Below are 57,671 nucleotides of genomic sequence, written 5' to 3'. Positions count from 1 at the left end.
AGTGCCAACGCCAATTATAGCATTGACCGCGCATGCCTTTGATCATGTTAGGCAGGAATGCTTTGATGCCGGTATGGATGAGCATCTCAGCAAGCCCTTTGATGTTGCGCAGCTTGATAAGTTATTGCAGAAATTTTCATCTGGTCATCCGTCTTAGTGTTTGGGTTTTTGGGAAGCCTTGATTAATTCCAGCAGATTCCAAAGCACCAATGCGATAATTAGCAGGGTTGGATTTGGCATTGGATAAAGAGATATCTTGCTGGTTGGTGTTTTAATTTTTTCACGTTAGAGATTATGATTTGGAAACCCAATGTAACAGTTGCGGCTGTAATTGAACAGAATGGCAAATATTTGCTGGTGGAGGAAGAGCCTGAAGCTGGTTCCGGTTTGTTATTAAATCAACCGGCGGGGCATCTGGATCCAGGAGAAACCATCATTCAAGGTGCTATACGGGAAACGCTGGAAGAAACCGCGTATACCTTCGTGCCTGAATATGTACTGGGTATTTATCAATGGCATTCTCACCATACGGATACTACGTATCTTCGTTTTGCTTTTGGCGGCCACGTCACGCATCATGACCCGGTACGTAGGCTGGATACCGGTATCTTACAAGCAACTTGGTTCAGTGTGGATGAAATTAATCAAATGTGCCACCGCCATCGCAGTCCACTGGTGATGCAATGTATTCAGGATCATCTCGCCGACAAGCGGTATCCGCTGGAATTACTGACACACTATGAGTCATGACAGGATGAAAAAACAACGTGTGGTTGTCGGTATGTCGGGCGGTGTTGATTCATCCGTGGCAGCCTATTTGCTAAAACAACAGGGCTATGATGTCGTCGGTCTGTTTATGAAAAACTGGGAAGATGATGATACCGATGAGTATTGTTCTTCTCGCCAAGATTTTCTGGATGCGGTATCCGTTGCGGATGTGATTGATATTCCGATTGAGGTGGTGAATTTCTCGGTCGAATACAAGGACCGGGTTTTTTCGCATTTTCTGTCTGAATATCAAGCTGGACGGACACCGAATCCTGATGTGCTGTGCAATGCCGAAATTAAATTTAAGGCTTTCCTGGATCATGCACATAAATTGGATGCGGATTGTATTGCCACAGGCCATTATGCTCAAGTGCGCAAAGTCGGCGGTGTGTTTCAATTATTAAAAGGTGAAGACGGCACTAAAGATCAGAGCTATTTCTTATACCGTTTGAATCAAACACAACTTGCCAGCACATTGTTTCCTATTGGACATCTTTATAAGCGCGAAGTACGTAAGATAGCCAAACAACTAAAACTACCTAATTTCTCCAAAAAAGACAGCACAGGTATCTGTTTTATCGGGGAACGCCCATTCCGGGAATTTCTCAATCGCTATCTTCCGCATGAGTCAGGCGAAATCCAAACTCCCGAAGGAAAGGTGATTGGTCAGCATATCGGACTGATGTACTACACCATCGGACAGCGGCAAGGATTGGGGATCGGCGGGACACGTGATGGCAGTGATGAGCCGTGGTTTGTGTCAGCCAAAGATATGTCTAGAAATATATTAGTTGTGGTACAAGGCCATAATCACCCTGATCTGCTTCGGCCATCACTAAAAGCTGCCGATTTGACATGGATAAGCGGGAAACAGCCGCATTGCAACTGGGTTTATGCCGCCAAAACCCGTTATCGTCAGGTTGATGCTCCTTGCACGATTACAAATTTAACCCAGGATCATTGCCAAGTAGATTTTGCACAGGATCAATGGGCTATTACGCCTGGTCAATCTGTCGTCATTTATGAAAGCAAAGTGTGTTTGGGTGGTGGGATTATTATCGAGTAACGGAATTCGAATTTTTTCGCTAATCAACGGAATAGCAATCGCATCTCCGCCGAGTGAACAAGTTCAATTAGAAATGTTAGCCGAATCAAGTCCGCAGACTGATCAGTTGCATCGCTTAGCAGCGACGATCAATAACTTACCTTGCATATTTATTCAGTGCAAATTCAGAGAACATATCGACAGCAATTCATACCTATTGGCATGACGAAAATTTCTGTTGCCGTCGGTAATGATCCTGATTCACGCTCCCTTCTCTGAATAAGGCGGACAATTCCATTGTATTCAAGCATTCGGATTTTGTAAGTTTATCGATAATCATTAACAGCAATAGATTCAAACAATAAGTAAGTTCAATCAGCTTTTGATTTGAGGAATATGTTAATGGTTTATAGTGCTGAATCCCGAGATGGAAATACGCTCAAGAACGCTATCGTTTTTTTTTCTTTATTGATGTTTGGTCTTAACGCACTAACTCTGCAAGAGGCTACTGCTAAAGATGAAGAAACTTATGGGGCTTCAGAAATTCAAGTGACGGCTGATGAAATCATTGATGCGGAGTATGACCAAGAAAATGCACGTTTTACTTTTACCGATAGAAATAGAAACCTATGGATCGGGAATATAGATCCGCTGACTGGAGATTTTCTGCCTCCCAATGGCCGTGCAATTCTTGTCGATACCAATGCGGCATTTGTCACGGATTTTGGAAATGGCCCTGAATGGTTATTTAGCAATCAAGGTGCAGAAATTGTTTACTCTAAATATTTACCTGACCAACCGCTTCTTTCCAAGAATGCCAATATCGCAAAAGCTGCGCTGTCGGGTGGAAATTGGGTTGGGGATTTTCTAAGCACAAGTGGCGGGCGAAGTTCTCCCATTGGGAGTCTTGATAAATATGATACAAATCCCCGAATTCATTATCAAGGAGTCATAGGTAGCACATTCTATTGGTCGGGAAGCGATGACTTGACATTGGAAGAGAAAGTTCCAGATTCATCAAAGATGGTGGGGGGTAATCGACGTTGGGTGCCAGAAATGAGTGCTATAATTTTTACTGCAGAAGTAGAAGATACGAATGGAAATGCTACTCCGCAAGTATTTTTATATCATACAGACACAAAAATTCTTGAACAATTGACAAATGATGACGGCGGTAAGGAAGAAGCATACATGTGGAAGGCGCCTGAACATAATAATGAATATGTCTTCTTTGTGATGATCGATCGAACTAAGCTACGCGTGTATCGAAAGATCGATACAAATGGTGAGGGGCTTTATAAGTGGACCGCCATTAATACCATTGATGCCCCCAAAGCTATGCCCTACATCTGGTCTCCGGAACCATTTACGCACAATGGGAAATCCTACATTTTCTTGGTTTTAAGTGCAAGCGAGTCGCCTTACTCCATGTTGGCGCCTTCTCAGATCGGATTGACGAGTATTGACTCTAAGCTTGCGGATATTAGATTTCTTACCAGCAACTCAGAAATCAAGCGAGTGCGTATGGATCCTGAGGTCTTTATTACTAGTGAATCACCTTATATTTACTATAATCGCTATTTTCCTGCGACAGCGAAAAGTGCATCAGTGCAAGATGGCGTATGGCGAGTTGACACGGGACTTGGTCCTGTTTTGGTTCCATAATGTAGGATTCAGATAATGAATTGCCTAATAATATTTATTAGGCACGCTGGAATTTTTTCAACTACCAGATCACGAGTTTGACATATTACAAGTTGTTAACAGATAAGATTAGCCTAAGATCGGTGTGCAGGAACACGGTCAACGGATGCAGAGATTTTGCTGAGAGGGACTATTCATGTCTCAACTGCTTAAAAAGATATACACTGTCCGCCCCAAAGATTTACAAAGAAATAAACGAATGTATGATGAATATTATTACAACATACAAGATTATAGTGGTTTGTAACGGGAGTTCAAATGAGCTGCATTAAAACAATAATGCTTTGTTGTCGTAATGTTTTACAGAGTCATGACTACTGCACGAAAACCTTTTAGTGTAGCAATTGCATCCGGACAGCATCGTTGTTCAATACAGCATGGTAAAGCGTAAAACTATAATTTGGGATTATCTATAAGATTCTGACATGAAAGTATATTTTCGCTATATAACAGTATTTCTGATGTTTGGTTTCTTAACTGGTTGTATGGTTGGTCCAGACTATAAGCGCCCAGAGGTGGATTTGCCATTGAAATGGCGTGTAGACACGAATAATGATGTTGAAACTGTCAATACGACGTGGTGGGAGCAGTTTAATGATGCAACACTGAATGAATTAATCCAGATTGCATTGCGGGAAAATAAAGAATTACGGATAGCAGCGCTTCGAGTAGAAGAATTTAATGCGAGATTACAAATCGTTGAGTCAGCGCTATTTCCACAATTGGGAATTGGAAGTTCATTAACAGGGAATAAGTTAAGTGAGAATCGTCAGTTCGCACCGCCCCACGACCGTGCTAGCTTGAGAGAGACTTATGAATTTGGCGCGGTTGTTAATTGGGAGCTGGATTTATGGGGACGTATACGTCGCTCTAGGGAAGCTGCAACGGCTGAAGTTTTATCGGATAAGGAGAATTACCAAGCGGTTATGCTGAAGCTTGTTGCAGATGTGGCTTCAGCATATATGCAGCTCTTAAGTCTCGACAGAGATCTTGAGATTACGAAGGAGTTATTAAAGAACCGGGAAAAAATAGTCCAATTAAATGAGCTTAAATTTTCTAATGGAGCAATTTCAAAATATGAGCTAGATCAAATATATTTGATTTATGAAAAAGCTAAATCAAATATTCCAATTAAAGAAAGACAAATAGCACATTTGGAAAATGCCTTGTCGGTGTTACTGGGGCAGAATCCTGGTCCAATAAGCCGAAGAAATACATTAGAAACGTTAACTATACCTGCTGTGCCGCAAGGTATTCCATCCGAAATTCTAGCGCGCCGCCCTGATGTTCGCCAGGCCGAGCAAGACCTGATTGCTGCCAATGCGCGCATCGGTGTTGCAAAAGCCCAGTATTTCCCAACTATTTCTTTAACGAATTTGTTTGGCTATGCCAGCACGGAGCTCAGTACGTTATTGCTGCACAAATCTAATTATTATACTTTCGGGGCTACCACTTTATTTCCAATATTTACAGCTGGCCGGATTGCTGGTCAAGTACGTCAGAATGAAGCTGTGCAGCAGCAAACATTAAGTAAATACTTACGCACAATACAAACTGTATTTCAGGAAGTTGAAGATGCGTTGATTTCCAATCAGAAACTCAAAGAGCAATTTGATATTCAAGCGCGCCAGTTAGAAATTCTTCAGGGGATTCACCACCTCGAGTTGCGTCGATTTGATGGCGGTTATTCAAGCTATATCGACGTTCTCAATACTGAACAGAATTTATACAATGCGGAGATAACGCAAGTTCAGAATCGGCGGGACATATGCGTTGCTTTGATACAAGTTTATAAAACAATGGGTGGAGGATGGTTAATTAGTGAAGATGAAAAAGTTAACACAGATATTAGCTTAAGAGAAAAACTATAATGAATGATCAAATCCAGAACGTTGCACTGCCTGCTTATTTGTTAAAAAGATTACAAGCATACAGGATAGGAAAAGGTATCAAACAAAGCTATTTGATCCGCGATAAGCTTCTAGGGAAAACATATGATTTCGAGCCATGGCAGTTTTTTGTCCTAGAAATACTACCTGGTTGTGAGAGTTTTGAGAAACTTGCGTCAATTTTTAAAGACCGTTTCGGCTATCCCATTGCACAGGAGCAAGTACAGACATTGTTTGCTTCCGTAATGGAAGACAATCTACTCGATACCGAAGATAAGGAAGCCTCAACACACCCGATATTGGCTTCCTTTTTTCAAACAGGAAAAATAGTAGATCTGCCTAGCGCAGCGCCCAAGGCAGAACAAACTAGCAGCAACAGTCAATCCGAAAAAATTAATCAGGAGTCGGAAGATCTTCCGGCTGGAATACAAGATTCCATAGATTTGGATTCGCGGGTAGTAAAAAGAATGTGGAAGCTCTTTGATCCACGGCCTGTATTGAAACTCATTACACCAGTTCTTGTGCCAGTTAAATATTGCGCTTACCTGCTTCCGATCCTGGTTCTGGCAGCTATCATGTTGATTATTAAGTATCAATATATAATCAATCAAGATATGAATCGATTGCTGGCAGATACTACTTTCTTTCACTATATCGTGTTTAGCATGTTTTCGGTCAACTTGATTGTGGTGATAACTAAAGCAGTAGTTGCCCATAATTTTCGAGTAACGGTAAGTGCCTTTGGTATTGGCATATTCTTAGGATTCTTGCCGCGTTTTACATTACAAAGTAGTCATTTACATCAGCTTTCCCGGCGCGAGCGAATTTTGCTTCATGCTGCACCATTGATGGTACGTCTTAGCTTATTTAGCTTAGGGGTTTTGATTTGGTACTATTCCAGAAGCTCAGATAGCCATTTGCCGCAGATGGGTTTGATGCTTACTGTAATCTGTACGTTCAGTTTTTTGTTTTCTGCAAATCCACTGTTAAAAAGTGATGGTTATCATTTGTTGTCAGCTTTCATGAACGAACCGTTTTTGCGAGGAAAATCCTATCAAACTTTGCTGAATAAGCTATACGGAACTTCATATAAAGAATCAGATAATAATTTACTGATAACTTACGCTTTGGCTATATGTTTATTCATATTTTTATTAATTATCGGCGTTGTTGTATTTGTAGGAGCTTATCTACAGCAGATTCAACTCGGTGGTTCAAGTATTATTCTTGTAACATTGCTTGGTCTATATCTTTTCCGGCTAGTATTTAGTCAATTCGGAAAAATTAATGAAGCATATGAGCGATCTGTTCAATATAGCCGCTGGCGAAACCGTGTATTACCTGAAGAGAATCCCGAGAAAGAGCTTGAAAAAAAGGAAAGTGCTGGTTTTTCTTTATATGTAAAACGTGCTTTATTTCTATCGCTTTTGGCATCGCTGTTTTTACCATATCCCTATGAACCAAGTGGAAAATTTATTATTTTTCCCAGCCAGAAACAAATGATTGCTACTGATATCCCTGGGATAATAGAACAGGTTTATTTTGATGGCGGGGAGACGGTTGAAAAAGGGACTGTACTCGCGCGGCTTGCCAATAAAGATCTTCAGTCGCAAGTGAAAATTTATGCTGCAAAGATTAATGAGCAACAGGCAGTAATTGAGGAATTGAAGTCCCGGCCTAAACGTGAAGAAGTAAAGCTGGCACAAAATTTACTGAACATAGAGATAACACGGGCAAAGTTCAGTGGCACCAAGTTGCAACGAATCAAAAATCTTTATAAGCAATCAGCGGTATCATTTGAGGAACTTGATTCCGTTGAGCGTGAGCATCAAGTAAATCTCAACCAGGTAGATGAAAAACGTGCTGCGCTCGAGCTGCTTAAGAGCGGCGCAACCAAAAATCAAATTGATGCTGCGCAAGCAAAATTAGCGAGTCTAGTAGAAGAAAGAGATGCTTACATTGATAGGGTAAGCCGATCAGAACTCAGCATGCCATTTGACGGCAATATTCTGACACTGCACCTTAAACAGAAAATTAATAGTTTCTTAGAAAAGGGAGAGCTATTTGCTGAAGTCGAGAATGTAACTCAAGTGACTGCTGAGATTGAAATTCCAGAGTCTGACATTGCACATATTACTAATACTGCGCGAGTGAGAGTAAAACCTATTTCTTATCACAGTGCTTCTTTTTACGGTACAGTCACTACGATTGATCGAGGTATAACTACCCAGCCATATGGTAATGTTGTTAAAGTTATTGCAGTGATAGAAAACGAAAATGGGGAGCTAAGGACAGGAATGACCGGTTTTGCAAAAATTGAAGGTGAAACAATACCGGTTTGGAAAGCTTTCTCGCTATCTATTCTCCGCTTTATCAACGTAGAAGCTTGGTCATGGCTTCCTTAAGAAATTTTTGCAGATTACTTTGGCAGCCGAGCTCAGGTTGGCGGCAATGAATTGGGTATTCCAATTGCAACGCATTGATTATTCGTGCACGGTCAATAAGTTTATTGAAGCAAAGACTAATGTATTTTAAGGAAGCTCTGATGGAGTCTTTATCTCGATTCTAACGACAAAGCTATCGGCAAAATAGATAATATTGGCATTATTTTGCAATTAATAGCTGTTATTTTTAGCAGATCCCAAACTATCTGTCCCCTGATGCAGCCTGACTCAAATTGAATAGTTCTCCGGAACAATCGGGCCGATGCATTGGCTACGCGTAGAATTTGCCGGACTTGCTTTCAGGGGAAATTTCAATCGGAAGTTCTCGATATTTACCTTCCCAAAACAATCTGAGGATCCAAGGTTGTGGGTGTGGCAGCGCCGTCAGCAGCAAGCAATATTAGCCCCATCCGTCCTTGTTCGTTTGTTTCACTGTCTGGGTGACGCAAGGTTGGGGCTGGATGTCTAAAGCTGAGTGAGAATTAATCAAAACTTATACCCTCTGTGCAGCGCAACAATTCCCACTGTCAAATTAAAATATTCCACTCGTTCAAAGCCAACTTGTTCCATTAGCTCCTTTAATTCTTCTTGGGAAAGATGCATGCGGATAGATTCTGCCAGATACCGATAGCTTTCCGCATCGTCTGCAATCACTTTTCCCATGGTGGGTAATAATTTGAATGAATAAGCGTCATAGGCAGGCTGCAGTGGTTTCCAGATTTTGGAAAATTCCAGTACGATGACAGTTCCGCCCGGTTTGATGACGCGCAGCATCTCTTTGAGTGCCATATCTTTATGAGTCATATTCCTAAGGCCGAATGCGACGCTGACACAATTAAAATAATTGTCTGGAAAGGGTAATTTTTCAGCATCGCACTGCGCAACCGGAGTCGGTGTGCCTTCATCAATCAGGCGGTCGCGGCCGATTGAGAGCATGGAGTTATTGATGTCCGTCAGCCAGACTTCGCCAGATTTGCCTACTTTTTGTAAAAAAAGTGCGCTTAAATCTCCAGTGCCGCCTGCAATATCTAATACCTTGTCGCCATTTTTAACGCCGCTGGTTTCAATGGCAAAGCGTTTCCATAGACGATGCAAACCTACGGACATCAAATCGTTCATCAGATTGTAGCGTTCTGCTACTGAATGAAAGACTTCTGCAACTTTCCCGGCTTTTTCATCTTCAGCAACAGTATTAAAGCCAAAATGCGTAGTTTTAGTCATGATAGTGATTGAGTTTATGTTTGAATTGGCTTTTAAAGAGTCGTCGATAGGCTTATTTCGATTGAAAATTAATCAATCCAATATGCCACAATCTATTTGCACGAGTGATTCGTTGTCTTGGCTCTGAAGTCGGGCTCCCGACTGGCGCCGGCTTCCTCCATGCGCTGCAAATACCGTTGCCATATTTTATCCTGATTGAGGCCATAGTTATAGAGCAAATCCCATGAATACAGTCCGGTGTTATGGCCATCGGTAAAATTGAGTTGTATGGCATAATTACCAACAGGTTCAATTTTCTGGATGTTGACCATTTTCTTGCCGGTTTGCAGCACTTCCTGCCCCGGACCATGGCCGCTCACTTCGGCGGAAGGTGAATGGACCCGCAAAAATTCACATGAAAATTGGAATGTTTTTCCATCAGAGAAAGTAATATCCAAAATTCTGGACTTTTGATGTAACTTGATTTCTGTGGGATGAGGTGTTTCTTTGGTTAAACCGGCCATGTTATGTTATTCAGTGCAAATTGTTTAAAAGTAATAGTTAAGTCCATTGTAGCAAAACTGTACAGAAAAATTTGATTGATACAGGAATTCACTCATGACTGCAAAAATACTGATCGTGGAAGATGAAACTGCTATACAGGAATTGATTATTTATAATTTACAGCAAGCCGGTTATGAAACTGTCAGTGCAGAGAATGCAGAGAAGGCGATGGCAATTATCAATAACGCATTGCCGGATCTTATATTGCTGGACTGGATGTTACCTGGAATGAGTGGTATTGAATTTGCGCGAATACTGCGGCGCGGTGAACGTACCCGGTTAATCCCCATAATTATGCTGACCGCGCGTACTCAGGAAACGGATAAGGTTGCAGGGCTGGAAATTGGCGCGGATGATTATATTACTAAGCCTTTCTCGCCCCGAGAGCTGGTCGCTCGTATCAATGCAGTGCTACGCAGACTGATTCCGGAAGCTTCTGATGAAGTGGTTGAGATTGATGGGTTACGGCTGGATCCGGTCAATCATCGGGTGACTGCCGAGAATAAAGAAATTGAGCTAGGGCCAACTGAATATCGATTGTTGCATTTTATGATGACGCATACCGAACGGGTTTATTCGCGCAGTCAATTACTGGATCGGGTATGGGGTGACCATGTGTTTGTTGAGGAACGTACCGTCGATGTGCATATTCGCCGGTTGCGTAAAGCATTACAATTGGCAGGCAAAGATGAATGGATACAAACTGTCAGAGGCGCAGGTTACCGGTTCTCGGTAATTGCGGCACTACAAGCTAAAGATTTAAACACACAAATCTGATAAAACAAAGTGCAATATTTCGCATACCGGCATTGTTTATGAAGTTGATTGGCGCCACCTGTGTTTTTAATTGTTTTCACTGCCTGCGTATCGAATCAGAAATTTTCAATACTATTCCAACGTTACTACTTTTTTTCAGGATTTTCTAAGTGTCTGATATTTGGCAGCGCTCTTTTAATATTATTTTTATCATTTTTATCACCGCAGTACTGTGGATGATTTTTGGTGCTGTTAAAGCATTACTGTTTTTCGGTGTAGTAATGTTATGGATAGCGTTTCACCATATCCGCTATCTGGCTGCATTAGAACGCTGGCTGCGGCTTTCCGATCATTCGCCTGCAAGCATTCCGGCTGGTTCCGGAGCATGGGATGATGTATTTGCACATTTGGCGCGCTATGTGCGCCAACACAGTCAAAGCCAGGAATTATTGAGCCTTGCATTGGAGCGAATGCGCAGCGTTACTTCTGCTATGCCCGATGGAATTGTAATTCTCGATGAAACTGACCGGATTGAATGGTGCAACCCTGTCGCCGAGCAACATTTAGGCATTAACCTGTCATTGGATACGGGCCAGCAAATTACGTATCTGGTCAGACAAATACCTTTTGTTGAATATCTGGCAGCACGTAAATACAGTAATCCGTTGATTCTCAATCAAACGCGTCAACAAGGAATCATTGTTTCGTTGCAGTTAGTGCCTTATGGCTATAACCAGAAGCTTCTAATTAGTCGTGACATTACACGATTTGAAAAAATTGAAACCATGCGGCGCGACTTCATTGCCAATGTTTCTCATGAATTGCGTACACCGCTTACGGTCATTAGCGGTTTTCTTGAAACCTTATCGGCAGATGAAAATGTTAATAGCGGTTTTAATAAGCGTGCATTGGTATTAATGTCAGAACAAACCACACGCATGCAGCGATTGATTGAAGATTTGCTGATTTTGTCGCGCTTGGAGAATGAACAAAGTATTGTGAATGAGAAAGCTGTGGAGGTGACCAGTTTGTTGCGAGGGATTCTGCAGGATGCAGAGTCCCTCAGCGCAGGGCGCCATCAAATCAAATTGAATATCGCGTCGCAAGATCAATTACTTGGGAGTGAAGAAGAGTTACGTAGCGCTTTCGGGAATTTAATCAGCAATGCGATTCGTTACACCCCCGATAGCGGAGAAATCAATATTAACTGGGAGAAGCGGGACGGGCAGGGATTATTTTTTGTACAGGACAGTGGAATCGGTATTGAGCCGGAGCATATCCCACGTTTGACGGAACGTTTTTATCGCGTGGATAGCAGCCGCTCGCGAGAAACGGGTGGAACAGGGCTTGGGCTTGCCATTGTCAAACATGTCCTAAGCCGGCATCAGGCGCGCATGGAGATTACCAGTCAAGTAGGCAAGGGCAGCCGTTTTACTATATGGTTTCCTGCTAAACGGTTGATCCCAGAAAATAAATGATGACTTAAAACATAATTTCAGGATCAGTAGTCACCCATCAAATACATCAAGAAATAGAGTGATTAAGCTTCATCATAATGCTGGGTGATGGAGCAAAAAAGTTAGTTGTTAGGTTGGTTATTGGATTCGCTGTTTAACCAATATTACTGGTTTGAGAAAATTCAGCAATCGATTGCACAATTCTTTACTTTTTTGCTGAGATATATTCAATTGTAATGTGAAAAAAATAACCACCGGCAAGCCGGTGGTTATTTTCTCTCTATTTAGAGCTTACTCAAAAAGTATAACTAACTGATTAAGTTTAACAATATTGTGTTTTTTGGTAAAATAGTGCACGCAAATATGTGAATTAACACCAAAAACCGTGCACTATGATTCGTTATATAAGCCAAAAGCAACTGCCCCTCGAAGGATTTGATACACCGCCAGGCATGATTCTTGATCCCAATAATCGCTGGGTAAAACTGAGGGATTGCCTACCGTGGGATGAGTTGTCCGAGAGTTATTATAAGACGTTATGTTCAAGACTGGGCCGCCCAGCCAAAGATGCCAGAATTGTGATTGGAGTGGTGATAATTAAACATAAATTATCGATTTCGGATGAAGAGACTGTTGAACAGATTCGAGAAAATCCGTATCTGCAATATTTTATTGGCCTGAAAGGTTTTCAAGCGAAGGCGCCGTTTGCGTCATCATTACTGGTTGAGATACGCAAGCGCATGGGTCAGACGGTATTCGATGAATTTTATGAGGCGATCATCGAAACGGTTGAACCTAGGCGGACAAAGAAGTCAGTCAAAGCAATTGATGATGACAACGACGGCAATGGTGTATCAAATAGCGGTGAGGTAGGCAGCAGCGACACGGGCACTGCAATGGAAGCAGAGCAATCTTTGGCCGATGAGCAGCCGCGCAATCACGGCAAATTAATACTGGATGCCACCGTTGCAGAACAGGCCATACGCTATCCGACAGATCTTGGACTGCTGAACGAAGCGCGTGAATTGAGTGAGCGTATCATTGATGAACTGCATGCCAAAAGTAATCGTCCACAGAAAAAGAAGCCGCGCACTTATCGCGAGATTGCCAGAAAAGCCTACCTCAGCCTGGTCAAGTTAAGACGGCCATCCAGCAGAAAACGCCGTGCCGGTATCAGGCAGCAATTGCAGTTCCTGCAGCGGAATTTAAATCATATTGAACATATGTTAACGGAATATCCGCTTGGCACGCCCATACCATTACCCAATTGGTTGTTGCGCCGCTACTGGGTATTGCCCCATCTGTACCGGCAACAATATGCAATGTACAAAACCAACACCAGACGTTGTGATGATCGCATTGTCAGTATCAGTCAGCCGCATCTTCGGCCCATTATCAGGGGAAAGCAAGGCAAGGCAGTGGAATTTGGCGCCAAAATAAGCGTGAGCTTGACAGGTAAAGGATTGGCGCATGTCGATAAGCTGCACTGGGAGGCGCAACATGAAGGCCATGATCTTCAAGCGCAAGTTGAAGCCTACAAAAAGCGTTACGGCTATTATCCTGAAGCCGTCATTGCCGACACGCTATATGGTTCACGTGATAATCGCAGCTATCTGGAACGCAAGCACATCCGCTTCTCAGGCAAACCACTGGGACGTCCACCAAAGAGTACACCTGAAAACAAAGATGAGATCAAACACCTGAAAGCACAACGCCGACAGGAATATCGCGAACGCATTCCGATTGAAGGAAAGTTTGGCCAAGGAAAATATGGTTATCGGCTCAACAATATTCGAGACAAGCGCGCTGATACGTCTGCCGCATGGATTAATAGTATCTTCCTGGTTATGAACCTACTCATCTTGGTGCGGGTTTTTATTTGCCTGAGGAATCTTGCTGCCAAAATAGCATTTTGGGTGACAAAAGAGTGCATGCCCAGAGAAATTCCGTTTGCGCGTGCCTGCCAATTCATCTCAAACCAGAATTCTTACTTGGCAACGCATATCTGATCGCTAAATTTCTGAGTAAGCTCTATTTAGGATCCTTTGCAGGATCCTATTGCCGTACTGCTTGCTGTTGTTACTACTATCTTACCGCCGAAGAATCGCCATCTAGATTAACCTTCGCTTTATTAATGACCGGATTGCCTTGTTCCATGACCACTTTTCTATGAAGATCAGCGTTATTCAAACTTTCTGCCAAAATTTCTTCATATTCGTGAATATTAGCGGAAGTATGCGATTGGAAATCTTGGCCTTGTCTGCCATAGTAATAAGGGTGAGCCTCATACTCATCAAGTGCCGCTTTATTTTCTTGTAATTTCGCTTTTGCATCCTTAGCCAGGTTTTCATAATACTTTGTCAAAGCAGCATGGTTGCTATCATCAATACCATCGACTGCGAATGCCGATGAGGCGAATAGGCTAAGCACCAGTAAAGCTGGCAATGTTGAAAGTTTTAGTGTTTTCATGATAAATACCCTCAGAAGATGAACGAACGATGCCATCTTAACTTGGTCAATGCGATGAGTATATTGGGGAAACCTTGGTTTTTAACTAAGGGAAACCATTAGGCGATGTTAATTTATATAAGGAATTAGAATTCAGTTGTCGTCATTGGATAATTGATAGGTAAAATGAAAACTCTATCTGCTACTGCTTCGATCAAGTTCAAATTCCTCGAGAAGGTAATGGAAAGTTCACACACGGCAGAGCGCTTGTTTTGGATTCATACCTTGGCAGAGCTTCATAACGTTGATGAGGATTACACATTGTGCAGCGAGGAAGATAGAAAGCTCCAGAGTGCGCAGCCGCAATATTTAATCTTTATGCAGCTGTAACAAGTACTGAGCAAATCACAAGAATAAATACTGCAAGAAATGGCTGCGATAAATTACTTCAAATAAAATTTCATCACGGTTAACGTTTTTTACGTTTACGTGGATTATTTTGTGTACTAACTGTTTGACGTCTTGACCAAATTAACGCAGTTATTCCAGCCAAAATCATTGGAATGGACAACCATTGTCCCATTGTGATTCCCAATGTGAGCACCCCCATAAAACCATCTTCCGGCTCACGATAGAATTCTGCAAACGAACGTAAAACGCCGTAGCCGATCATGAACATGCCGGTGACAGCACCAGTTGCGCGCGGTTTTGACGAATAAATCCAGATGAAGATGAACAGCACCACACCTTCGAGGGCAAATTGATAAAGCTGCGAAGGATGACGGGGGAGTTCGTCGACATACGGGAACACCATTCCCCATGGAACATCGGTGGGGCGTCCCCATAATTCGGCGTTGATAAAATTGCCGATACGGCCCGCTCCCAATCCCGGAGGAATCAATGGGACGACAAAGTCGGTTACTGCTAGCCACGGCAGATTGTGTTTGCGAGCCAGCAGGATCATAGCGACGAATACGCCGAGAAACCCGCCATGGAAAGACATCCCGCCTTCCCAGATGGCAAAGATTTGCAACGGGTGCTCCAGGTAATAGCCGAATTGATAGAACAGCACATGTCCCAGGCGTCCGCCTAGGATCACGCCCAACATGCCGTAAAACAACGCATCATCGAGCATTTCATAGGTAAAGACGGAATGCGGATTGTGTTTAATGCGATAACGGCCTAGCAGGATGAATAGCACAAAGCCGATTAAATACATCAATCCATACCAATGAACGGAAAGTGGCCCCAGAGAAATGGCGACGGGATCAATTTGAGGATGAACGAGCATAGTTTCGGCCTTATTTACGGTAAAATACGAACCATTATACCAAGTGCGTTTGTGATAATCGTACGCCTTGTCATAAATTGTATTTTTATCTCATTCAGGAGCAAGCATGCCAGACAATAAACGTAGCCAGGCCATAACCCAAGGCGCGCAACACGCGCCCAGCCGCGCCATGTTGCGCGCCGTTGGTTTTAACGATGGGGATTTCGATAAGCCAATCGTGGGAGTTGCCAATGGTTATTCCACTATCACGCCGTGTAACAAAGGTTTGAATGAGCTGTCGTTAAAAGCGGAAGCGGCATTGAGGCAGGCGGGTGCCATGCCGCAGATGTTCGGCACTATCACGGTGTCGGATGGGATCTCGATGGGTACGGAAGGCATGAAATATTCTCTGGTTTCACGCGAAGTGATTGCTGACTCGATTGAGACCTGTGTACAGGCGGAAAGTATGGATGGTGTGATTGCCATTGGCGGTTGTGACAAGAATATGCCGGGCGCGATGATTGCCATTGCACGTATGAACGTGCCGGCAATTTTTGTCTATGGCGGCACGATTAAACCGGGGCATTATAAAGGCCAAGATTTAACCATTGTCAGCGCGTTTGAGGCAGTAGGCCAGCACAGTGCGCATAAAATCGATGACGCGGAATTGTTGCAGATAGAGCGGCATGCCTGTCCTGGCGCCGGTTCTTGTGGCGGCATGTTCACTGCTAATACCATGTCATCCGCTTTTGAAGCGATGGGCATGAGTTTGCCGTACTCTTCCACGATGTCGGCGGAAGACGAAGAGAAACTGATCAGTGCCGGGCAATCTGCCGAGGTGTTGGTCAATGCCATCAAAAAACAAATTTTACCGCGCGACATCATTACCCGTCAGTCAGTAGAAAACGCCATTGCCGTGATCATGGCGGTGGGAGGGTCTACCAACGCGATATTGCATTTTCTAGCGATTACGCATGCTGCTGAAGTCGAGTGGAACATTGATGACTTTGAACGGATGCGTGGCAAAGTGCCGGTGTTGTGTGATTTAAAACCTTCCGGACGCTATGTTACGGCCGATTTGCACCGCGCGGGCGGTATTCCTCAGGTCATGAAAATGCTGCTGGTGCATGGTCTGTTACATGGAGATTGTATAACCATCAGCGGACAAACCATTGCAGAAATATTGAAAGATATTCCCGATGCGCCGCGTGCCGACCAGAATGTGATTCGCCAATGGAACAATCCAATGTATGCCCAAGGGCATCTGGCGATTCTGAAAGGCAATTTGTCCACGGAGGGTTGTGTCGCAAAAATTTCCGGAATTAAAAATCCTAAAATCACTGGACCCGCACGCGTGTTTGAATCGGAAGAAACCTGCATGGCAGCGATTCTTGCCCGCAAAATACAGCCCGGAGATGTCGTGGTAATTCGGTATGAAGGCCCTAAAGGCGGGCCCGGTATGCGGGAAATGTTGTCACCGACTTCGGCCTTGATCGGTGAGGGACTGGGAGACTCCGTCGGATTGATTACCGATGGACGCTTCTCGGGAGGTACCTATGGCATGGTGGTCGGGCATGTGGCGCCGGAAGCTTTTGTCGGAGGCGCTATCGCATTGGTACAGGAAGGCGACTCGATTACTATTGACGCCGAACAGCGGTTATTACAATTGAATGTTCCGGATACGATTTTGGCGCAACGGCGTGCCGATTGGCAACCGCCACAGCCGCGTTATTCGCGCGGGGTATTGGCAAAATACGCGAAGCAGGTATCGAGTGCCAGTGCCGGAGCCATAACGGATTAGCTATGCATTGCAACACTGATTTCCATGGATGATGGCTTTAGTGTTTCTGCTGGAACTAATTATTCCACCATCAAGTCTTACTGGAGCAGTATCATAAGAGGTTGCGGCGGCTGCAGTTGGTGAATGAGTACGTATGGCAACAGGTTGTGCGCCAGAAATAACAAACTGACAGGATTTGCTGCAAGTCTGTGAAGTTCAGGGTAGAATAAAAACCCTTTTATAATTTAAATAAGGAAAAAAATATGAAAAAAGTGTTAATAGGAGCAGTTGCTGCATCAGCTTTATTGTTAGCCGGTGTTGCACAAGCCAATGCAGATCTGGCAAAAAGCAGTGGTTGTTTGAATTGCCATAACGTTGATACCAAGCTGGTTGGCCCGAGTCTGAAGGATATTGCTGGAAAATACGCAGGCCAAGCTGATGCTTCTGCATATTTGACAGATAAAATATTAAAGGGAAGTAATGGTGTTTGGGGCCCGATTCCAATGCCTCCAAACGCTACTGTTAAACCAGAAGATGCTAAAACGTTAGCTGATTTTATTTTGACCCTGAAATAAGTCATTCCGGTTACAGAAAAGCCGACGCGTAATAACGTCGGCTTTTTATTTTCAGCATCAAAAAATATTTACAGAAATATCCGTTCTAACAACCGGAGGAGCAATGAAAACGCGTATCAAATGGCAAGGGAATGTTAGTTTTCTGGCTGAATCAGGCAGCGGACATTCGGTATTGATGGATGGTGCACCGGATGCTGGCGGTCAAAATCTTGGGCCGCGTCCGATGGAAATGCTGTTAATGGGATTAGGAGGATGCACCACTTTTGACGTAGTGCTGATTCTAAAGAAAAGCCGTCAGGATATTACCGATTGTGTAGTGGAAATTGAAGCCGAACGTGCCGCTGTTGATCCTAAAGTATTTACCCATATCCATTTGCATTTCATTATCACAGGAAATAACTTGAATCCGCAACAGGTCGAGCGCGCGATTAATCTGTCTTCAGAGAAGTATTGCTCGGCTTCGATCATGCTCAAAAACACCGTGAAAATAACGCATGATTTTGAGATTAATAACGCATGAGAACGAAATAAACTCTATGAGTAATGCGTTCTGTTTTTTTGTTCCTTATATCCGTCCGCATACTGATGAACAGTATGCACTGATCCGCTAACAGCGAACGAATCAGTGCAAAATAATAGAGGTTTGCACGGAAGCTGTGCCGGAATTGCTCAAGAAATGAACATTCTTATAAAAACAGATCCGGGAAACTTATTCAGTTGATGAAAATAATATTTCTTCTATTTTGCTATTAAAGGATGTTCGTCTTTCTTTTCTGCTTTTTCTTCTACTTTTTTCTCAGCTTCTCCATCATCGGCCAATTTGCTGCCAACATAGCTTCCAACTGCACCACCAACCAACGCTGGCATAACTGATTGAAGGAGTGATGGATTCTGAGCTGGTGCATTAGCAGCTGGCGCTGCTGCCGCGTTAGAGGTAGTGGCCGGTGCTTGCGCGGCGGGCGCCTGACTCGGTGCATCAGTTTTCTTTTGTTGTGTGACTGCAGATTTGGAGCTGGTTGTGCTTTTCGATGTACTGCTCTTAGCTTTTTTTGCATAGAGATTATTAGAAAACATCATAGAAACCAGAACAATAAAAAGTAATTTTTTCATATATATATATAAAACCAATCCAATATAAAAGTTATAGAACCATTGTTAATAAATTAAATTTCTAAATCTTGTTACAAACTTCATCTTTTCAATCGAAAAGATCATCGCTATAGTTTTTCCATCTGACCCCGGCTCAATAACCGCAATTAACACTATGCGAGGAAATTTCTAATACACTACTGCATCAGAAGGTAAGACACAGAACGCGCCGCAATTTTAAAATATTTTCAGGTTGTGTCAATCAGTGAGTGGATCCAACTTCGTTGGATCTTGTGTGCCTTACGACTGCTTGTCCTTATAACAAACCGGATTCGTGTGCTTGCTGGTCGGCATGGTAGCTGGAACGCACCATCGGTCCGCAGGCCGCATGGCTAAAACCCATTGCAAACGCCGCCTCCTCGAATACTTTGAAGGCTTCAGGGGTGACATAGCGCATTACCGGAAGATGACCGATACTGGGCTGTAAATATTGGCCAATGGTCAGCATTTCCACATTGTGTTCACGCAAATCGCGCAATACACCCATAATTTCTTCATCTGTTTCACCCAAACCCAGCATTAACCCTGATTTAGTGGGAATGTGAGGAAAGTCCGCTTTAAAGTCTTTCAGCAGTTTCAATGAATTCGCATAATCAGCGCCTGGCCGGCATTGCTTGTACAATCTGGGTACCGTTTCGAGATTATGGTTTAATACATCCGGCGGACAAGCCGCAAGTTTTTCCAGGGCAATCTCGAGCCGCCCGCGGAAGTCTGGTACCAGCGTTTCTATTTTTGTGTTTGGTGAATGGGTGCGTATTTCACGGATGCAATCGGCAAAATGTTGCGCGCCGCCATCACGTAAATCATCGCGATCCACGCTGGTAATCACGACATATTTTAACTTCATGGCGGCAATGGATTGCGCCAAATGAAGCGGTTCGTCGGCATCCGGTGGTTTGGGTCTGCCGTGTGCAACATCGCAGAAAGGGCAGCGGCGTGTGCATAAGTCGCCCAGAATCATAAAAGTGGCTGTGCCTTTACCAAAGCATTCGCCGATGTTCGGACAAGAAGCTTCTTCACAGACCGTGTGCAATTTGTGTTCGCGTAACAGTCGTTTGACTTCGTAGAAGTTTTCACTGTTGGACGAGCGGACACGAATCCAGGAGGGTTTGCGCAGTAGATCACTGCGAGTTTGCGGGGTAATTTTAATCGGATTGCGTGCCGTTTTGTCAGCACCCTTTTGGCGGGTATCAGTGGTCATGGTGGTAAATACTTATTCCTTTAAGAAGTTTTTCTTGTAATCGGTTTGCCAGTTTATTGCTTAGAATCTCCAATCCATCGGTTATGCCCAAATCTCTGGTTTGCGTTACTTGTAGTCCTTGATAACCGCATGGATTAATGTACGAGAAAGGCGTTAAGTCCATATCCACATTGAATGCGATACCGTGGTAGCAAAAATTTTTCTTTATTTTCAAACCCAGCGCAGCGATTTTTGCATTATCGACATAGACACCTGGCGCATCAACCCGTGCAACTGCCTTGATCCGATAGTCTTTCAGCACATCTATCACGGCGCTTTCCATGCATCTGACCAATTCGCGCACGCCGAGTTTTAACCGGCGTATGTCCAATAGTAAATAAGCGACGATTTGCCCTGGCCCATGATAAGTAATTTGTCCGCCCCGGTCCGTTTTGATTAAATCAATTCCGGCGTTATACAGCAGATGCTCAGGTTTTCCCGCAATGCCTTGCGTAAAAACAGGAGGGTGTTGTAATAACCAGATTTCATCGCAAGTTTCTTCAGTCCGGGCAATGGTGAAATCTTTCATCGCTTGCCAGGTAGCCTGGTAATCGGATAGGCCTATTTTCTTGACGATAAAATGTTGCCGCTCAAGAACCGGTGAAAATGCTGTCGTGGCAGGATCAATCACAGTACCACGGCTACCATGGGGTGATCCGATAATGCCTGATACAGCGCATCCAGTTGCGACCGGGAAGTGGCGCGAATGGTGCATGTAATACTCAAATAAGTACCGTTTTTGCTGGCTTTGGCTGTCATGGTTGTGGTATCGAAATCAGGCGCATGATATTTGACAATCGCTAGTGCTATTTGCGTAAAATCCTGCTGTGCTTTACCCATTATTTTGATGGGAAAGTCACAGGGGTATTCGATTAAAGAAGGCTGTTCTGTCATGTACGCAGCGGCATACTGCTTGAATATTTCAGAAGTGTTTTTTACAAATCTTCTGTATCGCCAGAAGCATTGCCACGCATGTGCGTCGCTTTATACTGCTGATAGAGTGCATGTAATTGGGTAAACATCGCTCCGGGTTTTCCATTTCCCACGGAATTGTTGTCCAGTAATGTGATCGGCATAATTTCTTTCGTGGATGATGTGAGTAAGATCTCATCAGCCTTACGTATTTCTGTTTCTGAAATTTCGCGGATTTCATGTGCGATTTTATTCGCTGCTGCTAACTCAAGAATCACGTCATAAGTGATTCCGGGTAACATCAAATGGCTCTTTGGCGGCGCTAGCAACACTTTGTCTTTAACAACGAAAATATTACTGGCGGCCCCTTCGGTCAGGAATCCGTCTCTGATCAGGATCGTTTCAATCGCATGCACATCCACAGCCAACTGACGCAGCAATACATTGGGCAGCAATGAAATCGCTTTGACATCGCAGCGTATCCAGCGATTATCAATGGCGGTAATAGCAGATGCGCCACTGACCAGCAGTTCTGCGGGCGGAGGCAGCAGCGGGTTGCTCATGATAAAAATGGTAGGTGGAACGTTAACAGGAAAAGCGTGATCCCGTTTGGCTACACCCCGTGTGATGTGCAGATAGAGGTATTGATCTTCGCCATCATTTTTTGCGATGACTTGTTCCAGCAGATTTTTCCACTCCGCATTGCTGAATGGATTTTGTAAACGAATGCCATCCAGGCTATGTTGTAAGCGGTCGAGATGCTTGGCGAGGCGGAATGGTTTGCGGGAATAAGCGGGGATTACTTCATAGATACCATCACCAAATATAAAACCGCGATCCAAAACAGGAATACAAGCTTCCTCAATGGGCATAAACTTACCGTTCAGATATATCATGCGAACCTTTTGCGATGTGTTGAGGCAGGATTAGTTAAACAGCAATTTTACACTATCCCACGCACGACCGAAGATATTGGTTGTTTCAACTTTTTCCAAGGCAACTAATGGATAAATTTCGACAGTTTTGTCATCCAGCGTGAATTTTACCGTGCCGACTTCCTGACCCAGATGAACCGGAGCTATCAGGGGTTGTTTATATTCCATGGTGGCTTTCAGTTTGTCAGCCTGACCCTTAGGCAACGTAAAATAAACATCCCGGTCAAACCCGGCTTTTAGTTCATTTTGAGTACCTTTCCATAAATGGATCGTGGTGAGCGAGTCATTTTTTTTGTATAAATGCAGGGTATCGTAGAATTGGAAACCATAATTGAGTAACCGCTGGCTCTCCATGCTGCGTGCATTGGCTGATTGGGCGCCGATTACCACCGATATGAGCCGCCGTTTATCCCGTATCGCCGATGTAATCAGACAATAACCTGCAGTTTTGGTCCATCCGGTTTTCATGCCGTCCACATGCGGATCAAGCCATAGAAGCCGGTTTCTATTTGGTTGAGTAATATTGTTATACGTGTATTCTTTTTGTGAGTAAAGCGGATAAAACTCGGGAAAATCACGGATGATAGCGGCTGCCAATAAAGTCAAATCGTGTGCTGTTGTATAGAGATTGGGATCAGGCAACCCGGTTGAGTTTGTAAAATGCGTATTTTTCATTCCCAAACGTTCCGCTTCTTTATTCATCAAGTTCGAGAAGTTGGCTTCCGAGCCTGCCACCGCTTCTGCCAGAGCGATACAGGCATCATTTCCTGATTGAACAATCATTCCCCGGAGTAGTTCATCGACCGTGACTTGTTTGGTGGGCTCAATAAACATGCGCGAACCAATCATTTTCCAGGCGCTTTCAGATACGGGAATGTTTTGATTCAACGAAATTTGATTCTGCTTTAAAGCGGAAAATACCACGTAAGCAGTCATCAGTTTTGTCAGAGATGCAGGTTCTATGCGCTCATGTGCATTTTTACCGGCCAATACTTGCCCAGTTTGAAAATCTGAGAGCATGTAAGATTTAGCTGCTATGGAGATGTCTTGTTGTTGGGCGGATACTGACGAGACAGCGAGGCACATTAGTAATAATACGAATAAATGCTTCATAGGAGTCTGCAAAAATTGAACATTATATCCTGCCATTAGAGAATCTAAAACCATCGATTTTTAGTATAAAGAACAATAACATTCCTCAGGAATTGCCATGAGGCCGGTCAATGACACCGCGATGAATCCCCAATTTTCCCAGTTTACGTTCCTTAAAGTATTGCTTTAAGGGGTCATGGATAACACGAAAAGCCATTTCTTCCCAAGGAATTTCATTTTCGGTTAACAGCTTGACTTCCAGACTTTCAATACCGGGTTTGAAATCAAGATCCAGCAGGCGTGCGCGAAATAACACATAAACCTGGCTGATGTGAGGGAGGCTGTAAACCGCGTACAGATCGCCGATTTCTACTCGGGCATTGGCTTCTTCCAAAGTTTCACGCGCGGCCGCTTGTTCCAATGTTTCGTTATTTTCCATGAAGCCAGCCGGTAAAGTCCACCAGCCCCGGCGCGGTTCGATGGCACGGCGGCACAGTAAAATTTTATCTTCCCATTCCGGGATGCACCCGACAACCATCTTGGGATTCTGATAATGAATGATGTTACAGGTGGTACAGACATAACGCGGCAAAGAATCGCCTTCGGGGATCAACAATTCCACGGTGGCGCTACAATTACTGCAATATTTCATAGTAAATCCTCAAATTCAGTATCGCTAGTGTGAACCGATTTCAGTGTTGCGTGACGGTGAAATTCCTCATCGCCAGAAGATTCCCGGATTCATCGATCAATTCAACGCGCCATGGACCCAGTCGCCGATGATCCAGTTGTTTGCTGGCATGCGTGCGCCAATTGTTATTATGCACTTGTAAAGCCAATTGTGAATCCAGTTTATCGTCGTGATACCAATTGATGCGGATATTTTTTCCCTGTAGATTCTTTAAATGCAGATAGAAATGAATGGGTCGGGATTCGCCGGGACGTAATTGTATCGCATCAATGGAATCGACCGGTTCCCGTTCTTCTATGGCATGGCTTAATTGTGCTCTGACAACCTCCGGGTGATCCGATGTTTTATGGGGTTTCGGCTGCCGTGCAGTTTTAGGTATTTTTATTCCGGTAATTGCCGGTTGATTAATAACTGCTGCTGATTCCGGTTTTTTGGCGGGGGTGGCAATCGCCTTGTTTGCAGCCACGGTTTTTTTAGAGTCAATTGGATCAACTTGCAAATGTTGTTTAGTTAGCAATTCATCGGATTGAGTTTCTGATGCCTTATCGACTGTGCCGGTTAGCGATTCGGGTTTTTCCGGTGCTGAAACGACTGAATCGATCGAAGACGACTCATTCAGTGATTTCTCATTGTTTTTAGTAGCGAATAAGAGATAGCCGATTAAAACAAGAATGGATAGCAATAACAGTGCAGCGATTATAATTCTTTTCCAATCTAATGATTCCTCATAAATGATCTCGGGTTCGGGCAGGTCAGGATATATTTCGTCAATGGCTTGCTGCGGTTGTTGCTGGATTTGAATGCGGATTTTTAATTTATTATTGTTCATATCGCGTTTCTCAAGACATCAGGATGTCAAAAGTTTAGTTTTCTGATTGAATGCGCAGTATAAAGGATTTTTCAGAAATAACTGAAACCGCGTCTTACCGGTATTCGCTATACTTGTTAGCTATGAATGACAATATTGAGAAAATAAAACAGCATGTGCAGGATTTACGTGCTGAAATCGAATTACATAACTACCGGTATTATGTGCTGGATAATCCGAGTATTCCCGATGCGGAATACGATAAGTTATTACGCGAATTACAGCAAGTCGAACAAGATTATCCGCAACTGATCACCGCCGATTCCCCAACGCAACGCGTCGGTGCCGCGCCGCTCAAGGCCTTTTCGCAGATCACGCATCGTATCCCGATGCTGTCATTGAATAATGCGTTTGACGATACCGAAGTCGAAGTATTTAACCGGCGTGTCTGCGAAGGATTATCGGTTGAGCATGTGGAATATACGGTAGAGCCAAAATTTGACGGATTGGCAGTCAGCTTATGCTATGAAAACGGCATTCTTAAAACCGGTGCGACGCGTGGTGATGGCAATACCGGTGAAGACATTACATTGAACTTAAAGACGATCAAATCGATTCCATTGTCACTGCCGGTCAAGAATCCGCCGCCGCTGCTGGAAGTACGGGGGGAAGTGCTGATGCTGAAAGCGGATTTTTTGGCACTGAATCAACGGCAGTTGGCCAAAGGTGAAAAGGAATTCGCCAATCCGCGTAATGCCGCAGCAGGATCGTTGCGTCAACTCGATCCCGCTATCACCGCGACCCGGCGCCTTACATTTTTTTCCTATGGGGTTGGGCAATATGAAGATGCGCACATGCCGCACGATACGCACAGCAACATACTGAGCTATCTCTTCGATTTGCATTTTCCGGTGGCCAAAGAATGCCAGGTGGTCACGGGGTTGCGGGGATTGCTGGATTATTATCAAGCAATCGGTGCGCAGCGCGAGAATCTGCCGTATGCGATCGACGGTGTGGTGTATAAGATCAACTCTCTATCGCAGCAGGAGAAATTGGGTTTTGTATCGCGCGCGCCCCGGTTTGCGATAGCGCACAAGTTTCCAGCACAGGAAGCGGTTACAGAATTGCTGGCTATCGACGTGCAGGTCGGCAGAACCGGTGCGTTGACGCCGGTTGCGCGCTTAAAACCGGTGTTTGTCGGCGGCGTGACGGTGACTAACGCGACCTTGCATAATGCGGATGAAATTGAACGCAAGGATGTGCGCATTGGCGATACCGTGATTGTGCGCCGCGCCGGTGACGTCATTCCGGAAATCGTTTCGGTGATACCGGAAAAACGCCCGAATGATTCGCAATTATTTACCATGCCTTCGCACTGCCCGGTGTGCGGTGCCAAAGCCGTGCGGCTCCCGGACGAGGCCGCATCGCGCTGTACCGGCGGCTTGTTTTGCCCGGCGCAGCGGAAACAGGCAATTTTGCATTTTGCTTCGCGCCGCGCGTTGGATATTGAAGGACTGGGAGATAAACTGGTCGATCAAATGGTGGACAATGCCATCGTGCGCACACCGGCGGATCTGTACAAGCTGGGAATAACTGCGCTGGCGAATCTGGAGCGCATGGCGGATAAGTCGGCGAACAACATTTTACAGGCGATTGAAAAAAGCAAACACACGACGTTGGCGAGATTTATTTATGCGCTGGGTATTCGCAATGTCGGGGAAGCGACAGCGAAAGACTTGGCTGCACATCTGGGCAGTCTGAACCGGTTGATAGAAGCGGATACTGAGCGCTTACAGCAAATTCCGGATATTGGTCCGGTGGTGGCGCAAAGTATCGTGGATTTCTTTGCTGAAGCGCATAACTGTGAAGTGATTGAACAGCTTCGTGCCAGCGGCGTGCACTGGGACGAGCACGAAGGAAAATCATCATTGTCGGCTGCGGCAGCGCCATTACAAGGAAAAACCTTTGTATTGACAGGAACGCTGCCGGCAATGAGCCGCGAAGCAGCTAAAGAAAGAATTGAAGCGCTGGGCGGTAAAGTCAGCGGCAGTGTTTCCAAAAAAACGGACTATGTCGTCGTGGGAGCCGATCCCGGTAGTAAACATGATAAGGCGCTGAGTCTCGGCATTCCGGTGCTCGACGAAGCAGGGCTGCTGGAATTACTTCAATAACATCTGGAATTTTTATGCTGACCTACCAACAAACGCAACAGATTCTGGATACCGCAGAATTAATTTATTCCGAACAAGTGGTAACGCAAACGGTGCACCGTCTGGCCGAAGCGATCACACAGACTTTATCGCAGCAGCAGCCTTTGGTCTTATGCGTGATGGGCGGGGCGGTGGTATTCACCGGGCAATTACTGCCGCAACTTCGGTTTCCGCTGGATTTTGATTATTTACACCTGACACGCTATGACAAAAAAATGACAGGCGGGGAAATTCACTGGCTGGCAGAACCTACGGAGACGATGAAAAATCGCGTGGTTTTGGTGCTGGATGACATTCTGGACGAAGGGATTACACTGGCTGCAATCCGTGACAAAGTGTTGGAAAATGGCGCTAAAGCATTTTATAGTGCGGTGCTGACAGAGAAAGAAACGGGCAAGCCCAAACCTTTTAAAGCCGATTTTGTCGGATTGACGGTGCCGGATCGTTATGTGTTCGGTTTTGGCATGGATATTCACGGCGTTTGGCGGAATTTGCCGGCGATTTATGCAGTAAAAGTTTGAAACGGGAGAATCATGTTTGCAATTATTGGCGGCAGCGGAATGACGCAATTATCCTGCCTTGAAATATCACGCCGACAAATCATACGCACACCGTATGGCGAACCTTCCGGGCCATTGACGTTTGGTAAGATGAAAAATGAGGACATCGTTTTTCTGGCGCGGCACGGGCATGGCCACACGATACCGCCGCATGCAGTCAATTACCGCGCGAATTTGTGGGCGTTGCACGCATTGAAACCGTCGCACGTCATCTCCGTGGCCTCGGTGGGCGGCATCCGCGCCGATTTGACGCCGGGCCAGCTGGTGGTTCCAGATCAGATAATTGATTATACCCATGGGCGTAAATTTACTTATTTTGACAAAACGGATCAACGCGTGACACATATTGACTTTACCCTGCCGTATTGCCAGAAAACCCGGGCATTACTGCTACAAGCGGCGAGTAATGCCAATGAAACAATTTTTGATGGAGGAGTTTATGCAGCGACAGAGGGACCCAGACTTGAAACTGCGGCTGAAATCAACCGGCTGGAACGCGATGGAGCGGATATGGTCGGTATGACCGGCATGCCGGAAGCTGCACTGGCAAGGGAATTGGGATTAAATTACGCCACCATAGCCGTAGTCGCCAATTACGCCGCCGGACGCGGTACTAACGTCAATGCAATCCCGCTTACGGAGATCTATGCCGTGTTGGAACAAGCGATGGTGGGTGTCAGAAACATATTGGAGCATGTGGTGAGTTGTCATGGCGATTAAACCGGTACTTAAAATGGGCGAGCCCGTATTGCTCGAAGTGGCTAAACCCGTCGATCAATTCGACACCCCCGAGTTGCATGCACTGATTCAGGATATGCAAGATACGATGGCATCGTTAAATGGCGCAGGCTTGGCCGCGCCGCAGATCGGCGTGAGCTTGCAAGTGGTGATCTTTGGGTTTGAAAAGAACCAACGCTATCCCGATGCCGACGAAGTTCCTTTTACGGTTCTGCTTAACCCGCAATTGACACCATTATCCGATGAGCAAGAAGACGGCTGGGAAGGTTGCCTGAGCGTACCCGGCATGCGCGGCATGGTGCCGCGCTATGCGAACTTGCGTTACCAGGGTGTGGATCAATACGGCGCAGCAATTGATCGCACCGTCAGCGGCTTTCATGCGCGCGTGGTGCAACACGAATGCGATCATTTGCAGGGGATTTTGTATCCGATGCGGATTAGGAATTTTCGTTTGTTTGGGTTTACGGATGTGCTGTTTCCGGGGCAAGTGGTTGTGGATGATTAAACTCACCTGCAGTTTGTTTAATTCTAGTTAAAGATCATCTTGGGGAGCGCCATGGATCAAATTATTGCAGCTCTTGTTGGGGGCTTCCTTGCAGCAGGAACCGCTTGGTTCCTGCAAAATAGACTCGAAGCGACGCGGCTGCAGCGACTCAAGCAGCTTCTTATCATTGGTATTTCAGATGATCTGAAATCGTCAATCGAGCTCTATAGCCGCGTAATCGACGAATGGGAGAAGGGCCAGATTGTGTGGTTTACAACTCTGAACGAATTGAGAGAGTCGCGGCAAACGTATCTCAAGAATCGTGATTGGATGGTTCTAGTCAACGATGAAGAGCTTAGACAAAAGCTTTTTAAGTACTACCATCGCAGTGCTGATCACATCAATCTGCTCGAAAATCAGCAACGCCGTAAGTACGAAATTCAAGCCAAGCTAAATGATGTAGTTCGTGACCTTCAATTACGTAATAATGTGTTAGTGCGCGAACATGCATTGGAACAAGCTGTGGGTTTGATGCATGCTGAAAACCAGGAACTGGTGAGCCTAAATAGTATAACCCCACAAGGAATTCAACGGATGCGCGACTTTAAGGGGGAAGCAAAGGAACTTCTTGATGCATTTAGTAAAGGGAATGATGTCTAATCTTTCTGTCAGCTCGGATACAGAACTGTGACGCTTCGCGGCGCCTCTGAGTTCATACGATTTAAATTGCTGTTGGTTAACCTGCATGCTAACATTCGGCAATGAAAGTGATTTATTTTTATCGATTGGAAGCGGGTGTTTGTCCAGTAGAAGATTTTCTGAATTCCTTGACCGGGGAGCAAGCGCAGAAAGTGACCTGGGTCTTGCAACTGATTGAGGATTTGGAAAAAGTTCCTGCTCAGTATTTTAAGAAATTGATAAATACCGATGATTTATGGGAAGTTCGTGTTCAGATTGGGAATAATGCATTTCGGTTATTGGGTTTCTTGGAAAGCGATCGGGTTGTGATTCTTAATCATGCTTTTCAAAAGAAGACACAAAAAACACCTAAAAAAGAAATTCAGATTGCAGAGACGAGAAAGAAGGATTATCTCAGAAGGAGAGCAGGGTTATGAGTGATTTAAAAAAATATGTCAGCAAGCGAAAAGCTGTTGATGCTGCATTTAATGAGAATTATGAAGAGGGGTATCATGCCTTTAAAATTGGCGTGCTACTTCGGCAAGCCCGAGAAGCTTCCGGGCTGACACAGGAACAGATTGCGGAGAAACTTAATACCAAGAAATCAGCGATATCGAGAATCGAAAATCATGCCGAAGATATCAAACTATCGACTTTAGAGAGATTTGCTTCGGTGCTTGGTTGCAAGATTGAGGTTTCTATTACGCAAGACAGTTAACAATCAGTAGTAGATTTCTCCCACCGGTTGAAATGACAAAGCTGTCATTCCGAGCGCATGTGAGGAATCTTAAAGCTCAGAAATCAGCGCAACCAAATCCGGTTTAACTACCACCAATATCACAACCGCAAACAAAACCAACACCGGGAATTCATTAAACCACCGATAAAACCCATGACCATGCTGATTGGCATCGTTTTTGAATGCTTTAACAAATTTTCCGCAGTAATAATGGTAGTAAATCAGTATCAAAACCAATGCCAGTTTGGCATGTAGCCAGCTTCCAGAAAAACCGTAACCCAGCCACAGCCACACGCCAAACACTACGGTCAGCGCGGCGCCGGGGGTCATGATGCCGTAATAGAGTTTGCGTTCCATGATTTTGAAGCGTTCTTTTCCGGGTTGATCCTCGCATTGAGCATGATAGACAAACAGACGCGGCAGGTAGAATAGCCCCGCGAACCAGGTGACCATGAAAATGATGTGTAGTGATTTTATCCAGAGCATGGCAGTGTGAATGGTTGGTGTTAAAGTTGGTATGATACTGGGCTTGTGATTTTAGCGCTATCCCCTGGAATCAGGTGGATCGTGAGCAGGGTTTTGTTTCGATTAAATAACGGGATAATTATGAATCAGCATTATCAAAATTTAGTCCAGAAATTGGAAGAAATCACGCATTTAAGTGGCGTGATGAGTACGTTGGGATGGGATCAGGAAGTGATGATGCCGCCGGGTGCCGGTGAGGCGCGTGCCAAGCAGATTGCGGCGCTGGCTGGCGTTATTCATGAACGCATGACCGATCCCGTGCTGGGAGAGTGCCTGAACGAGCTCAAGGAAAAGGATTTTGATGCTTTAAGTGAGCTGGAACGTTGCAATATCCGTGAAGCGCTGCATAGTTATGAACTCGAGACCAAAGTATCGAAGCAACTGGTGCAGGAGCTGGCAGAGTTAAGTTCGCGCGGGCAGGGCATTTGGGTGATGGCGCGCCAGGAGAATAAATTTTCTGATTTTGCGCCGGTGTTGAAACGTTTTCTGGAACTTAAGCAAGAATGGGCGCAGTGTGTGTCGCCGGAATTGAAGCCCTACGATGCAAACATTGATCTGTTTGAGCGCGGCACGACAATGGACATGATCACGCCGGTATTCGAGCGCCTGAAGCAGGAATTGATCCCGCTGGTTCATGCCATTCAGGAACATTCTTATCAACCGGATACAGCTTTTCTGCAGGGCAGGTTTGCGCTGGATAAGCAGGAAGCTTTGGCGCGCAAAATCAGCCAGGATATTGGTTTTAATTTTGAGCAGGGTCGTATGGATGTGTCGGTGCACCCTTTTTGCGGTGGCAGTCATCCGACCGATGTGCGCATTACGACGCGCTACAAAGACAGTAATTTTGTCGAATCGCTGTATGCGGTAATCCATGAAACCGGTCATGCGCTCTACGAGCAAGGCCGACCGCATGAGTTGGGCGATTTGCCGGCCGCGGAATCACTGACGATGGGAATTCACGAATCCCAGTCGTTATTCTGGGAACGCATGGTCGCGCAGAGTAAGCCGTTTTGCCAGCATTATTTCGAGACGATCCGCGCGGCATTCCCGGATAACCTGAAATCTGCTACCGTCGATTCTTTTTATCGCGCGATTAATACGTGCAAGCCGGATTTTATCCGGGTAGAGGCGGATGAGGTAACCTATCCGTTGCATATTATTTTGCGCTATGAAATCGAGAAAGGGCTGTTTGATGGTTCGATGCAGGTCGATGATTTGCCGCATATCTGGAATGGGTTGATGCAGAAGTATCTGGGAATTCAGCCGCCTACCGATGCGCTCGGCGTATTGCAGGATTCGCATTGGAGCGGCGGGGCGTTTGGGTATTTTCCTTCGTATACACTGGGTGCAATGTATGCGTGTCAGTTCTACCAAACGCTACTGAGCGAACAACCCGATACTGAGCGAAATATTGCTAAAGGTAATTTTGCGCCAATTAAGAACTGGCTCAATGAGAAGATCCATCGTCAAGGAAAGCTTTATTCGCCACAGGAACTTGTTCAGCGCGTTACCGGGGAAGCTTTGAATCCGGATTATTTCGTTGATTATCTGAAGCGCAAGTACAGTGAAGTTTATAACCTGACGTAGAATCTGGCATTCTTATACTTGCCTGCGGCCCTGATTACTCTCTATCCATTTTTTTACGCGGTTGGCATCGCCAATCCGGGTATTTTTGCCCCAGGAGTTCAGCAGAACAATCACAACGGGTTGGCCAGAAATTTTGGCCTGCATTACCAAACAGCGTCCTGCTTCACTGAGATAACCGGTTTTGGAAACACCGATATCCCATCCTTGATTGCGGACCAAGCTATTGGAATTGACATACTGTAAATGACCGCGCTTATTTCCTGGTGATACGGAATGCTGTGATGTCGTTGAAAATTCGCGGATAGCGGAATAGCTATTTGAGCTTGAGACTAATTTCGCCAAGTCGCGTGCTGTCGCTACATTGTTGCTATTCAAGCCAGTAGAGTCGACAAAACGACTGTTGGCCATTCCAATTTTCTTTGCCTTTTGATTCATGGCATCGACGAATGCTTTGGTGCCGCCGGGATAGGTGCGAGCCAGTGCTGCTGCGGCGCGATTCTCGGATGACATCAGTGCTAAGCGTAATAATTCATGGCGGGGATAACTACTGCCTACGGGCAATCGCGAAGATGAGTGCTTCAGCTTGTCGACATCAGCATTCGTGATCGTGATTTTTTCATTCGGGGACAAGCGTGCATCAAGTGTGACCATGGCGGTCATTAATTTAGTGATAGAAGCAATAGGCATTACCTTATCTGCATTCTTATCATAGATGACATGCGCATTTTGAGCATTAAAAACCAGCGCAGCTTGCGACTTAATATCTAGGTTGTTTTTCTGGGCTAAGGTGCTGGTGGTATAAAAAAATATGACGCAAAATAAAAAAAATACCTGTTTCATTCTTTCTTCTCTCCAATTGACCGAAATTGCAAATCATTTTTAATCTACTTAAATATTTTCGTTATGAGCGAGGAAAGTATCAGTTAAGAGAATTTAATCTATGAATGATTATTTTTAGTATTACGAATAAATAATCTTAACTTGCCGGTATTTAATTGTTTAAATTAAAAATAATTCAAAAGGAATAGATCGTATACCTGAATATTATTTGCTGTGCATTTTACTACATCTTCATGAGTATTTTTAATTAAATTTAGAATTAATTCTTTATTTGTAAAAAGTTAAAGGATATTTCTAAGATATAAAATCAAGAAACTATGGGTATGCTACTGATATTGCAATGAATTTATAGATTATTATTGTCTGAGGCGGAATTCCATAAAGCATAACTGTGGAATTCAAGAAAATGGATTTCTGAAGTTGATGTGTTGAGGATATGAGATATTTTCAATAGACTGGGAGAGTAGCTAATCAGTGATCCTGATATTCAAATTAACCGGAATTGATATTCGGTATTTCTGGCTACAGAAAGCACTCCGGACGTATTTCTGTTTTATTCTCTGTGTTCATAAATTAAAGTAATAGGCCAAGCAGATAGTTTCGAAATATTTAACTTCTACGACTCAACTTATTGAATCCAACTTTGAGTGGAAGAAGAAAATACCTTGGTCTATCTCACTTGACCTATCTACCGATTCGCTTGTAATTACTTTTATTTGCCAAAATTAGGTTGTTTAATCTTAGCTGGGCAAGTAACCATCTCACCGTCAACACGATCTTTGATTTTATCGCCGGCTTTTTTACCTTCACATGCCATTTGATTCAAAATGTCCTGAGCGGCCATTGGAGGCAGTGCAGATTCTTTGTTTCCGCTGGCCATAGTAGCAGAAGAACCCAATAAAAAGACTAAACCCATTGCAGCGATAAGAAATTTGTTCATTTTTAACTCCTATATTAATATTATGAAGGAAGCCAATTTTACTATACCTGACTTTCCAGCCATGAATTTATCACAATCATAATTGTCATGGCCATTTCTTTTTTTAATTTTGTGAATTTATGAAGCGAATTATTGCATTGTTTGTGATTGATCCGGCTAGTTCAGACAATGCAATGGGATAAATCCCGGGCTTTTTTTTGTTGTGAGAAATTAGATCAACAGCGCTGCTGCAACACGCCGTCCTTCTTCAACCAGAATATTATAGGTACGGCAGCAGGCCCTTGTATCCATCACTTCAATTCCAATCCCCATTTTGGTTAACTGGCTTAATAAAGATTGATCTGGAAATTTATGTGCAATGCCTGTTCCAAGGATGATGATTTCTGGCTTATCGGATAGCAACATTTCAAAATGCTGAGCTTCCAGTTGCGAAACTGAAATTACCGGCCAGTCTTCAATCAAACGGTCAGGCATAACGATCAAGCTTTTTTCGTAACGGGTCTGATTAATCAATATGTATCCATCCCCATACCCGGTGAAAATGTATTGATGCCCAAAATTTGCAGGATGTAATTTCAATGCTTATTCCATTGTATTCTGAATTAGATGCAGCAATTATGCATTATTCAAATCAAAATACAATCTGCATCTTTCAAATATTGATTGATCAAAGTTTTTGAACTTACTTATGTTGGGTAATCTTTTTCGGCTAGTTTATTTTTATCGGCTAATTTTTTTTCTACAAAATTGACCAAAGCACCGAGCGTTTCAAATGTTTTCGCACTTATCTCGTCATCTTTAATCGAGATAGAAAAATTCTTTTCTAAAGCCAGGATAATTGTAACGACTGCCACGGAATCAAGCTCGGGAATATTTCCGAGTAATAGGGTATCCGATCTCATCGCATTGAGTCGTTCCCCCAATCCTAGTACATCAGCCAAAATTTTTTTTATTTCAATGGTAGGGTCTATTTTAGTCACAGTAAAAAGCTACTTGTTTTTTTATGAGTATTGAAACGATTCTTAATTATAAGTCTGATTGAGGGTTAAGATCACTTGTTTTGGCAAGTGAGGAATAAATAGCACTCAGCCAATGTCATTGGAAGTGTTTCGGGTTAATACTTTATGGCTGTATTTCAACGATTGAATTGAGGCGCGCGAGTCCGCTCATGATTCGTCCTGATTTATTGCGCACTTGAACAACTTGTCCTTCGGTCGCGTCTGCTAATGCCTGGCCTTCTGACCGGATGCTAAATCCGCGTCCTTGAACAACCAGATTCACTGTTTGACCTCGTAAGACTACGTAGGGTGCACGCAGCATTTGCGGACGTAATGGTTGCCCGGCAGAAAGGTTGGTGGTGGCCACTTTGCCGATTACTTTTGCTACATCAGTGAATATGCCTTCCGGCATTTGTGCCAAATTAACATTCTGTAGAGCTATATCCTCATAGGCGAGTGTCTGACCAGCAGCAATGGGGCGTGCGACATGTAACACATCGGTCATTACAATTATTTCAGTCTGCACGTAGATGGTCCATGTTGCGTCCTGGCTATCACAGCGAACCCCGATAGAAGTTTTTCCCCATAAACGCCCGCCAGTTGGAACAAAAGGTTCTAGATGCGGACACTGAGGCAAAGCGAGATGCCTGTCGATCTGGCCTACATTCACGATAACTTGTCCGGATAGCGAAGCTGTATTGTTATATAAGAAATCCTCAATTGCTCTTTTAATTAAAGCAATTTCTTGGTATTGCGCGATAGTTTTGTGCTGTGATGCAAATGCCGGAATCGAAGAAGCAAGCATTGGCAGACAGAGAATTAACATTAAGCAACGTATCATAGATTTATTTAACCATTCATTTTTGCCGTTTTCGGCAATTATTGCCGCTCTCGCAGATATCTTAATCAACTGTCATAAAAGTCACGTTTGAAGATAGCGTCTATTTCATGCCTTTTTTGCGGGTTAGTCTGGCAGCATGAACATTTATTATAGTTGGCATGCTAAGTGCTAATAAGTGAATACAAAGCTATTTAAATTTGGGTGTATAGAAAATGATTAACAAACTTGATAAAGAATTAAACTTTCATCATCAGGCCTTAAGCCTACGGGCTGCCAGACAAGAGCTGCTTTCCGGCAATGTGGCTAATGCAGATACACCTAATTTTAAAGCGAAAGATATTGATTTCGCCAGTGTACTACATGAAAAGCTTTCATTGACTACAAACCTGAATAAAGTAAGTTTAAATACGACATCCCCGGCACATATTAATTCCGCTGCGCAAGGGGTTTTCGGGGACAACATATTATATCGTGTTCCTTTACAACCCAGTGCCGATGGAAACACAGTGGATATGGATATGGAACGTACCCGGTTTGCCGATAACGCCATTAAGTACGATGCCAGTATCACATTTCTAAATACTGAATTTAGAAACATATCATTAGCGATGCAGGAGAGATAATTATGTCATTATTCAATGTATTCGATATTTCAAGCTCGGCCATGTCCGCACAATCTCAGCGTTTGAATGTGGTTGCCAGTAATCTCTCAAATGCCGATAGTGTGACCAGTTCAACTGGCGAGCCCTACCGGGGTCGTCAAGTGATTTTCAGTACATTACAAGCGGCTGCTAATGGTGCTAGCGGTGTTAAAGTTGCTGGTGTCATTCACGATCAATCTCCGATGAAACAGTTATTCCAGCCTAAACATCCGTTAGCGGATAAAAACGGTTATGTGACGATGCCTAATGTCAATGTTGTCGATGAAATGGTCAATATGATGTCGGCATCACGTTCGTATCAGAACAGTGTCGATATGATGAACACTACCAAATCACTGTTACAAAAGACTCTCACCATTGGTCAATAAAGGAGTGCAACATGAGTTCAGTTCAGCCAGCCAATTCTCAACCAGTTTCATCGTTAACAACGACAGGAGTTACCGCTAAAAAGGAAACTGAGGATGCACAGGATCGCTTTTTAAAACTTCTGGTTACCCAGATGAAAAATCAAGATCCGCTTAAACCACTTGATAATGCGGAAGTTACCAGTCAATTAGCGCAAATTAGTACGGTAACCGGCATAGATAAACTGAATACAACACTGCAACTTTTGTCTTCCGATTATGAAGATAGCCAATCGATTGAGGCAACGGGAATGATAGGGCATGATGCTTTTGTTCCTGGAAAATCTATACAACTCGATAAAGATGCAGCCATTGCCGGTATTGAATTGGCTCAGCCGGTTGATCAACTCAAAGTAACGATATTGGATAGCTCCGGGATTGCCATTCGTAATATAGATCTCGGTGCGAAACCGACAGGTATTAGCACGATCGGGTGGGATGGCATGACAGACAGTGGCGCCAAAGCTGCTATCGGAGACTATACCTTTGAAGTGAGTGCAAAACAGGGTGGAAATGATATTAAAGTCAATACGCTTTCACTTGGTTCGGTAAGTAGTGTTTCCCACGGAGAGCAGGGCACGTTGCTTGATATGGGCAAATTGGGTTTGGTCAGTTTGTCTGACGTTAAACAGGTATTTTGATAAGGAGATCAGTATGAGTTTTCAACAAGGTTTAAGTGGTCTAAGTGCCGCATCGACAAATCTGGATGTTATTGGGAACAATATTTCCAATGCAAATACCCCTGGATATAAACAATCCCAAGCACAATTTACCGATATATTTGCAAGTTCATTGGATGGCGCAGGGTCTTCTAGAACGCAAGTAGGCATTGGTTCAAGAGTAGCTACTGTTGCGCAATTATTTAATCAAGGAAATATTTCACCGACCAATAATCCATTGGATATCGCGATAAATGGGCAAGGTTTTTTTCGTATGAGTGACGGGGGGGTGGTGAGTTATAGCCGGAATGGGCAATTCCGTCTTGATGGCAACGGGTATCTTACCGATGCCAATGGAGCGAATCTAACCGGCTATACGGCAGATACAAATGGAAACATAGTCGCCAGTCAACCAGCCAATGTGAAATTAAACACCGCTGATATTCCTCCTCAAGTTACATCAACTTACAGCATGGGTTTCAATCTGGATTCGGGTGCGACTGTACCTGCAGTGGCTACTTTCGATGCGAATAATCCCAAAAGCTATACAAGCACGACATCTGGAAACATTGTCGACAGCTTGGGTAATTCACATATATTTTCTATTTTTTTTCAGAAAACAGCTACAGCGGGTACATGGAATGCTTATGCGACTGTCGATGGCGCGACCAGTGCAGCGGGTGTACCTACTGGAGTTACTCTGGGTGGTGCAGCTTCAGAAGCGTTAACCTTTAATGATAATGGCGTATTAACTTCGCCTACTGCACCTTTTAATGTGTCGGTCGATTTGGCAACCATTGATCCGACCCTGAGTGCAGCTTCACCCTTAGTTTTCTCTTTGGATTTGACTACGGCCACACAATTTGGATCTAAGTTTGGCGTGAATTCAATGTCCCAAGATGGATTCACCTCTGGCCGGCTAGCTGGTTTTACAACATCCGCCGATGGTGTGATTCAAGGCAGTTATAGTAATGGGCAAACGAGATCACTGGGGCAAATTGTTTTGGCTAATTTTGTCAATCCGCAAGGTTTAAATCCTATTGGTGATGGGCGTTGGATAGAAACACCCAACTCAGGTCAACCTTTGGTGGGTCCGCCAAAAACGGGAACACTGGGTGCACTGCAAGCCTCAGCAGTCGAAGATGCCAATGTGGATTTAACGAGTGAATTGGTGAAAATGATTACTGCACAACGTATGTATCAAGCGAATGCCAAATCGATCGAAACTCAAGATGCTGTTATGCAAACATTGGTTAATCTTTAATTTCCTCACAATAACTGAGTAAAAGCTGATGGATAGACTGATCTACACATCTATGACCGGAGCAAACCATACGCTGAATCAACAAGCTACGGTTGCGCAGAATCTCGCTAATGCTGCAACAACAGGCTATCGGGCTGAGAACAATGCATTCCGCGCTGTTCCGATATTCGGTGACGGATTGCCGACGCGTGCATTTGTTGTCGATTCAACAATTCATGCGGATTTTACACCCGGTGCGTTGCAAACAACCGGCCGCGATCTGGATGTTGCAATCAAGGGCTCTGGATGGATTGCAGTGCAGTTGGATAACGGTGAAGAAGCCTATACACGCAATGGCAACTTGCAAGTCAGTCCTAATGGACTTCTGCTGACGCATAACGGGCTTAAAGTCAAAGGCGACAGAGGCACTATCACGGTCCCGCCGGAAACTCGAATCACAATCGGTGGTGATGGAACAGTATCGTCTGTGCCGATTAATCCACAGCCCAATACAGTCGCTTTAGTGGGTCGAATTAAGCTGGTAAATCCGGCGGAAGAGAACCTTGTCAAGGGGGTTGATGGTTTATTTCGCCTTAAAGACGGCGGTGTTGCGCAAGCCGATGCTAAGGTCAAGCTTGTTGATGGTACATTGGAAGGCAGTAATGTGAACGTTGTACATGAAATGGTCAGCATGATAGCGCTTGCCCGTCAATTTGATATGCAAATGAAAATGCTTGAGAACGCGCAAAGAAACGCACAACAGGCCGGTGAAATAATGGTTGTAAGAGTTTAAACAAAAAATAAATTTAAGAGGTTAATGATTATGGTTCGTTCCTTGTGGATTGCTAAAACGGGTCTTGATGCGCAACAAACCAAAATGGATGTCGTCGCAAATAATTTGGCGAATGTGAGTACGAATGGATTTAAACGTGCTCGTGCAGTTTTTGAGGATTTGCTGTATCAAACAGTGCGCCAGCCCGGGGCGCAGTCTTCCCAGCAAACTCAATTGCCTTCAGGTTTACAGTTAGGTACGGGCGTCAAACCGGTCGCGACAGAAAGCATATTTACGCAAGGGGGGTTACAACAGACGGATAATCAACGAGACGTTGCGATACGAGGCATAGGTTTCTTTCAGGTTTTATTACCTGATGGCACCACTGCCTATACGCGTGATGGGGCATTTCAATCCGATATCAATGGTCAGCTTGTTACTTCAAGCGGATATGCAGTTCAGCCAGCAATTACCGTGCCACCGAATGCGCTCGGTATCACCATAGCACGAGACGGTACGGTATCCGCGACAGTACCGGGTTCTGTCGCGCCGATTCAAGTTGGTAATATTCAGTTAGCCGGCTTTATTAATCCGGCAGGGTTGCAGAAGATGGGGGAGAACCTGTACATGGAATCCGCATCCAGTGGAACGCCCAATCAAAATGCGCCTGGGACCAATGGATTAGGACTATTGGAACAGAGTTTTGTTGAAACTTCGAATGTGAATGTCGTGGAAGAATTGGTCAGCATGATTCAAACCCAGCGTGCGTATGAGATGAATTCCAAGTCAATCGAGACTTCAGATCAAATGTTGCAGAAATTGGCGCAATTATAATTGAATGGGTTATCCGGAGTAATGGGATGGTTGCTAACAATTTGACATTAAAAAAACAATTCTTGTGTCTGTATACACTGATTTTTGTTTTGCTGGTATCGGGTTGTGCGATGACACCACCAACAGTCACCCATCAGCCTAATACCTTTCGTTCTCCGAAGCATGCGGCAGTCGCGACCCACCCGAATGGCGCTATTTTTCAGACTATTCATAGCACAACGGGCGGTGTTCGTTACACCCCCTTATTTGAAGATCGAAGAGCGCGTAGTGTTGGCGACACCTTGATCGTTAACTTGAATGAAACAACAAATGCCAGCAAGAGTTCTGGGAGTAATGTCGATCGTTCGGGAAGTATCGATTTTTCGGTACCAAGCCTATTAGGGATTCCTTTGAGCCTTTTAAAGAAACACGCCACAGTGGAAGCCAAATCTAACAACAAGTTTGATGGCAGTGGCGAGAGCTCAAGTAAAAATAATTTTAAAGGCACGATAACGGTAACTGTTATAGAAGCATTGCCGAATGGAAATCTTGTTGTCAGTGGCGAAAAACAAATCGGTATTAATCAGGGACAAGAGTTTATCAGGCTCTCCGGTGTTGTGAATCCAGTACATATCATGGCGAACACCATCTCTTCAACACAAGTTGCCGATGCGCGCGTGGAGTATCGAGCCAATGGTTATTTGGATGAGGCACAAACAATGGGTTGGTTATCACGATTCTTTTTGTCCGTCACACCTTTCTAAAATGTTCGATGCTTGAAACATGTTTATCTTTGAAATTAATATATAAGATTATGAAAATAAAAAACATAATTATTCATTCTTTTCTGGCGATAGGCCTATTAGTGCCGGGTATTAGTGCGGCGGATCGCATCAAGGATCTGGCATCGATTCAAGGGGTACGTAATAATCAATTGATAGGGTATGGATTAGTTGTGGGTTTGGATGGCAGCGGTGATATGACAACCCAAACGCCATTTACCGTACAAAGTATCATCAATATGCTCGGTCAATTGGGTGTTAACTTACCGCCTGGTACCAATTTGCAATTACGGAATGTTGCTGCTGTGATGGTAACAGCTACGTTACCTGCGTTTGCGAAACCTGGTCAGCAAATTGATATCACAGTGTCTTCCATGGGTAATGCGAAAAGTCTGCGTGGAGGAACACTTTTGATGACGCCTCTCAAAGGTGCGGACAATCAGGTTTATGCAATGGCGCAAGGAAGTATTCTGGTTGGCGGTATAGGTGCCGGAAATGCGGGTAGCAGTGTGCAAATTAATCATCTTAGTGCCGGGCGCATTGCAGGCGGCGCTATCGTAGAGCGCGAGATAGCAACAACAGTCGGGCAAGGTGATTTTATTAACCTGGAATTGAATTCAACGGATTTTACGACGGTTAATCGTATTGTTGAAGCCATTAATGGATTGCATCCTTCAACTGCAGCTGCTATCGATGGCCGAGTCGTGCAGGTAAGAGCGCCTGCTGATAATAGTCAGCGCATTATGTTTATTTCTCAGATTGAAAGTCTGGATATAACGCCTGCAAGAGCGCCGGCAAAAGTTATTGTTAATTCACGGACCGGCTCGGTAGTGATGAATCAAGCAGTAACACTTGAAACGAGTGCAATTGCGCATGGTAATTTATCTATCATTATCAATACTGAACCTGTAATCAGTCAACCCGGTCCATTTGCGCAGCGCGGTGAAACAGTGGTGGCACAACGATCCCAAGTTGAAATACGTACTGATGAAGGGAATTTGATGCTATTGCCGAATGGCGCGGATCTTGGTGAAGTTGTCAAGGCTTTGACGGCGATTGGTGCGACAACACAGGATTTGTTGTCCATTTTGCAGGCGTTAAAAGCGGCAGGCTCGCTACGTGCAGAGTTGGAAATTATTTAATTAGTTAATTATAAAATTATGGTTATCTCACCGGATATTTCAAGTAAGCTCGCTGTTGATGCCAAGAGCATTGATGATCTGCATTTAATGGCCAAGCAGAATCCAGATGAAGCTTTACAAAAAGCGGCGCAGCAGTTTGAAGCATTGTTCATGAACATGTTGCTAAAAAGTATGCGTGAGGCAACGCCCAAAGACGGATTGTTCGATAGTCAGCAAACTCAATTCTTTACACAAATGTATGATCAGCAATTAGCACAGCACATTTCGACTAAAGGAATTGGTATTGCCGACATGATGGTACAGCAATTGGCGCGCGCTAATAAAGCGATTGAGCCACAAACCACAATAAACCATACCGATGCCATTTTATCGGCGATCAATTCTAGCAATCAGCCGGCTTTGATTAAAGATGGGCACCCCAATGATAAATCTGAACAGTTATGGCCGGGTGCGCTGAATTCATCTAATGAAGCGATGCCAGTAGGAAAAATGAATCCATCTGTTGATGCATTTTTCGCACCAATCCCGCTGGAGTCACAACTAAAAAAATCATCTAATCATTCAGCGGATTTTATCGATAAAGTATTGCCGCATGCAAAGATTGCTTCGCAATCAACCGGTATTCCTCCGCATTTCATGTTAGCGCAAGCTGCTCTGGAAAGCGGGTGGGGTAAACATGAGATTCGCCATGCGGATAATAGTCCAAGCTACAACCTGTTTGGAATCAAAGCTGGTGCAAGCTGGAAAGGGGATGTTGTGGAAACGGTAACCACTGAGTACATTAACGGCGCACCCCAAAAAGTGATTGAAAAATTCCGTGCTTATAGTTCTTATGCAGAAGGATTCAGTGACTATGCCAATTTGCTATTAGATAACCCGCGCTATGCAAAAGTATTGAAGTCCACTGATGCCGCGACATTTGCTAACGGCCTGCAACGTGCGGGATATGCCACTGATCCAATGTATGCAGAGAAGTTGATTCGAATACTTAATAGTGAAACATTACAGAATCGTGAGTTTATTTGATGAAAAAGTTTTTTAATTCTTTTTTCATTTTACCGATACAACTATCTAATGTTTATTAGAGATTAAGAAGCGGAAATAAATTATGGGAAATGGCATTCTTGACATTGGTATTACCGGTCTATTAACTGCGCAAAACCAGTTGTTAACGACCAGCCATAATATCAGCAACGCTGATACGCCTGGTTATAAGCGCCAACAGGTTGTGCTGAGTACCAATATACCGCAATCCTCTGGGGCGGGATTTGTTGGGCGTGGTGTTCATTCAACGACAGTGCAGCGCATATACAATCAATTTGTCGTGAGTCAGTCATTACAGATTCAGACCCAAAGCCAAGCGCTGGACAGTTATTTTGGACAAATAAAACAGTTAGATAATATGCTAGGAGATTCAACTTCCGGGCTTTCTCCCGCACTCCAGAATTTTTTTAGTGCGATACAAGATGTGGCAACAAATCCATCTGTAATTCCATCACGCCAAGCTATGATAAGTAATGGCGAAGCGCTTGTGGCACGTTTCCAAAGTATGGATCAGCGTATGTCACAAATCAGAGAAGACATCAATACTCAGATAACCAGCACTGTAGATGATGTAAATTCTTTAGCGAAGCAAATAGCCGATATCAATCATCAGATCTTATTGGCGGAAGGCGCTGCCGGCGGACAGCCTGCCAATGATATGCAAGATCAACGTGATGAATTGATTAGTCAATTAAATAAAATAGTGAATGCCGATACAGTGCGGCAAAGTGATGGTAGTGTCAATGTGTATGTGGGTAACGGGCAGGCACTGGTAGTTGGCGCCCAAACACTCTCATTTAAAGCGATCGTATCACCGGATAATCCAGATAATTTAACAATCGCTTTAATTACAGGAAATAATACTGTTCAGCTTCCCGAGGATCAGATTACAGGAGGCACCTTAAACGGTATTTTGTCATTTCGCAGTGTCACATTGGATAGTGCACAAAATGCATTAGGAAGAATTGCTATTACGTTAGCTCAGACCTTCAATGCGCAACATCAGTTAGGTATGGATCTTAATGGCGATATGGGAGGTGATTTCTTTAATCTGCCTCCGCCCAAAGTAATTTCAGCACTAAACAATAATCCGGCATCTAATATTACTGCAGGCATAAGCGATTACAGTGTATTAACAACAAGTGATTATCAGTTTTCTTACGATGGAACAAATTATACGCTAACAAGATCATCTGATAATACCTCGGTGAGTACCACTGTTGCTCCATCAGGTGCCTTGCCATTAACGCTTGACGGTGTATCTGTGACAGCAGCAACTATTCTGGCCAATGAAAGATTCCGGATTCAGCCAACCATCAATGGTGCAAAGGATATTGCAGTAAATATTTCCGACACAACCAAAATTGCTGCAGCTGGACCTAATCGTACCAATGCAGCAATAACGAATACCGGTACAGGAAAAATCAGTGCGGGAACTGTCAATCCATTGCCGCTAGATTCCAATCTTCAGCAACCGTTAACGATAACTTTTCATACACCGTACGATGGCCAGTATGATGTGGTTGGAATTGGTACCGGTTTGCCGGCCGCTAACCAAGCCTATATCGCAGGGACTGATATTAGTTTTAATGGCTATACCTTTCAAATTAGTGGTAGCCCAGCTGCAGGTGATATCTTTACAATTGCACCCAACCTTAATGGTTCCGCTGATAATCGGAATGCATTGCTGCTGGGTGTTCTGCAGACCAAAAATACCATAGAAAATGGCACAGCGTCCTATCAGTCTGCCTACGGGCAGCTTGTTAGCCAGATTGGTAATAAAACACGGGAGCTGGAAGTAACCAGTAAAGCACAAGCTACTTTACTGAAACAAACTGAAAATACCATGCAGTCGGTATCGGGTGTTAATCTGGATGAAGAAGCCGCTAATTTAATGCGCTTCCAGCAAGCGTATCAGGCTTCAAGTAAGGTCATTGAAATCAGCAATACGCTGTTTGATTCAATTCTTCGTATTGGTTAAATATCTAAGCTAGAGGCAATATTATGCGCGTCAGCACAAATACAATTTATGAAACCGGAACTAATTTGATGCTTCAACAGCAGGATGCATTAGTTAAAACGCAACAGCAGCTTTCTACCGGTAGACGCATCCTAGCACCTTCGGATGATCCAATTGCCGCAGCGCAAGCATTGAATGTTACACAATCAGAATCGCTGAATAAGCAGTACTCAGTGAATCGCGCCAGCGCAAGTTCATCATTGGGGTTGGAGGAGAATGTATTAAAGCAAGTCACGTCGCTGCTTCAAGATGTGCATGGTTCAGCAGTCTATGCTGGAAATTCGACGCTTACGGATGCGGATAGAAAGATTCTTGCGACGGAATTGCGCAGTAAATTGGATTCATTAGTTGGTTTAGCCAACACTACCGATGAAAATGGGCAATTTTTATTTTCAGGGTATCAAGCAAGTACAAAACCTTTTGTGCAGACTGGGTTAAATGTGCAATATTCGGGAGACCAAGGTCAAAGATTGAATCAAGTAGGACCTGCACGTCAGCTTGCTATCAATGATTCAGGAACAGATATTTTCGAACGGATAAAGAGTGGTAACAGTGTTTTCACCACAGCAGCCAACTCCCTAAACCTAGGTACTGGCGTTATTGATGGTGGATCAGTAATTACTCCGGCGAGCCTAACCGGGGCTAATTATGATATAAATTTCACAGTTGCTGCCGGAGTGACAACCTATGATATTGTCAATACAACGACAGGATTACCCGTTTCATCAGCCAACCCTTATGTCGGTAATAGCACAATCAGTTTTGATGGAATACAACTAAGTATTAAAGGTAATCCGGCGAATGGAGATAAATTTACAGTTTCTCCAAGTAGTAATCAGAGTATTTTTAAAACCGTGGGCGATCTGATTACAGCACTGGAAACACCATCCAGTGGTCAGCCTGGGGGCACTCGACTTGCGAATAGTTTAAGTACAGCACTACAAAACATTAACAATAGTTTGGAGCATGTACTTACAAAACAATCATCTATTGGAGCCCGGATGAATGAAATCGATACTTTGGAAAGTGTTGGCGGTGATCAAAGCATTCAATTTGAGCAATTACTCTCACAATTACAAGATGTTGATTTTGCGAAAGCAACATCAGATTTTCAAAGGCAACAACTGTATCTTCAAGCCGCACAGCAGTCCTATATTAAAATTTCTGGGTTATCCTTGTTTAATTATATCTAGAAATATTCGGTTACTTTTTTATGCTATTTTTTGCGCTGATAGTTTATGCCTTGATATCCAATATCGTGACGGACTTGATAGTCATCAAAGTGAATTTTTTCAATGAGTTTATAGGCATTCTGCTGAGCAATTTTAATGTTCTCACCTAATGCTGTTACGCATAAAACACGCCCGCCAGCCGTAATAATTTCCTTTTCATCTTTTCCTCCTAGATATGTTCCGGCATGAAAAATATGAAAATTATCGGTGTTTTCCTGATCGATGATTAGATTCTGTAAGCCTTGGATCACGTCATTCTTTCTCGGATTCTCCGGATAACCATGCGCTGCCATTACAACACCCAGTGCGGCACGGCGATCCCATTCGGTATCAACTTTATCCAGTGTTCCATTGACAGCATGTTCTATTAACGTCAGCAGGTCACTCTTTAGGCGCAGCATGATGGGTTGAGTTTCTGGATCTCCCAGCCGGCAATTAAATTCCAATACCTTTGCTTGATCTTCCGCAGTGATCATTAATCCGGCATACAGAAAACCGCTATAGTGGATGCCTTCTTCTTTTAGTCCATTGATTACCGGATAGATAATATTGCGCATGATTTGCGCATGAAGGCTGGGTGATATAAAAGGTGTTGGCGAATACGCGCCCATTCCACCGGTATTGGGACCCAAATCTCCATCATATAGGCGTTTATGATCCTGACTAGTAGCCAAAGGCAGAATATGGCGACCATCGGTCATGACAATAAAACTGACCTCTGTGCCGTGCAGGAATTCCTCAATAATAATTTCATAGCCCGCGCTGCCAAAATTCTTTTCTACTAGTATGTCGTTGACGGCAGAATGCGCTTGTTCATTGGTTTGAGCAACTACAACACCTTTTCCCGCTGCAAGCCCATCGGCTTTAATTACCAGAGGGGCAGATTTTTGGTTGATATACTCATGTGCCAGGACGGGATCTTGAAATCTTGCATAAGCGGCTGTCGGGATATGGTGCCGTTGCATGAATTCCTTGGCGAAGATCTTTGAAGTCTCGAGTTGAGCTGCTTGCTGGAGTGGACCGAATATTTTCAAACCAGCAGCCTGGAATGCATCTACGATACCTGCGGCCAGTGAGGTTTCTGGGCCTACTACAGTTATTGCAATTTGTTCGTGCTTTGCAAATTCGATTAATTCAGGAATAGATGAGATTGCGATATTCTCAAGTCCACATTCTAATGCAGTGCCCGCATTACCTGGTGCCACGAATACTTTATGTACCCGAGGTGATAGACTCAGTTTCCATGCCAATGCATGCTCTCTGCCACCACCCCCAATAACCAGTAACTTCATGATATTGTGTGATTCTCTAATGTCTAAAATGACGAATTCCGGTGAACACCATTGAAACACCCTGTTCATCAGCAGCAGCAATAACTTCGTTGTCACGGATACTGCCGCCGGGCTGAATTATTGCTGTTGCACCAGCTTGCACCACGACATCTAAACCATCCCGGAAGGGGAAAAATGCATCCGATGCAACCACAGATCCAGCAAGTGTGAGGCCTGCTTGCTGCGCTTTTATAGAAGCGATGCGTGCACTATCAACACGGCTCATTTGACCAGCGCCGATACCGGCGGTTTGACCATTGCTGCAAAATACGATGGCGTTGGATTTAACAAATTTTGCAACGCGCCATGCAAAAAGTAAGTCTTCTAATTGTTGCGGCGTGGGTATTATTTTGGTGACTATTTTAAGATCTGCAACTGTAATATTCAGCGTGTCAGGTGTTTGTACAAGAATGCCACCGCCGATTCTTTTTAAATCATAGCGATGATGCCCAATTTGTAATGGCAGAATCAATACACGGATGTTATTTTTTTGCAATAAAAGCTGTTGGGCTTCCTGCGTAATTTCCGGCGCAATAATGACTTCAACGAATTGTTTTAAAACAGCCTCAACAGTTTCTGTGCCTATGGTTCGGTTAAATGCAATGATACCGCCAAAAGCAGAAGTTGGATCGGTTGCGAATGCAAGTTGGTAGGCATGCAGGGTTGTTTCCGCAATGGCTATGCCGCAAGGATTAGCATGTTTAACAATCACACAGGCCGGGCTGTCAAAAGTTTTGACACATTCCCAGGCTGCATCGGTATCAGCGATGTTGTTGTAGGATAATTCTTTTCCTTGCAACTGCTGATAATTTGCTAAACTGCCTGGGGTTATGGTTTCATCGCGATAGAAAGCAGCTTTCTGATGCGGATTTTCTCCATAACGTAAGTGCTGTGCAATATTGAAATTCAGATTGAGGGAATCTGGAAAATCTTTTTGATGATAGTCGGTATCTAATGCAGTTAAATAGTTACTGATGGCGCTGTCATAAGAAGCTGTATGCGTAAAAGCTTTTTTTGCCCACATAAAACGGGTAGACGAACTAATAGATCCACGATTCGCTGCCAGTTCTTCACAAAGCAATGAATAATCTTGAGGATCTGTGACAACAGTTACTTTCTGGTAATTCTTGGCGGCTGCACGTACCATGGTTGGGCCACCAATATCAATATTTTCAATAGCGTCGTCCAGACTACAATTTTGTTTTGCGATCGTTTGTCTGAATGGATACAAATTGACGATGACTAGTTCTATATTTGGAATTGATGCTTTATCAAGCGCTTCCTGGTGATCTAATAAATCATCACGTGCGAGTATACCGGCATGAATTTTGGAGTGCAGTGTTTTGACCCGGCCATCGAGCATTTCCGGGAAGCCTGTGTAGTCACTGACTTCAATAACGCTTATTCCAGCTTCAAACAATAATTTAGCAGTACCGCCTGTTGACAGGATAGTGATATCGTACTGAGTCAGTTTTTTTGCTAAATCGATAATTCCGGTTTTGTCTGAGACACTGATGAGTGCATGTTTAATGGTCATTTAATTTGGAACTGTTTCATTTTTTGACGTAGCGTATTTCGATTTATTCCAAGTAACTCCGCTGCTTGGGTTTGATTGCCTTTGGTATGTTGTATGGCAATTTCAATGAGAGGTTTTTCAACACTCTGAATTACCATACTATACAGATGCCCTGGTTTCTCCCCGTCCAGGTCATTGAGATATCCCCCTATGGCCTTGCGTATACAAGATGCAATTTCATTTTCCTTGATTGCATTCATAAACTAACTGCTCCCCTCTTTGATGTAGCTCAATCTTTGACCTTCTTCAGCTAATTTTGAGAAAAATTTATTGGTCTCTACAATTTGCTGCTCAGTGGTTTGTAATTGATTCATTGACTGACGAAAGCTAGCAGAGCCAACGAGTCCTTTGGTGTACCAGGATATGTGTTTACGTGCAATGCGAACACCCGAGTATTCCCCATAGAAATCATATAAATCATGCAGATGATCAATGAGAACTCGATGTATTTCAGCTACTTCGGGTGGTTGCAAGTGTTGGTCAGTTGCAAGATAATGATTTATCTCACGAAAGATCCATGGCCTGCCTTGTGCTGCGCGACCTATCATAACTGCATCTGCTTTTGTGTAGGCAAGAATATATTTTGCTTTTTCGGGAGTGGTAATGTCACCGTTTGCAATAATGGGAATTTTTGTGGCGGCTTTAACAGCTGCGATCGTGTCATATTCGGCTGTGCCAGTATATGCGCAAGCTCTTGTACGACCATGAATGGCGAGCGCTTGAATGCCCGAGTTTTCAGCAATATGTGCTATGGCTAATGCATTCTTATGTTGTTTGTCCCAGCCGGTGCGAATCTTTAGTGTGACAGGTATATCAACAGCCTTTACGACAGCGTCAATAATTCTTTCCACTAATTTTTCATCTTGTAATAATGCAGATCCGGCCATCACATTGCATATTTTTTTTGCCGGGCAACCCATGTTAATATCAATAATTTGGGCGCCATTATCAACATTGTAACGTGCTGCAGCAGCAAGCATTTTGGGATCAGCGCCGGCAATCTGAACTGAGATGGGAGAAACTTCGCCTTCATGATCTGCTCGCCGCTGCGTTTTCTTGGAGCCCCATAGTAACGAATTACTCGATACCATTTCAGAGACCGCCATACCGGCACCCATAATTTTGCATAACTGTCTGAATGGACGATCGGTAACACCCGCCATCGGAGCGACAATCAGTTTATTTTTTAAAATGTGTGTGCCAATCTGCATGTAAGCGGTGTCTATGGGCTGGTGGTTATTGATAATTTAAGTTTGTTGCTGCGTAGTGATTTATCTAAACACTCAGAAGCGCCCCTGGGAACCGGAGCGAGTGATCACACGATTTTCACATTCTGTTCTGCTAATTATAGCTTTTGTCAGACAGATAGTGGAGCATGATTTGAAATTATCCTCTGGCTCCAAATATCATACGGCGGGCAACAAATCTTTTGAGTGGCGGGATACAGTTCAAGGTACTTAACCCGGCTCCGCAAGCGTGTTTTAGTATTTTATTCTCATTAGAGAAAAGCTTGATCAATGAATCTGTAAATATCCTGCCGGCATTACTATCAATGTCTCTACTTTGGCGGTACCTGGATAACATTGCAGGGGTACCAATTTCCAGTACCGCGCTTTGTGTGTCGATAAGCTCGCAGGCTAATTCATAGGCGTCTCTTAATCCCAGATTAAATCCTTGTCCTGCGACGGGATGTAATGTTTGCGCCGCATTACCGATTAATGCAACTCTTTGAGATGTTGCCGGTGTTGCGTATTTAAGTGCCAATGGAAATGCCGATCTTTTTCCCGCATTGATGAATTTTCCGAGCCTATCACCAAAATGCTGATGTAATCGAATCAGAAAATCCGCATCATTCAGCGCGGTAATTTCTTTCATTGCTTCAGGGCTTACAGTCCACACTAAAGCGAAATCATCACCGTTTGGAAGCAATGCAACCGGTCCATCAATTGTAAAGCGTTCATAAGCTATACCTGTTTGCTTTTTTTCAGCTTGAACATTTGCAACAATGGCCCATTGCTGATAATCATAAGTTTGATAGGTGATATCAGGTATTTGCTTGGCCAACTGGCCACCATCGGCGAGAACAAGTAGTTTAGCTGAAACCTTTTTTTTCTGACCCTGGTAATCAAAATCGACACAGCCCGAGTTTGCATCGGTATCGAGTCGAGTGACTATAGCACCAGCAATATAATCGGATTTTATTCCGGTTAATTTCTTATGCATGGAGCAAAAAAGATCATGATAATTTACTACAAATCCTAATGCAGGAACGCCAGCATCATCCGGTGTTAAAACAGTTTGACCAAAACTGCCGCGATTGGAAATATGAATAGCAGTAATTGGCGTATTTTGTGTCAGTTCGCTCCATACCCCTAAGCGGTGTAATATCAGGTGACTTCCATGTGATAATGCCAACGGGCGGGGATCCTCGTCTTTTTCGGGTAATCCACGAGCTTCGAGTAACAAACTTGAGACGCCGGTATCGAGTAGCGCAAGTGCCAGAGCCATGCCTACCGGCCCACCGCCAATGATAACGATGTCATAATGATCAGTGGTCATATTAATAATGCTTTGAATTTTCTCAGGATATAAACTTTAATCTATAGACCGGCATAAGATGCCAGATCTAATAATTTCGATTGAAATAAATTACATTCAGTAGTTTGAATAAAATTTAATGAATGTATTGATAGTACAAGAATAGCACACTGCTCATAGTCATGGAATGCGGAAGTCAGGGGCGGCTGGAATGATGCGCAGGTTAAAAGAATGGCGTCATTGTATAATCCTGTTTCTAATCGATGAGACTATTAATGCAGTAAGATTGATTTAAAATATGGTAAAAATGATGATTTTAGAATCTCCGGTGCGGATATGTTGATGGGAAGGAATTTTGTATGACAAGATTATTAATAATTAAATTGCCAGGATGGATCGCAGGTTTACTGATCTTTATTTCTACCAATGTCTGGTCTGTGAATCTTGATACTGAGCTGATTAGTGCTGCAGGAAAAGGTAACTTTTCATTGGTAAAAAAGATACTGGATGCTCAGCAGATCGGACAAGAGGAATTGAATGCTGCTTTTCTGGTTGCAGTTAAAAAGGGAAATCCTGCGATTATTGAACGTTTTTTACAAGCAGGAGTAGATCAAAATTTAAGAGCAGACAATAATTATACGCCACTGATGCAGACTGCCCGCGATGGTCGAGAACAAGCTGTCGAAGTTCTGCTCGCAGCTGGCGCTGATGTGAATGCCGTTTCGGAAGAAAATGATACAGCTTTGATTTTGGCCGCTGAAAAAGACAGAAGAAAAGTCATTGCCTTATTGTTGGCGGCTAAAGCCGATGTCAATGCAAAAAGAAATGATGGTATGACAGCACTTTTACTGGCAGCGCAAGAAGGGCATCCGCAGACTATTCAAACCTTGGTCAAAGCAAATGCCGAAGTCAATTATCAATTGGAGAATGGCGCGACAGCATTAATGCTGGCCGTTCAACACGGTCATCTGGGAGCGGTTCATTCGCTGATCGCCGCAAATGCCAATCTCAATCTTAAAGCAAGCAATGGCGTAACTCCGCTGATGCTGGCTGAGCGTTATCGCTATCGGGAAATTATTGAATTGTTGAAGAAATCCGGTGCCAAATAGGAACTTTAATACACAACTTCTAATCGAGTTGTTATAGTGTACCGGTCTGTTATTGTTAAACTAAAGGAATAAAGGAAATTACAAATGAAAGTTTTAGCTGTTTTATTACTGGCTGCAACAGCTTTATTACTTATTGGTTGCGGTGAAGAATCAAAAAGTGATAAATCAGAAATTAGCTCATTACCAAAACCTACGAACGAAGTAACCAAGCTGGGTGAAATTCCATCGTTCATAGGTGAAGGGTTGACCAATGAAGAAAAGGCAGAGTTAAAAGAACAAATTCTGCCTGCAGGGGTAGGGGATGTTAAAACGGCCGAAGAAAAATTTAAAGCTTTAATGGAAGATGCTAAAGCGGGAAACCCTGCTGCTCAGAATGGTTTGGGGGTTATGTATTATACCGGTGAAGCGGTTTCAAAGAGTCCGTCTGGCCAATTGTTGGACAATGACCCTGAAGTGGCAGCCGGGTGGTTTTTTCGTGCTGCAGAGCAAGGTTATGCGGATGCGCAATTTAATCTGGGACTCATGTATGCAAATGGCGAAGGCATTCCACAGGATATGGCCCAGGCTGCCGAGTTATTTAAGAAAGCTGCAGAACAAGGTCATGTGGATGCGCAGAATAATTTAGGTGCCATGTACTTCACTGGAGATGGGGTGGCAAGAGACGAGAAGAAAGCGATCGAGTGGTTTGAAAAAGCCGCGGCTCAAGGCAATGAAGATGCGCGTGCAAACCTGGATGCTATAAAAGCATCAGGTAAATAATCCGGCGCTTTATACCTGATGCTGTAATTAAAGGCATGGTTCCGTCATGCCTTCTCCATTCCATTAGGCATTTATAATTGATAGCTTAGGCAATGGTTACTTCTTTAGATAAGTACACATCCTGAATTGCGTGGAGTAATTTGACACCTTCATCGAAAGGTTTCTGGAATGCCTTTCGGCCGGAGATTAAACCCATACCGCCTGCACGCTTGTTGATAACTGCAGTTCGAATTGCCTGGTGCAGATCATCGCTACCAGATTCGCCGCCCGAATTAATCATGCCAATCCTTCCCATGTAACAATTCGCGACCTGATAACGTACGAGATCAATCGGATGCTCTGTTGTCAGTTCGCTATATACTTTGGGGTGAGTCTTGCCAAATTTAATTGCGTTATAACCGCCATTATTGATCGCCATTTTTTGTTTGACGATATCAGCGCCGATAGTTACTGCCAGATGATTGGCTTGACCGGTCAGATCGGCGCTAACATGATAATCCTTGTCAGCAGTTTTAAAAGCAGTGTTACGTGTATAAGCCCATAATATGGTTACCATACCCAGATTATGCGCATGTTCAAAAGCTGCAGAAACTTCCTGGATCTGGCGGCGTGATTCATCCGAGCCGAAGAAAACCGTTGCGCCAACCGCGCAAGCACCCATATTGAAGGCCTGATTGACACTGGCAAAAAGAGTTTGGTCGAACTTGTTCGGATAAGTCAGCAATTCATTGTGATTAATTTTAAGAATCATCGGGATCTTGTGCGCATACTGCCGTGACACGATGCCCAGCACACCCAATGTGGAAGCGACTCCATTGCAGCCGCCTTCAATGGCAAGTTCAACAATGTGCTTGGGATCAAAGAACATCGGGTTGGGTGCAAATGAAGCCCCCGCTGAATGCTCTACGCCTTGATCGACGGGTAAAAGTGACAAATAGCCCGTGCCTGCTAAACGCCCGTGGTTATAGAGTGCCTGAAGATTGCGCAGCACACTCGGTTTTCGATTGCTCAGAGCCATTACACGATCGATAAAATCAGTGCCGGGTAGCTGTAGGCTATGCTTGGGTATGGTAGTGCAGACATGCTTGAGAAGAAAGTCACTTTCATTGTTCAGAATACTAATAATATCCGTCATTTTTTCTCCTGTTTGGGGGTGCTTGCAGCATCATTTCTGCGAGATTGAGAATGCGCTATCTTAATTGAAGCGTGATACCGTTTAAATAGGCATTTTCCTTATTTCTTAAAGTATGATCGAGCGGATCAAGTCATTTTGCTTAGCAGGCCATCGAAAAACTATCTGCGTTGCCGCCGCGGTGTTAAAAACAGACTCAAAATGCTCATTTATTAAGCATAAACTGCGCTTTTTCGCCTATTATTGCCTTGCGTCGCCTGCTTCGAAAACGTTTTTCAACGGCCTGTTAGATAACATTTTGATCGATTGCTATTCGAATGAGTTGCGTTGTGTTCTCTAGTTGCAATTTCCGCATCAGATTAGCATGATGAACACTAACAGTTTTAGGGCTGATGGTCAGTTTCTCCGCAATTTGTACACAGGAATTTCCTTCCGCAAGCAGTTTGAATATTTGAAATTCTCGTTTAGTGAGCATCTCTAATGGGTTCTCACACGTATTTTCATGCGTAGCATTCACTGCCAGTATTGCGGCCAACTCTGATTCAATATATATTTTTCCTGAGTTTACCTGCCGGACTGCTTGAACCATTTCTCCTATCCCGCTTTGTTTGCTGATAAATCCAAGGGCTCCCGCTTTTAATGAGCGCTGGGCCATGGTTACATTATTTAGCATGCTAAAGACCAGAATACTTGCATCAGGGTTATAGGCTTTGATACGGCGGATTGTTTCAAGCCCGCCAATACCTGGCATGTTCAAATCAAGAATTGTGACATCTGGTCGATGTTCTACATAAAGTTGAGAGCCCTTTTCGCCATTTTCCGCTTCTGCTACCACATGCATATTGGGTGTATTTTCAAGCAAACGACGATATCCGGTACGCACGACAGGATGATCATCAATCAACAGAATGGAGATTTGTTTTGTCATCGTTTGAGTTTTCGATTGGTAATCGAATGTTAATTTCTGTGCCTTCGTTACATGCGCTTCGCACCGACAGCGTGCCGTTCATGGCGATTACTCGTTCACGCATACCCAACAAGCCTAAACCTGTATATTGTTGATTGACATCGTAGCCTTTGCCGTTATCTTCTATATTCAGATACAGATAGTCAACTGGAGAGTTTTCAATGGCTTCACGGACTAAGCTGATCTGAGCCCAGTTGGCTTCAGAATGATTGCAAATATTATTAAGACTTTCCTGAACGAGGCGAAATACAGCGATATTCAATTGTTCATCAAACATTGTAAGCTCGCCCTGCAGTTGTAATTCAAGGACGATATGTTGATGGTGCGAGCACCATTGTTTTCTTAATTCTAAGAGTGCGTTGGGTAAGCCCAGTGCATCCATTAGTGCCGGACGCAGTTGATGCAGCATGTTGTGTATCACTTCATGCATTCTCTGAGTACAATCTTTAATCGCTTGAGCGCTGGCGGCAATGTTTGCGTTTTTCTCTGCGTGACTGAGAATTACTTCATTTTCTGCGCGAATGGCCGTAATCCATTGGCCTAACTCATCATGCAACTCATAAGCCAATGTGCGCCGCTCCTTTTCCTGGATACGAAATAGCTCTTTCATAAGCCGTCTGTTCTCATTCAATAATTCACGATTGCCGTCAATTGCTTCTCTGAGTTGACTGATGTCGGATAGGATCATACGACACAGGTTGTTATCATAGTCCGCTATACTTTCTAGATGAATAAAGCGGAATTGATTTTGTGTATTGCCGATTTTTAGGTCCAGCGTGACTTTATTGGGGTTATTGAAAATATCGTGTAGATAATGGAAAAATGCCTGATGGTCGATATAGGAGAAGCACGCTATAAATTGCCTGCCGATAAGAAGTGCACGTTCTTTTCCCAATAAACTGGCTCCGGTCAAATTAATAGATCGGATATCACCAGTTTGATCTACGGTAAGATACCCTACGGGAGCGTAGTCATAGAGATCTGCATAATGGTTGCGCGATTCTTCCAATTGTTGCTGCGCTTCCTTGAGTTCCAGGTTTTGCATTTCCAATTCTGTCTGATGAATCTGCAGTTCAACGAGCAGTTCCAGCTTGCTATGACTGATATCATCATCTTTTCTTCTATGTTCATTATCCAATTTTTATAGGATCTCCCGTTCGGTGATTGCAATGGCCGCTGGATTACCCGCGCCGTTATTCAGGATTGATGTCGTCATCCACACCTTGAGTAAATGGCCTTCTTTAGTGCAACGTATGGTTTCGCAAGGGGGTGTTTTCTGGCCGTGTTGAAGTTGCTCCAACAAAGTACGCATTTCTTCTCGGGCTATGTCTGGGATCAATTGATTGGCATTAAGCTGTAGTGCTTCGTCTTCGGTATATCCAAACATTTCTGTTGCACGCTGGTTCCATGCCAGGATATGGCCGTTAAAATCCTGGACTGTTACTGCATCGTTAGAATCGCGGACTACCGCCGCCAAACGGCGTTCATATTGAAGTGCATTACGTAACTGTTCGATATCTTTAATTGCATCAATATCAATAAATACCATTACGACACCGTCGATGTTTTTATCCTGTTTCTCGAAAGGGTGTAGTCGCAATAAGTACCAATGCCCATTA

At 43.9% G+C, this 57,671-nt stretch carries 61 protein-coding genes (2 of these 61 running past the window's edge); 34 read left to right on the top strand and 27 right to left on the bottom strand.

Annotated features, from left to right (window positions below):
• The 6 genes from NIT79A3_RS11160 to NIT79A3_RS11130 form a co-directional block, all read left to right on the top strand.
• Window positions 1-157 carry the 3' portion of a response regulator gene (locus tag NIT79A3_RS11160; protein ID WP_013966302.1) on the top strand. The gene continues 1,646 nt to the left of window position 1, outside the view, so 157 of the gene's 1,803 nt are visible here — the last part of the coding sequence; its start codon lies beyond the left edge, outside the window; its stop codon occupies window positions 155-157.
• Between the two features lie 137 nt (window positions 158-294).
• Entirely contained in the window at window positions 295-750 is a 456-nt protein-coding gene (locus tag NIT79A3_RS11155; RefSeq protein WP_013966301.1) for an NUDIX hydrolase, read from the top strand.
• Between the two features lie 4 nt (window positions 751-754).
• On the top strand, window positions 755-1,834 hold the full coding sequence (mnmA, locus tag NIT79A3_RS11150) for a tRNA 2-thiouridine(34) synthase MnmA (RefSeq protein ID WP_013966300.1): 1,080 nt from the start codon (window positions 755-757) through the stop codon (window positions 1,832-1,834).
• Window positions 1,835-2,215: 381 nt separating this feature from the next.
• Window positions 2,216-3,478: a hypothetical protein gene (locus NIT79A3_RS11140; protein WP_013966299.1), complete on the top strand. Its 1,263-nt coding sequence runs from the start codon at window positions 2,216-2,218 to the stop codon at window positions 3,476-3,478.
• A 464-nt stretch (window positions 3,479-3,942) separates the two neighbouring features.
• Window positions 3,943-5,388, top strand: a complete 1,446-nt coding sequence (locus tag NIT79A3_RS11135; RefSeq protein ID WP_013966297.1) for an efflux transporter outer membrane subunit — start codon at window positions 3,943-3,945, stop codon at window positions 5,386-5,388.
• On the top strand, window positions 5,388-7,811 hold the full coding sequence (locus NIT79A3_RS11130) for an efflux RND transporter periplasmic adaptor subunit (protein WP_013966296.1): 2,424 nt from the start codon (window positions 5,388-5,390) through the stop codon (window positions 7,809-7,811). The genes NIT79A3_RS11135 and NIT79A3_RS11130 overlap by 1 nt, the downstream gene beginning before the upstream one ends.
• A 525-nt stretch (window positions 7,812-8,336) precedes the next feature.
• Here NIT79A3_RS11130 and ubiE read toward each other — a convergent pair.
• Both ubiE and NIT79A3_RS11120 read right to left on the bottom strand, forming a co-directional pair.
• Window positions 8,337-9,071, bottom strand: coding sequence for a bifunctional demethylmenaquinone methyltransferase/2-methoxy-6-polyprenyl-1,4-benzoquinol methylase UbiE (ubiE, locus tag NIT79A3_RS11125; protein WP_013966295.1), 735 nt, complete (start codon window positions 9,069-9,071; stop codon window positions 8,337-8,339).
• A gap of 92 nt (window positions 9,072-9,163) precedes the next feature.
• Entirely contained in the window at window positions 9,164-9,574 is a 411-nt protein-coding gene (locus NIT79A3_RS11120) for a DUF971 domain-containing protein (protein WP_013966294.1), read from the bottom strand.
• 94 nt (window positions 9,575-9,668) lie between these two features.
• Between NIT79A3_RS11120 and phoB the strand changes: the two genes are divergently transcribed.
• The 3 genes from phoB (at window position 9,669) to NIT79A3_RS11105 (ending at window position 13,836) form a co-directional block, all read left to right on the top strand.
• On the top strand, window positions 9,669-10,391 hold the full coding sequence (gene phoB, locus NIT79A3_RS11115) for a phosphate regulon transcriptional regulator PhoB (protein ID WP_013966293.1): 723 nt from the start codon (window positions 9,669-9,671) through the stop codon (window positions 10,389-10,391).
• 149 nt (window positions 10,392-10,540) lie between these two features.
• Entirely contained in the window at window positions 10,541-11,848 is a 1,308-nt protein-coding gene (gene phoR, locus NIT79A3_RS11110) for a phosphate regulon sensor histidine kinase PhoR (protein WP_013966292.1), read from the top strand.
• Between the two features lie 371 nt (window positions 11,849-12,219).
• On the top strand, window positions 12,220-13,836 hold the full coding sequence (locus NIT79A3_RS11105) for an IS5 family transposase (RefSeq protein WP_013966291.1): 1,617 nt from the start codon (window positions 12,220-12,222) through the stop codon (window positions 13,834-13,836).
• 76 nt (window positions 13,837-13,912) lie between these two features.
• Here the strand turns inward: NIT79A3_RS11105 and NIT79A3_RS11100 are convergent, their stop codons facing one another.
• The gene (locus tag NIT79A3_RS11100; protein ID WP_013966290.1) at window positions 13,913-14,296 is read right to left on the bottom strand and encodes a hypothetical protein; all 384 of its coding nucleotides are present in this window, start codon (window positions 14,294-14,296) and stop codon (window positions 13,913-13,915) included.
• A gap of 165 nt (window positions 14,297-14,461) precedes the next feature.
• Here NIT79A3_RS11100 and NIT79A3_RS11095 point away from each other — a divergent pair, with 165 nt between their 5' ends.
• Entirely contained in the window at window positions 14,462-14,665 is a 204-nt protein-coding gene (locus tag NIT79A3_RS11095) for a hypothetical protein (protein ID WP_041360319.1), read from the top strand.
• A 79-nt stretch (window positions 14,666-14,744) separates the two neighbouring features.
• On the opposite strand, the gene lgt is transcribed toward NIT79A3_RS11095, so the two are convergent.
• On the bottom strand, window positions 14,745-15,566 hold the full coding sequence (gene lgt, locus NIT79A3_RS11090) for a prolipoprotein diacylglyceryl transferase (protein WP_013966288.1): 822 nt from the start codon (window positions 15,564-15,566) through the stop codon (window positions 14,745-14,747).
• A 106-nt stretch (window positions 15,567-15,672) separates the two neighbouring features.
• On the opposite strand from lgt, the gene ilvD reads away from it, so the two are divergent.
• From ilvD to NIT79A3_RS11075, 3 genes are all read left to right on the top strand, one after another.
• Entirely contained in the window at window positions 15,673-17,346 is a 1,674-nt protein-coding gene (gene ilvD / locus NIT79A3_RS11085) for a dihydroxy-acid dehydratase (protein WP_013966287.1), read from the top strand.
• 242 nt (window positions 17,347-17,588) lie between these two features.
• Entirely contained in the window at window positions 17,589-17,900 is a 312-nt protein-coding gene (locus tag NIT79A3_RS11080) for a c-type cytochrome (protein WP_013966286.1), read from the top strand.
• Between the two features lie 103 nt (window positions 17,901-18,003).
• On the top strand, window positions 18,004-18,420 hold the full coding sequence (locus tag NIT79A3_RS11075; protein WP_013966285.1) for an OsmC family protein: 417 nt from the start codon (window positions 18,004-18,006) through the stop codon (window positions 18,418-18,420).
• Between the two features lie 218 nt (window positions 18,421-18,638).
• Here NIT79A3_RS11075 and NIT79A3_RS11070 read toward each other — a convergent pair whose 3' ends face one another.
• The 8 genes from NIT79A3_RS11070 to NIT79A3_RS11035 all read right to left on the bottom strand — a co-directional run bounded on the left by NIT79A3_RS11070 (window position 18,639) and on the right by NIT79A3_RS11035 (window position 24,748).
• Entirely contained in the window at window positions 18,639-19,010 is a 372-nt protein-coding gene (locus NIT79A3_RS11070) for a hypothetical protein (protein WP_013966284.1), read from the bottom strand.
• Between the two features lie 295 nt (window positions 19,011-19,305).
• Complete coding sequence (gene lipA / locus NIT79A3_RS11065) at window positions 19,306-20,250, bottom strand: lipoyl synthase (RefSeq protein ID WP_013966283.1); 945 nt, start codon at window positions 20,248-20,250, stop codon at window positions 19,306-19,308.
• Window positions 20,240-20,920: a lipoyl(octanoyl) transferase LipB gene (gene lipB / locus NIT79A3_RS11060; protein ID WP_013966282.1), complete on the bottom strand. Its 681-nt coding sequence runs from the start codon at window positions 20,918-20,920 to the stop codon at window positions 20,240-20,242. The genes lipA and lipB overlap by 11 nt, the downstream gene beginning before the upstream one ends.
• Window positions 20,917-21,183, bottom strand: coding sequence for a DUF493 domain-containing protein (locus tag NIT79A3_RS11055; RefSeq protein WP_013966281.1), 267 nt, complete (start codon window positions 21,181-21,183; stop codon window positions 20,917-20,919). The genes lipB and NIT79A3_RS11055 overlap by 4 nt, the downstream gene beginning before the upstream one ends.
• A gap of 41 nt (window positions 21,184-21,224) precedes the next feature.
• Entirely contained in the window at window positions 21,225-22,097 is an 873-nt protein-coding gene (locus NIT79A3_RS11050) for a D-amino acid aminotransferase (RefSeq protein WP_013966280.1), read from the bottom strand.
• Window positions 22,098-22,127: 30 nt separating this feature from the next.
• Window positions 22,128-23,249: a D-alanyl-D-alanine carboxypeptidase family protein gene (locus NIT79A3_RS11045; RefSeq protein WP_041360318.1), complete on the bottom strand. Its 1,122-nt coding sequence runs from the start codon at window positions 23,247-23,249 to the stop codon at window positions 22,128-22,130.
• Window positions 23,250-23,334: 85 nt separating this feature from the next.
• Complete coding sequence (locus tag NIT79A3_RS11040; RefSeq protein ID WP_013966278.1) at window positions 23,335-23,880, bottom strand: NUDIX hydrolase; 546 nt, start codon at window positions 23,878-23,880, stop codon at window positions 23,335-23,337.
• A gap of 40 nt (window positions 23,881-23,920) precedes the next feature.
• A complete protein-coding gene (locus NIT79A3_RS11035) occupies window positions 23,921-24,748 on the bottom strand; it encodes a DUF2914 domain-containing protein (RefSeq protein WP_013966277.1) in 828 nt (275 codons plus the stop codon).
• Between the two features lie 122 nt (window positions 24,749-24,870).
• Between NIT79A3_RS11035 and ligA the strand changes: the two genes are divergently transcribed.
• From ligA to NIT79A3_RS11000, 7 genes are all read left to right on the top strand, one after another.
• Window positions 24,871-26,898 carry an NAD-dependent DNA ligase LigA gene (ligA, locus tag NIT79A3_RS11030; protein WP_041360900.1) on the top strand — a complete coding sequence of 676 codons (2,028 nt, stop codon included), beginning with the start codon at window positions 24,871-24,873 and terminating at the stop codon, window positions 26,896-26,898.
• 14 nt (window positions 26,899-26,912) lie between these two features.
• Window positions 26,913-27,458 (top strand): hypoxanthine-guanine phosphoribosyltransferase, encoded by a 546-nt coding sequence (locus NIT79A3_RS11025; protein ID WP_013966275.1) that lies wholly within the window; start codon window positions 26,913-26,915, stop codon window positions 27,456-27,458.
• Window positions 27,459-27,470: 12 nt separating this feature from the next.
• Entirely contained in the window at window positions 27,471-28,217 is a 747-nt protein-coding gene (locus NIT79A3_RS11020) for an S-methyl-5'-thioinosine phosphorylase (protein WP_013966274.1), read from the top strand.
• A complete protein-coding gene (gene def, locus NIT79A3_RS11015; RefSeq protein WP_013966273.1) occupies window positions 28,207-28,740 on the top strand; it encodes a peptide deformylase in 534 nt (177 codons plus the stop codon). The genes NIT79A3_RS11020 and def overlap by 11 nt, the downstream gene beginning before the upstream one ends.
• A 51-nt stretch (window positions 28,741-28,791) precedes the next feature.
• The gene (locus tag NIT79A3_RS11010; RefSeq protein ID WP_013966272.1) at window positions 28,792-29,379 is read left to right on the top strand and encodes a hypothetical protein; all 588 of its coding nucleotides are present in this window, start codon (window positions 28,792-28,794) and stop codon (window positions 29,377-29,379) included.
• Between the two features lie 101 nt (window positions 29,380-29,480).
• Entirely contained in the window at window positions 29,481-29,834 is a 354-nt protein-coding gene (locus NIT79A3_RS11005) for a type II toxin-antitoxin system RelE/ParE family toxin (protein WP_013966271.1), read from the top strand.
• Window positions 29,831-30,115 (top strand): helix-turn-helix transcriptional regulator, encoded by a 285-nt coding sequence (locus tag NIT79A3_RS11000; RefSeq protein WP_013966270.1) that lies wholly within the window; start codon window positions 29,831-29,833, stop codon window positions 30,113-30,115. Before NIT79A3_RS11005 ends, NIT79A3_RS11000 begins: the two co-directional genes overlap by 4 nt.
• A 69-nt stretch (window positions 30,116-30,184) precedes the next feature.
• Here NIT79A3_RS11000 and hemJ read toward each other — a convergent pair whose 3' ends face one another.
• Window positions 30,185-30,622, bottom strand: a complete 438-nt coding sequence (gene hemJ, locus NIT79A3_RS10995) for a protoporphyrinogen oxidase HemJ (RefSeq protein WP_013966269.1) — start codon at window positions 30,620-30,622, stop codon at window positions 30,185-30,187.
• Between the two features lie 120 nt (window positions 30,623-30,742).
• Here hemJ and NIT79A3_RS10990 point away from each other — a divergent pair, with 120 nt between their 5' ends.
• Complete coding sequence (locus NIT79A3_RS10990; RefSeq protein WP_013966268.1) at window positions 30,743-32,248, top strand: carboxypeptidase M32; 1,506 nt, start codon at window positions 30,743-30,745, stop codon at window positions 32,246-32,248.
• Between the two features lie 12 nt (window positions 32,249-32,260).
• On the opposite strand, the gene pbpG is transcribed toward NIT79A3_RS10990, so the two are convergent.
• The 5 genes from pbpG to flgA all read right to left on the bottom strand — a co-directional run bounded on the left by pbpG (window position 32,261) and on the right by flgA (window position 35,852).
• The gene (pbpG, locus tag NIT79A3_RS10985; protein ID WP_013966267.1) at window positions 32,261-33,088 is read right to left on the bottom strand and encodes a D-alanyl-D-alanine endopeptidase; all 828 of its coding nucleotides are present in this window, start codon (window positions 33,086-33,088) and stop codon (window positions 32,261-32,263) included.
• A 712-nt stretch (window positions 33,089-33,800) separates the two neighbouring features.
• Complete coding sequence (locus tag NIT79A3_RS10980) at window positions 33,801-34,028, bottom strand: hypothetical protein (RefSeq protein ID WP_013966266.1); 228 nt, start codon at window positions 34,026-34,028, stop codon at window positions 33,801-33,803.
• Window positions 34,029-34,238: 210 nt separating this feature from the next.
• Window positions 34,239-34,607, bottom strand: coding sequence for an Mth938-like domain-containing protein (locus tag NIT79A3_RS10975; protein ID WP_013966265.1), 369 nt, complete (start codon window positions 34,605-34,607; stop codon window positions 34,239-34,241).
• 107 nt (window positions 34,608-34,714) lie between these two features.
• Window positions 34,715-35,008 (bottom strand): acyl carrier protein, encoded by a 294-nt coding sequence (locus tag NIT79A3_RS10970; protein WP_013966264.1) that lies wholly within the window; start codon window positions 35,006-35,008, stop codon window positions 34,715-34,717.
• A 142-nt stretch (window positions 35,009-35,150) separates the two neighbouring features.
• Entirely contained in the window at window positions 35,151-35,852 is a 702-nt protein-coding gene (gene flgA / locus NIT79A3_RS10965; protein WP_013966263.1) for a flagellar basal body P-ring formation chaperone FlgA, read from the bottom strand.
• 227 nt (window positions 35,853-36,079) lie between these two features.
• Here flgA and flgB point away from each other — a divergent pair, with 227 nt between their 5' ends.
• The 11 genes from flgB to flgL all read left to right on the top strand — a co-directional run bounded on the left by flgB (window position 36,080) and on the right by flgL (window position 46,601).
• Window positions 36,080-36,490 carry a flagellar basal body rod protein FlgB gene (gene flgB / locus NIT79A3_RS10960; RefSeq protein ID WP_013966262.1) on the top strand — a complete coding sequence of 137 codons (411 nt, stop codon included), beginning with the start codon at window positions 36,080-36,082 and terminating at the stop codon, window positions 36,488-36,490.
• A gap of 2 nt (window positions 36,491-36,492) precedes the next feature.
• Window positions 36,493-36,897, top strand: a complete 405-nt coding sequence (flgC, locus tag NIT79A3_RS10955; protein WP_013966261.1) for a flagellar basal body rod protein FlgC — start codon at window positions 36,493-36,495, stop codon at window positions 36,895-36,897.
• A gap of 11 nt (window positions 36,898-36,908) precedes the next feature.
• Entirely contained in the window at window positions 36,909-37,574 is a 666-nt protein-coding gene (locus NIT79A3_RS10950) for a flagellar hook assembly protein FlgD (protein ID WP_013966260.1), read from the top strand.
• A 13-nt stretch (window positions 37,575-37,587) separates the two neighbouring features.
• Window positions 37,588-38,856 carry a flagellar hook protein FlgE gene (gene flgE / locus NIT79A3_RS10945; protein ID WP_013966259.1) on the top strand — a complete coding sequence of 423 codons (1,269 nt, stop codon included), beginning with the start codon at window positions 37,588-37,590 and terminating at the stop codon, window positions 38,854-38,856.
• Between the two features lie 28 nt (window positions 38,857-38,884).
• A complete protein-coding gene (gene flgF, locus NIT79A3_RS10940) occupies window positions 38,885-39,628 on the top strand; it encodes a flagellar basal-body rod protein FlgF (RefSeq protein ID WP_013966258.1) in 744 nt (247 codons plus the stop codon).
• Window positions 39,629-39,658: 30 nt separating this feature from the next.
• The gene (flgG, locus tag NIT79A3_RS10935; RefSeq protein WP_013966257.1) at window positions 39,659-40,441 is read left to right on the top strand and encodes a flagellar basal-body rod protein FlgG; all 783 of its coding nucleotides are present in this window, start codon (window positions 39,659-39,661) and stop codon (window positions 40,439-40,441) included.
• 26 nt (window positions 40,442-40,467) lie between these two features.
• Window positions 40,468-41,184: a flagellar basal body L-ring protein FlgH gene (locus NIT79A3_RS10930; RefSeq protein WP_013966256.1), complete on the top strand. Its 717-nt coding sequence runs from the start codon at window positions 40,468-40,470 to the stop codon at window positions 41,182-41,184.
• Window positions 41,185-41,234: 50 nt separating this feature from the next.
• Window positions 41,235-42,344, top strand: a complete 1,110-nt coding sequence (locus NIT79A3_RS10925) for a flagellar basal body P-ring protein FlgI (protein WP_013966255.1) — start codon at window positions 41,235-41,237, stop codon at window positions 42,342-42,344.
• 18 nt (window positions 42,345-42,362) lie between these two features.
• On the top strand, window positions 42,363-43,370 hold the full coding sequence (gene flgJ, locus NIT79A3_RS10920) for a flagellar assembly peptidoglycan hydrolase FlgJ (RefSeq protein WP_013966254.1): 1,008 nt from the start codon (window positions 42,363-42,365) through the stop codon (window positions 43,368-43,370).
• Window positions 43,371-43,452: 82 nt separating this feature from the next.
• Complete coding sequence (gene flgK, locus NIT79A3_RS10915) at window positions 43,453-45,369, top strand: flagellar hook-associated protein FlgK (RefSeq protein WP_013966253.1); 1,917 nt, start codon at window positions 43,453-43,455, stop codon at window positions 45,367-45,369.
• 23 nt (window positions 45,370-45,392) lie between these two features.
• A complete protein-coding gene (gene flgL, locus NIT79A3_RS10910) occupies window positions 45,393-46,601 on the top strand; it encodes a flagellar hook-associated protein FlgL (RefSeq protein ID WP_013966252.1) in 1,209 nt (402 codons plus the stop codon).
• Between the two features lie 23 nt (window positions 46,602-46,624).
• Here flgL and purD read toward each other — a convergent pair whose 3' ends face one another.
• The 5 genes from purD to NIT79A3_RS10885 form a co-directional block, all read right to left on the bottom strand.
• The gene (purD, locus tag NIT79A3_RS10905) at window positions 46,625-47,932 is read right to left on the bottom strand and encodes a phosphoribosylamine--glycine ligase (protein WP_013966251.1); all 1,308 of its coding nucleotides are present in this window, start codon (window positions 47,930-47,932) and stop codon (window positions 46,625-46,627) included.
• Window positions 47,933-47,948: 16 nt separating this feature from the next.
• Complete coding sequence (gene purH / locus NIT79A3_RS10900) at window positions 47,949-49,508, bottom strand: bifunctional phosphoribosylaminoimidazolecarboxamide formyltransferase/IMP cyclohydrolase (RefSeq protein WP_013966250.1); 1,560 nt, start codon at window positions 49,506-49,508, stop codon at window positions 47,949-47,951.
• Window positions 49,505-49,747 (bottom strand): helix-turn-helix domain-containing protein, encoded by a 243-nt coding sequence (locus NIT79A3_RS10895; protein ID WP_013966249.1) that lies wholly within the window; start codon window positions 49,745-49,747, stop codon window positions 49,505-49,507. The genes purH and NIT79A3_RS10895 overlap by 4 nt, the downstream gene beginning before the upstream one ends.
• 3 nt (window positions 49,748-49,750) lie before the next feature.
• Window positions 49,751-50,758 (bottom strand): tRNA dihydrouridine synthase DusB, encoded by a 1,008-nt coding sequence (gene dusB, locus NIT79A3_RS10890; protein WP_013966248.1) that lies wholly within the window; start codon window positions 50,756-50,758, stop codon window positions 49,751-49,753.
• 175 nt (window positions 50,759-50,933) lie between these two features.
• Window positions 50,934-52,106 carry an FAD-dependent monooxygenase gene (locus tag NIT79A3_RS10885; RefSeq protein ID WP_013966247.1) on the bottom strand — a complete coding sequence of 391 codons (1,173 nt, stop codon included), beginning with the start codon at window positions 52,104-52,106 and terminating at the stop codon, window positions 50,934-50,936.
• Between the two features lie 338 nt (window positions 52,107-52,444).
• On the opposite strand from NIT79A3_RS10885, the gene NIT79A3_RS10880 reads away from it, so the two are divergent.
• Both NIT79A3_RS10880 and NIT79A3_RS10875 read left to right on the top strand, forming a co-directional pair.
• Entirely contained in the window at window positions 52,445-53,194 is a 750-nt protein-coding gene (locus NIT79A3_RS10880) for an ankyrin repeat domain-containing protein (protein WP_013966246.1), read from the top strand.
• A gap of 84 nt (window positions 53,195-53,278) precedes the next feature.
• A complete protein-coding gene (locus tag NIT79A3_RS10875) occupies window positions 53,279-53,953 on the top strand; it encodes a tetratricopeptide repeat protein (RefSeq protein ID WP_013966245.1) in 675 nt (224 codons plus the stop codon).
• Between the two features lie 85 nt (window positions 53,954-54,038).
• On the opposite strand, the gene NIT79A3_RS10870 is transcribed toward NIT79A3_RS10875, so the two are convergent.
• The 4 genes from NIT79A3_RS10870 to NIT79A3_RS10855 form a co-directional block, all read right to left on the bottom strand.
• Complete coding sequence (locus NIT79A3_RS10870) at window positions 54,039-55,088, bottom strand: class I fructose-bisphosphate aldolase (RefSeq protein WP_013966244.1); 1,050 nt, start codon at window positions 55,086-55,088, stop codon at window positions 54,039-54,041.
• Between the two features lie 283 nt (window positions 55,089-55,371).
• Entirely contained in the window at window positions 55,372-56,013 is a 642-nt protein-coding gene (locus NIT79A3_RS10865) for a response regulator transcription factor (protein ID WP_013966243.1), read from the bottom strand.
• Window positions 55,982-57,190 carry an ATP-binding protein gene (locus NIT79A3_RS17905; RefSeq protein WP_013966242.1) on the bottom strand — a complete coding sequence of 403 codons (1,209 nt, stop codon included), beginning with the start codon at window positions 57,188-57,190 and terminating at the stop codon, window positions 55,982-55,984. Before NIT79A3_RS17905 ends, NIT79A3_RS10865 begins: the two co-directional genes overlap by 32 nt.
• A gap of 3 nt (window positions 57,191-57,193) precedes the next feature.
• Window positions 57,194-57,671, bottom strand: partial view of a chemotaxis protein CheB gene (locus tag NIT79A3_RS10855; RefSeq protein ID WP_348225607.1) — the 3' end only. The gene runs 2,426 nt beyond the window's last position; the window shows 478 of its 2,904 coding nt (coding positions 2,427-2,904); its start codon lies off the right edge, out of view; the stop codon is at window positions 57,194-57,196.

Origin of the sequence: Nitrosomonas sp. Is79A3 (assembly GCF_000219585.1) — a bacterium.
Lineage (GTDB): Bacteria > Pseudomonadota > Gammaproteobacteria > Burkholderiales > Nitrosomonadaceae > Nitrosomonas.
The sequence above is the reverse complement of the archived record's forward strand: the minus strand, read 5'-3'. Positions and strand labels throughout refer to the sequence as shown.

Coding starts and splice junctions, on each gene's coding strand:
- NIT79A3_RS11155 (WP_013966301.1), top strand. CDS start 295: ATGATTTGGAAACCCAATGTAACAGTTGCGGCTGTAATTGAACAGAAT.
- mnmA (WP_013966300.1), top strand. CDS start 755: ATGAAAAAACAACGTGTGGTTGTCGGTATGTCGGGCGGTGTTGATTCA.
- NIT79A3_RS11140 (WP_013966299.1), top strand. CDS start 2,216: ATGGTTTATAGTGCTGAATCCCGAGATGGAAATACGCTCAAGAACGCT.
- NIT79A3_RS11135 (WP_013966297.1), top strand. CDS start 3,943: ATGAAAGTATATTTTCGCTATATAACAGTATTTCTGATGTTTGGTTTC.
- NIT79A3_RS11130 (WP_013966296.1), top strand. CDS start 5,388: ATGAATGATCAAATCCAGAACGTTGCACTGCCTGCTTATTTGTTAAAA.
- ubiE (WP_013966295.1), bottom strand. CDS start 9,071: ATGACTAAAACTACGCATTTTGGCTTTAATACTGTTGCTGAAGATGAA.
- NIT79A3_RS11120 (WP_013966294.1), bottom strand. CDS start 9,574: ATGGCCGGTTTAACCAAAGAAACACCTCATCCCACAGAAATCAAGTTA.
- phoB (WP_013966293.1), top strand. CDS start 9,669: ATGACTGCAAAAATACTGATCGTGGAAGATGAAACTGCTATACAGGAA.
- NIT79A3_RS11105 (WP_013966291.1), top strand. CDS start 12,220: ATGATTCGTTATATAAGCCAAAAGCAACTGCCCCTCGAAGGATTTGAT.
- NIT79A3_RS11100 (WP_013966290.1), bottom strand. CDS start 14,296: ATGAAAACACTAAAACTTTCAACATTGCCAGCTTTACTGGTGCTTAGC.
- NIT79A3_RS11095 (WP_041360319.1), top strand. CDS start 14,462: ATGAAAACTCTATCTGCTACTGCTTCGATCAAGTTCAAATTCCTCGAG.
- lgt (WP_013966288.1), bottom strand. CDS start 15,566: ATGCTCGTTCATCCTCAAATTGATCCCGTCGCCATTTCTCTGGGGCCA.
- ilvD (WP_013966287.1), top strand. CDS start 15,673: ATGCCAGACAATAAACGTAGCCAGGCCATAACCCAAGGCGCGCAACAC.
- NIT79A3_RS11080 (WP_013966286.1), top strand. CDS start 17,589: ATGAAAAAAGTGTTAATAGGAGCAGTTGCTGCATCAGCTTTATTGTTA.
- NIT79A3_RS11075 (WP_013966285.1), top strand. CDS start 18,004: ATGAAAACGCGTATCAAATGGCAAGGGAATGTTAGTTTTCTGGCTGAA.
- NIT79A3_RS11070 (WP_013966284.1), bottom strand. CDS start 19,010: ATGAAAAAATTACTTTTTATTGTTCTGGTTTCTATGATGTTTTCTAAT.
- lipA (WP_013966283.1), bottom strand. CDS start 20,250: ATGACCACTGATACCCGCCAAAAGGGTGCTGACAAAACGGCACGCAAT.
- NIT79A3_RS11055 (WP_013966281.1), bottom strand. CDS start 21,183: ATGACAGAACAGCCTTCTTTAATCGAATACCCCTGTGACTTTCCCATC.
- NIT79A3_RS11050 (WP_013966280.1), bottom strand. CDS start 22,097: ATGATATATCTGAACGGTAAGTTTATGCCCATTGAGGAAGCTTGTATT.
- NIT79A3_RS11045 (WP_041360318.1), bottom strand. CDS start 23,249: ATGAAGCATTTATTCGTATTATTACTAATGTGCCTCGCTGTCTCGTCA.
- NIT79A3_RS11040 (WP_013966278.1), bottom strand. CDS start 23,880: ATGAAATATTGCAGTAATTGTAGCGCCACCGTGGAATTGTTGATCCCC.
- NIT79A3_RS11035 (WP_013966277.1), bottom strand. CDS start 24,748: ATGAACAATAATAAATTAAAAATCCGCATTCAAATCCAGCAACAACCG.
- ligA (WP_041360900.1), top strand. CDS start 24,871: ATGAATGACAATATTGAGAAAATAAAACAGCATGTGCAGGATTTACGT.
- NIT79A3_RS11025 (WP_013966275.1), top strand. CDS start 26,913: ATGCTGACCTACCAACAAACGCAACAGATTCTGGATACCGCAGAATTA.
- NIT79A3_RS11020 (WP_013966274.1), top strand. CDS start 27,471: ATGTTTGCAATTATTGGCGGCAGCGGAATGACGCAATTATCCTGCCTT.
- def (WP_013966273.1), top strand. CDS start 28,207: ATGGCGATTAAACCGGTACTTAAAATGGGCGAGCCCGTATTGCTCGAA.
- NIT79A3_RS11010 (WP_013966272.1), top strand. CDS start 28,792: ATGGATCAAATTATTGCAGCTCTTGTTGGGGGCTTCCTTGCAGCAGGA.
- NIT79A3_RS11005 (WP_013966271.1), top strand. CDS start 29,481: ATGAAAGTGATTTATTTTTATCGATTGGAAGCGGGTGTTTGTCCAGTA.
- NIT79A3_RS11000 (WP_013966270.1), top strand. CDS start 29,831: ATGAGTGATTTAAAAAAATATGTCAGCAAGCGAAAAGCTGTTGATGCT.
- hemJ (WP_013966269.1), bottom strand. CDS start 30,622: ATGCTCTGGATAAAATCACTACACATCATTTTCATGGTCACCTGGTTC.
- NIT79A3_RS10990 (WP_013966268.1), top strand. CDS start 30,743: ATGAATCAGCATTATCAAAATTTAGTCCAGAAATTGGAAGAAATCACG.
- pbpG (WP_013966267.1), bottom strand. CDS start 33,088: ATGAAACAGGTATTTTTTTTATTTTGCGTCATATTTTTTTATACCACC.
- NIT79A3_RS10980 (WP_013966266.1), bottom strand. CDS start 34,028: ATGAACAAATTTCTTATCGCTGCAATGGGTTTAGTCTTTTTATTGGGT.
- flgA (WP_013966263.1), bottom strand. CDS start 35,852: ATGTTAATTCTCTGTCTGCCAATGCTTGCTTCTTCGATTCCGGCATTT.
- flgB (WP_013966262.1), top strand. CDS start 36,080: ATGATTAACAAACTTGATAAAGAATTAAACTTTCATCATCAGGCCTTA.
- flgC (WP_013966261.1), top strand. CDS start 36,493: ATGTCATTATTCAATGTATTCGATATTTCAAGCTCGGCCATGTCCGCA.
- NIT79A3_RS10950 (WP_013966260.1), top strand. CDS start 36,909: ATGAGTTCAGTTCAGCCAGCCAATTCTCAACCAGTTTCATCGTTAACA.
- flgE (WP_013966259.1), top strand. CDS start 37,588: ATGAGTTTTCAACAAGGTTTAAGTGGTCTAAGTGCCGCATCGACAAAT.
- flgF (WP_013966258.1), top strand. CDS start 38,885: ATGGATAGACTGATCTACACATCTATGACCGGAGCAAACCATACGCTG.
- flgG (WP_013966257.1), top strand. CDS start 39,659: ATGGTTCGTTCCTTGTGGATTGCTAAAACGGGTCTTGATGCGCAACAA.
- NIT79A3_RS10930 (WP_013966256.1), top strand. CDS start 40,468: ATGGTTGCTAACAATTTGACATTAAAAAAACAATTCTTGTGTCTGTAT.
- NIT79A3_RS10925 (WP_013966255.1), top strand. CDS start 41,235: ATGAAAATAAAAAACATAATTATTCATTCTTTTCTGGCGATAGGCCTA.
- flgJ (WP_013966254.1), top strand. CDS start 42,363: ATGGTTATCTCACCGGATATTTCAAGTAAGCTCGCTGTTGATGCCAAG.
- flgK (WP_013966253.1), top strand. CDS start 43,453: ATGGGAAATGGCATTCTTGACATTGGTATTACCGGTCTATTAACTGCG.
- flgL (WP_013966252.1), top strand. CDS start 45,393: ATGCGCGTCAGCACAAATACAATTTATGAAACCGGAACTAATTTGATG.
- purD (WP_013966251.1), bottom strand. CDS start 47,932: ATGAAGTTACTGGTTATTGGGGGTGGTGGCAGAGAGCATGCATTGGCA.
- purH (WP_013966250.1), bottom strand. CDS start 49,508: ATGACCATTAAACATGCACTCATCAGTGTCTCAGACAAAACCGGAATT.
- NIT79A3_RS10895 (WP_013966249.1), bottom strand. CDS start 49,747: ATGAATGCAATCAAGGAAAATGAAATTGCATCTTGTATACGCAAGGCC.
- dusB (WP_013966248.1), bottom strand. CDS start 50,758: ATGCAGATTGGCACACACATTTTAAAAAATAAACTGATTGTCGCTCCG.
- NIT79A3_RS10885 (WP_013966247.1), bottom strand. CDS start 52,106: ATGACCACTGATCATTATGACATCGTTATCATTGGCGGTGGGCCGGTA.
- NIT79A3_RS10880 (WP_013966246.1), top strand. CDS start 52,445: ATGACAAGATTATTAATAATTAAATTGCCAGGATGGATCGCAGGTTTA.
- NIT79A3_RS10875 (WP_013966245.1), top strand. CDS start 53,279: ATGAAAGTTTTAGCTGTTTTATTACTGGCTGCAACAGCTTTATTACTT.
- NIT79A3_RS10870 (WP_013966244.1), bottom strand. CDS start 55,088: ATGACGGATATTATTAGTATTCTGAACAATGAAAGTGACTTTCTTCTC.
- NIT79A3_RS10865 (WP_013966243.1), bottom strand. CDS start 56,013: ATGACAAAACAAATCTCCATTCTGTTGATTGATGATCATCCTGTCGTG.